Below are 45,684 nucleotides of genomic sequence, written 5' to 3'. Positions count from 1 at the left end.
CTAGTACAGCCCCTAAAAAAATGACAAAATCCCGATTTTCACCTATTATTGCGTAAACTTTTCGAGGATAACCCTATGACCGATTTTGCTTACCTACAACAAAAACGCAAGCAATTAAAATTAAAAGTCAATGACGTGTGCGAGCAAGCCGGCGTAACCCGTGCTTACTTTAACCAACTGGTAACGGGCAAAATAAAAAATCCCGGAGCGAGCAAACTCAAAGCCTTGCATAACGTCTTGGATATTATTGAGCAGCCTCATCAGCGGGTCGGCGTGATTTTCGGCAAATTCTATCCGGTGCATACGGGGCATATCAATATGATTTACGAAGCCTTTAGTAAGGTGGATATGCTACACGTTATCGTTTGTACCGATACCGAGCGGGATCTGCAATTATTCCACGACAGCAAAATGAAACGGATGCCGACAAACGAAGATCGCCTGCGCTGGATGCAGCAGATTTTCAAATATCAGCAAAAACAAATTTTTATTCATCATCTTGTCGAAGACGGCATTCCAAGCTACCCGAACGGCTGGGAAGGCTGGGCAAATCGGGTTAAAGCCTTGTTTGTCGAGAAAAATATTCAGCCGACCATTGTGTTTAGCAGCGAAATTCAAGATAAAGCCCCCTACGAAACCTATTTGAATTTAGAGGTGCATTTGGTCGATCCCGAACGCCATTCGTTCAACGTATCCGCCACTAAAATTCGCAATCAGCCGTTCCAGTATTGGCGTTTTATCCCGAAAGAAGTACGTCCGTTCTTCGTCAAAACCATTGCGATTTTAGGCGGTGAAAGCAGCGGCAAAAGCGTATTAGTCAGCAAACTTGCCAACGTGTTCAACACCACATCAGCGTGGGAATACGGGCGTGAATTTGTGTTCAAAGAGTTAGGCGGCAACGAACAAGCGATGCAATATTCCGACTATCCGCAAATGGCGCTCGGGCATAAACGCTATGTGGATTATGCGATGAAGCACGCGCATAAAGTGGCGATTATCGACACGGATTACATCACTACTCAAGCCTTTTGTATTCAATACGAGGGCAAACCGCACCCGTTTTTGGATTCGATGATTAAAGAGTACCCGTTTGACGTTACCATTCTGCTCTCCAATAATACCAAATGGGTAGATGACGGCTTGCGTAGTCTCGGCTCGGCTAAACAACGCCAACGTTTTCAACAACTTCTCAAAAAACTGTTGGAAAAATACAATGTGCCTTATATTGAAATTGAATCACCAAGCTATTTAGACCGCTATAATCAAACCAAAGAAGTGGTCGAAGCGATTTTAAATGACGAACCGATTCCTTTAACCTTTAAAACCCATAACGAGAATAAAAAATGATACTGTTTGCGGGTGATCCTCACGGCAGCTACACCCACCTTTACCCCTTCGTTCAGGCACACGACAATGTCGCCCTGATTATTTTAGGGGATTTACAATTAACCACCCCGACCGAGTTGGACAAATTAGCTCAGCATTGCGATATTTGGTTTATCCACGGCAATCACGACAGCAAAACCGTTGCCGCTTTTGATGCGATTTGGGGCAGTGAATGGAAATCACGCAACCTGCACGGGCGTGTCGTGGAGATACAAGGCACTAAAATCGCCGGGCTCGGCGGCGTGTTTCGTGGGCATATTTGGATGCCGCCGCACCGCCCGATGTTTTTCGACCACATTCACTACTGCCAATATGCCCCGCAAGAACGCATCTGGCGAGGCGGCGTGCCTCTGCGCCACCGCACCTCAATCTTTCCGGCGGATTTGGAAAATCTTGAACAACAAAAGGCGGATATTCTCATCAGCCACGAAGCGCCCCGCCCGCACCCGCAAGGCTTTGCCGTTATCAACCAACTGGCACGCAAAATGGGCGTACAAAAGATCTTCCACGGTCATCATCACGACAATTTTGATTACCGCCCAATCAACCGCAACAAAGCCTGCGATATTTTCAACATCGGCTTCAGAAGTTTGGCAGATATTGACGGCAATTATCTGCTAATCGGTGTCGATGACCGGGACTTAAAATAGACTATTTTGCATATTCTTTGAAAAAACAGACCGCTTGTTGAAAGCGAGCGGTCTGTTTTCGATCATTTTTACCAATCAGAAATTCAGCACTTTATCCGCCCAGAGTGTCCAGTCGGCGAGTTCTGCCAATGTGCCGATTTCTACACCGTCAGCCAGCGCTAAATGGGTGATACCACGGGCGTTGGTGCAGGTTTTGCATAATTTCACCAATGCACCTTGGGCGGTGAGAATTTCGAGCATTTGTTGCAAGTGATAGCCTTCGCTCGGATTTTGTTTCGCCAAGCCGGCATTAACGGCATCGGACATCAAAAACAATCGAATATCCGCCTGCTGCAATTCCTGAATTTGTAACGCAAGGCGTAAGCCGCTGAAAAATGTTTCATTGCCGTACGGCGCAGTATTTAAAATAAACAGTAATTTTTGCATCATTTTTCCTCTTCATTGATTTTGCAAAATTCTAACAGAAAGCCACCGCTTGCACGCTTTATTTTGCGGGGTGATATTGCTAGAATAACGGCGGTTTTTGAACCATTTCATTATATCGCAAGGTTTTGTGTGTAAAGAGATGACAAAACACGCCGTCTGTTCACTTAGTTTACCTCTCAACTTTGCCTTAATTCATTCAATCTTTTATCAGTTTATAAGGACTTTGTATGATTTGGCAGCGTTTTAAACACGATTTTCTGATTAAATTTTGGCAGCCTGTGCCTGCGGTGATTGCAGCGGGCATACTGTCTGCTTACTATTTCGGCTTAACCGGCACCTATTGGGCGGTTACGGGCGAATTTACCCGCTGGGGCGGTGAGATTCTCGAATTTGTCGGGATTGATGTCAGCGATTGGGGCTATTTTCAACTGGTCGGCTTAGAGGGTTCGGTCTTTACCCGCATTGACGGTTTGATGATTGTGGGAATGTTTGCCGGCTGCCTCTCTGCCGCGCTTTGGGCGAATAATGTTAAATTTCGCCGTTCCGCCCACAAAATCCGCATAGTACAAGCCTTGATTGGCGGCATCATTGCCGGCTTTGGCGCACGTTTGGCAATGGGGTGTAATTTGGCGTCTTTTTTCACTGGTATTCCGCAATTTTCCCTCCACGCTTGGCTATTTACGCTTGCCTCAGCAATCGGCTGTTATTTTGGGGCAAAATGCTCACTGCTGCCAATGTTCCGCATTCCGATTAAAATGGTGAAGGTGAATGCCCAGCAACCATTAAGGCAAGATCCCGATAAAGCCAAACGCCGTTTTCGGCTTGGAATGGTGGTCTTTTTCATCTTCTTGGCGTGGGCAATGTTTACTCTGTTTAACTCGCCGAAGCTCGGCTTTGCGATGTTGTGCGGCTTAGCTTTCGGATTGCTGATTGAACGGGCGCAGATCTGTTTCACCTCTGCCTTTCGGGATCTGTTTATCAGCGGCCGTACCACAATGCTCAAAGCGATTATTTATGGCGTAATGGTCGGCACGCTGGGGGTGTATAGCTATATTGCGATTGGGCTTGAACCGAAAATTATGTGGGCAGGCCCGAATGCCATTCTCGGCGGGCTATTGTTCGGTTTCGGCATTGTGTTAGCCGGCGGCTGCGAAACGGGCTGGATGTACCGTGCCGTTGAAGGTCAGGTGCATTATATGTGGGTCGGGTTGGGCAATATCATCGGTTCAACCTTGCTCGCACTGGTTTGGGACGATATTGCCCCACACCTTGCACTCAATTACGATAAAATCAATCTGCTCAATCCTCTCGGTACAATCGGCGGCTTAGTCGCAAATTATGCGCTGCTCATTCTCTCCCTCATTTTAGTGCTTTGGTGGGAGCAACGTATCCTACAAAAACGTATGGCAAAATAAGGAAATGATTATGTTGGAACAACACCAATCTAGCGAAATGATACCGACCTACCGGCTGGATATGACCGGCGAGCCTTGCCCTTACCCTGCGGTCGCCACCCTTGAGGTAATGCCAACCCTTGCAAGCGGTGAGATCTTAGAAATTATTAGCGACTGCCCCCAGTCGATCAACACTATTCCCATTGATGCCAAAAATCACGGCTACCAAGTGCTATTGATTGAACAAGACGGCCCGACCATTCGCTATTTAATTCAAAAATAATTTGCATATTTTTCCCCAAAACAGCCCGCTTGTAACTGCTGACAAGCAGTCTCTTAAGTGAAAATTTGGTAATATCAAACGTTCTTATATTGACAGTTGCTAGCCCATTTGCGATTAGCCCCAAAACCGATATAAGATCGAACGACAGGTGTATATGATAGGTATCCGAACCATTTAAATAAGGCTTACTCATCAAGCTCAAGATCTCATATTTACGCTGCATAAAACCAAAAAAGAAAGGACGCCAAACGGCGTCCTTCACATTCTCTGCTATTTTGTACATTCACAACAAAAGCGATTATAAATTCACCACATATTTACCCACGCCGAGTTCGTCCTCTTTGCGAGTGCGGTTAATGACGCTTTGGGCGGATTCAATCACCCGTAGCCCCATTTCATCTTCGGTACGCACAACTTCTCCCCGCAGTGAGTTGGTGTAAACATCAGTGATTTTGACATCGACAAATTTGCCGATCATCTCCGGCGTCCCTTGGAAATTGACAATACGGTTTGTTTCTGTGCGTCCGGTCAGCTCCATCAAATCCTTTTTGGACGGCCCCTCCACCAAAATACGTTGTTCTGTGCCAAGCATTAAGCGGCTAAACTGCATTGCTTGGTGGTTAATCCGTTGTTGCAGGCGGTAAAGACGTTCTTTTTTCTCTTCTTCGCTCACATCATCAGGCAAATCCGCCGCTGGTGTGCCAGGACGTGCCGAGTAAATAAAGCTAAAGCTCATATCGAAATTCACTTGCTCGATGATTTTCATTGTCTGTTCAAAATCTTCCGCCGTTTCACCCGGAAAACCGACAATAAAATCTGAGCTGATTTGAATATTCGGGCGAGCCTCACGTAATTTACGGATAATCGCCTTGTACTCCAATGCTGTATGGTTGCGTTTCATCATTGTCAGAACCCGATCCGCTCCGCTCTGAATCGGCAAGTGTAAGAAGCTCACCAGCTCCGGCGTATCACGATAAACCTCAATAATATCATCGGTAAATTCAATCGGGTGGCTGGTGGTATAACGTAAGCGGTCGATACCGTCAATCGCCGCCACCAAACGTAAGAGTTCCGCAAACGTACAAATATTGCCGTCAAAAGTTTCTCCACGGTAGGCATTCACATTTTGCCCGAGCAAATTGACCTCCCGAACGCCTTGCTCGGCAAGTTGGGCAATTTCAAATAAAATATCATCAACCGGACGGCTGACCTCTTCCCCCCTCGTGTAAGGCACGACACAGAATGAGCAATATTTATTACAGCCTTCCATAATCGAGACAAAGGCAGTCGGCCCTTCTGCTCGAGGCTCAGGCAAGCGGTCAAATTTTTCGATTTCCGGGAAACTGATGTCCACTACCGAGCTTTTTCCGCCACGGATTTGATTGATCATTTCCGGTAATCTGTGCAAGGTTTGCGGCCCAAACACAATATCGACAAAGGGCGCACGCTGGCGGATATGTTCGCCTTCTTGCGAAGCCACACAACCGCCGACCCCGATCACGAGATTCGGTTTATTCTTTTTGAAATTTTTCCAACGCCCAAGCTGGTGGAATACTTTTTCTTGGGCTTTTTCCCGAATCGAGCAGGTGTTCAGTAATAATACATCTGCTTCTTCGGCATTTTCGGTCAGTTCAAAACCGTGCGTACTGTTGAGTAAATCCGCCATTTTGGACGAGTCGTACTCGTTCATTTGGCAGCCCCAAGTTTTAATATGTAATTTCTGTGCCATTTTCTCAATCATCTTGTTCAATCAGTTAAAAATAAAAGCGTAAAGAGTATGCCCTTTACGCTGAAAATCGGCGACATTTTAGCATAATAAATACAAAAACCACGACTTTTTGTCGTGGTTTTGCCAATTAAATAAAGTGATTATTTTGCTAATGATAACACTTCGCTCTCGCCAGCAACCACTTCGCCGGACAATTCTTGCAAGTTGCTGATTTCATCCATATTTGAAATCACAACCGGCGTTAAGACCGATTTTGCTTTTTCTGACAATAACGCTAAGTCAAATTTGATAATCGGATCACCGACTTTCACTTTCTGACCTTCTTCAGCAATACGGGTAAAGCCTTCGCCTTTTAGCTCGACAGTATCAATACCGAAGTGAACAAAAAGTTCGATCCCGTCTTCCGATTCAATGGAGAAAGCGTGATTGGTTTCAAAAATTTTACCGATCACCCCATTCACCGGTGCAACGATAGTGTCGCCATTCGGGCGGATTGCAATACCATCACCAACGATTTTCTCGGAAAAAACCACATCAGGCACATCTTCAATATTTACAATTTCACCTGAAAGCGGGGCATAAATTTTCACTTCTTTCGGTGCAGCATCTTTTTTGCCACCGAATAATTTGTCAAAAATTCCCATAATTTAGTCTCCATTACTCAATGAATAAATTCCCGCATATTTTATACGAGAATTTTAATTTTGTATCTGAATTAGTTCAAATTTTGGTAAAAGTCATTCACCAGTTTTTCAATATCGGCTGCCGTTGGTTGTGCTAATGCCTGCTCGGCAAGTGCTTTAGCGTCCGCATAGTGAATACTTCTCACTAATTTTTTGACGTGCGGTACGGAAATAGCACTCATACTAAATTCGTCTAATCCCATTCCCAGTAATAACGCCGTAGCACGCACATCACCGGCAAGCTCGCCACACATACCCGTCCATTTGCCCTCGGCGTGAGAGGCATCAATCACTTGCTTAATCAAGTTTAATACGGATGGTGTCAGAGGGTTATAAAGGTGAGCAATAATTTCGTTACCACGATCAACCGCAAGGGTATATTGGGTTAAATCGTTAGTGCCGATACTGAAGAAATCGACCTCTTTGGCAAGATGACGGGCATTTACTGCCGCAGACGGCGTTTCAACCATTACCCCGATTTGCAGATTTTCATCAAAAGCTTGACCTTCATCACGCAACTGCTGTTTTAGCTCGGCAATAATCCCTTTTAATTCACGGATCTCTTCCACCGAGATGATCATCGGGAACATTACCGCTAATTGCCCAAAGGCTGATGCCCGCAAGACCGCACGTAATTGGGTGTCTAAAATTTCACGGCGAACCAAGCCGATACGCACCGCACGCCAGCCCAAGAATGGGTTCATCTCTTTTGGTAGATCAAGATACGGTAACTCTTTATCGCCACCAATGTCCATTGTGCGCAAGACAACCAACTTACCTTGCATTGCTTCCACAATTTCTTTGTAGGCTCGGAATTGTTCTTCTTCGCTTGGCAGATGGTCGCGATCCATAAACAAGAATTCGGTACGGTATAAACCTACCGCCTCGCCGCCGTTACGCAATACGCCGTCCACATCACGGATTGTGCCGATATTACCCGCCACATCAATACGGTGTCCGTCCAAGGTTTCCGCAGGTAAATCTTTTAATTTAGCTAATTCCGCTTTTTCTTCGGCGACTTTATTTTGCAACGCCTCAGCCGCCGCTAATTGCTCGACAGACGGATTGATATGTACTTCATTATTGATCGCATCAAGAATTAAGGTATCGCCGCTATTGACTAATGTGGTTACGTTATTAGTGCCGACCACCGCCGGTAACTCAAGGGAACGTGCCATAATTGAGGTATGAGAGGTGCGACCGCCAATATCGGTTACAAAACCTAACACTTTATCTAAATTCAGTTGTGCGGTTTCAGAAGGGGTTAAATCGTAAGCCACGAGAATGACTTCTTCTTGAATATCGCCTAAATCAATAATACGCATACCTAAAATATTGCGTAGCAAGCGGTTACCGATATCACGAATATCACCGGCACGCTCTTTTAAGTATTCATCATCAATTTCAGCCAACATAGAGGCTTGCATTTCAATGATCTTATGTGTTGCAACATCTGCCGTGACTAAATGCTCTTCCACATAAGCTAAAATTTCTTCCTCTAGCTCTTCATCTTCTAAGATCATTAAATGACCTTCAAAGATGGCTTCTTTTTCTTCGCCTAAGGTACGTCTGGCTTTCTCTTTGATTGCAGTTAATTGTGCCGCCGCTTTTTCACGACCGGCAAAAAATTTCGCTTTTTCCGTCTCAATTTGATCGGCTGTGATTTTTTGCGTATTAAGGACAATCGGCTCTTCTTTGAGAACGAGGGCTTTACCGAAAACAATCCCCGGTGAAGCCGCAATACCTGTAATCATAATTTAATCCTTACTTGAGGGTAATGAGTTAAGCTAAAATAACATAAAACGACTTTGCTGACGCTTGATTAAGCCTAACAAAGTCGTTATGTTCAACGGGAAAACTATTCTAAGGTTGGGATTAAATCCACTAAGAAATCCACCGCTTTTTGCTCGTCTTCACCTTCAGCTGAAATTGTGATTACCGTACCTTGAGTTAAACCCAATGTTTGAAGCTTAAATAAGCTCTTCGCACTGGCACTTTTACCGCCCGATGTTACCGTAACATCAGAAGCAAAGCCTTTTGCTGCTTTTACAAACTCTGCCGCTGGGCGAGTGTGTAAGCCGTTTGGTGCAATAATGGTTACATCTTTTGAGTACATAGTAAGTTCCTCTTAAAAATCAAATAGTTAAATAAATTCATTTATTAACGGCATCCCTTTACCGCAAAACATTGCTAACTTTACTACAAAACGAAGTTAAAAACACGATAAAAACAGCTCCGATAAGCAATTTCTTCAATCATATTCGTATTTATTTTCATCAATGAAGAAAATCATTTGTTTCGTGTCAAGATTTCTGCCGTTGCTTTTCGCCGCCTTGAAATCTCTGCGATAAAGGCACAAAAATTGATTGCAATTCGGTTGAAAATCTTGTATTTATCAGCCTTTCTATTAAAAAACACAACTTCAATGAGTGAGGAGTAACAATGCAAAATGTAGGTTTTATCGGTTGGCGTGGTATGGTCGGTTCGGTGTTGATGGATCGTATGGTTACGGAGAATGACTTTGCCAACATCAACCCTGTTTTTTTCACCACTTCGCAAGCGGGTCAAAAAGCCCCGATTTTTTGCAACAAGGACGCAGGTGAGCTGAAAAATGCGTTTGATATTGCCGAGTTACAAAAATTAGACATCATCGTTACCTGCCAAGGCGGCGACTATACCAACGAGGTGTACCCCAAATTAAGAGCAACCGGTTGGAACGGTTATTGGATCGATGCCGCCTCCGCCTTGCGTATGGAAAAAGAGGCAATTATCGTGCTTGATCCGGTCAATCAGAACGTGATTGCAGAAGGGTTAAAAAACGGCATTAAAACCTTTGTCGGCGGAAACTGTACTGTCAGCTTAATGTTAATGGCAATCGGCGGTTTATTTGAACGAGATTTAGTCGAATGGGTCTCCGTTGCCACCTATCAAGCCGCCTCCGGAGCCGGTGCAAAAAATATGCGTGAACTACTCAGCCAAATGGGGCAATTAGAACAAAGCGTGAGTGCAGAACTTGCCGATCCTGCGGCTTCGATTTTAGAGATTGAACGCAAAGTTACCGCAAAAATACGTGCTGACGATTTCCCAACCGATAATTTCGGCGCAGCTTTAGGCGGCAGCTTAATCCCGTGGATCGACAAACTCTTGCCGGAAACCGGACAAACCAAAGAAGAATGGAAAGGCTACGCAGAAACCAACAAAATCCTTGGGCTAAGCGATAATCCGATTCCGGTGGACGGTCTATGCGTACGCATCGGCGCATTGCGTTGCCATAGCCAAGCCTTCACCATTAAACTGAAAAAAGACCTGCCATTAGCCGAGATTGAACAGATCATCGCCGCCCATAATGAATGGGTCAAAGTCATTCCAAACGACAAAGAAAGTACCCTGCGTGAGCTGACACCAGCTAAAGTAACAGGCACATTAAGCATTCCGGTCGGACGTTTACGCAAATTGGCGATGGGCGGAGAATACCTTGCCGCCTTTACCGTGGGCGACCAATTATTATGGGGTGCTGCAGAGCCGGTACGCCGTATCTTAATGCAACTGGTCAAATAATCCGAAGAAAGAAAAGGGCTACTCAAGTAGCCCTTTTTATTTATAAATTATTTAAGCGAATATCAATCAACATCTGATCTTGAGGCTGTGCCTGCGCTTTGGCTTGCTCATAAGCACTGCGTGCCGCTGTTTTATCGCCTTTCGCCAGTAAAATATCACCGCTGAAAACCTGTTTCCGCAGCGACCACGCCTGATCTTTTATCGGTGCAAGCATCTCCAACGCTTCATCAAATTGATTGAGCTGATAAGCAACCGCCGCTAAGCGAAAACGGATCACCGATTGCAAGGTGGCATCACTTGTCGCAGCCAGCGCCTGCGTTAAATATTGACGGGCAGTCTCAAATTCCCCTTTTGCTACCAACTGTTTCGCCTGCTCTAACTGCGTAAACACTGCATAGTTTGAGTTGCTGTGTTCGCTGATAAATTTATCTGCAAGCGGGGCGTTCTTCTCCGGATTTTGCAAATAGCTTTCCATCACCTGCTGATACTGTGCAGAGGTTTGCTGTGCCGTTTCAAGCTGATGTTTCTGCCAATAATTCCAACCGAAACCAGCAGCCGCCGCAATCAAGACTGCCACTAAAATCGGTGTGCCGTTTTGCTTAAACCAACTTTTGGCTTCTTCAAATTGCTGTTCTTCGGTTTTATTCAAATAATCGCTCATTTTTTACTCCTGTGAAAAACGGTCAGAAAGCTCGTTGATGAGCGTACTTTGTGCCACGGTAACTTGCTCGCTCTGCCCGAACAGATCTTTAATCACGACCGTGTTGTCTGCGACTTCGCTCTCGCCTAACACTAACGCAATTTTTGCGCCCAATTTATCCGCCCGTTTGAATTGTTTTTTGAAATTGCCCCCGCTGGTATGCAACATTACACGCAAAGTCGGCAGCGCATCACGAATCGTCTCGGCAAGGCGGAACGCGGCTAAATCTGCACCCTCGCCCGAATGCACCAGATAAATATCCACTGCTCTCGGTAAGGCAATAGTCGGGTTCACTTCTTGCACAAGTAATGCCAAGCGTTCCATTCCCATTGCAAAGCCGACCCCTTCGGTTGCGTGTCCGCCGAGCTGTGCGACCAAGCCGTCATAGCGACCGCCGCCGCAAACTGTGCCTTGTGCCCCCAGTGCGTCTGTTACCCACTCAAACACGGTTTTATTGTAATAATCCAATCCACGCACCAATTTTTGATTGATTTCGTAGGCAATTCCCATTGCATCTAAAATTTCGCACAAACGGTTAAAATGGGCTTTCGACTCATCATCTAAAAAATCGTGTAATTTCGGTGCATCGTTCAACACCTGTTGGAGTACCTGATGTTTGGTATCCAAAATCCGCAATGGGTTGGTGGTTAAACGGCGTTCACTGTCCGGATCTTGTTTTAAAACATCCAAATGCTGTTGTAAAAACGCCACTAATGCTTCACGATAGCGGGTTCTCACCTCTAAGTCGCCAATGGAATTGAGCTGCAATTTAACGTGCTGACGAATCCCCAATTTTTCCCATAAACGCGCAGTGAGCAAAATCAATTCTGCGTCCGCTTCGGCATTTGCAATCCCAAAAATTTCCACGCCTGCTTGGTGAAATTGACGGTAACGTCCTTTTTGTGGGCGTTCATAGCGGAACATCGGCCCGATATACCACAAACGCTGCTCCTGATTATAGATCCAACCGTGCTCAATCGCCGCACGCACGCACCCCGCCGTACCTTCCGGGCGAAGTGTCAGGCTTTCTTCATCACGTGCAAAGGTAAACATCTCTTTTTCGACAATATCCGTTGCTTCACCCACACCACGTTTAAATAAATGGGTCGATTCAATAATCGGGCTACGCACTTCGCTATAACCGTAGCCGGCAAAGGTTTCACGGATAGTTTGCTCCAACCATTGCCATAATCGCGTTTCGTTGGGTGAAAAATCATTCATTCCACGCACCGCTTGAATTGTTTTTGACACGCTTACTCCTAAATTTGCAAAAATATGGTTCAATCCGACCGCTTGTTACGGCAATTAAAGTTGCTGAACATCAATGCGCTGATGCTGCGCCGCCACTCTGGCGCGGATTTTCGCTTCTAATTGGTCGATGAGTTTATCGTTTTCAAACCGCTCTTTCTGGCGGACACCGTCAAGGTAATAGCCGCTCATCTTGTTGCTACCGGTTACGCCTAAATCCGATACCAACGCTTCCCCCGGCCCGTTTACTACGCAGCCGATAATCGAAACGTCCATTGGCGTAATAATATCTTCAAGGCGTTGTTCTAAGGCATTCACCGTACCGATCACGTCAAATTCTTGGCGGGAGCAGGTCGGGCAGGCAATAAAATTGATACCGCGGGAGCGTATGCGTAACGACTTCAGAATATCAAAGCCGACTTTGATCTCTTCGACCGGATCAGCCGCTAAGGAAACCCGCAACGTATCGCCAATGCCTTCCGATAATAATAACCCTAAGCCAATCGCTGATTTCACTGCACCCGCGCGAGCGCCGCCGGCTTCGGTAATGCCTAAGTGAATCGGCTGTTTAATCGCTTTTGCCAACAAGCGATAAGATTCGACCGCTAAAAACACATCGGAGGCTTTTACGCTGACCTTAAACTGATCGAAATTAAGACGATCTAGGATCTCAACGTGGCGAAGTGCCGATTCCAATAACGCTTCCGGTGTCGGTTCGCCAAATTTTTCTTGGAGATCTTTTTCAAGCGATCCCGCATTCACCCCGATCCGAATCGGAATATTTTTATCCCTTGCGCAATCAACCACTGCCCGAATCCGTTCCTCTTTGCCGATATTGCCCGGATTGATCCGCAAGCAATCCACGCCATATTCCGCCACTTTCAAGGCGATACGGTAATCAAAGTGAATATCTGCCACCAACGGCACATTCACCTGTTGCTTAATCAGCTTAAAGGCTTCGGCAGCGTCCATTGTCGGCACAGACACCCGCACAATATCCGCCCCGACACGTTCAAGGGATTTAATCTGCGCAACCGTGGCTTCCACGTCTGTGGTGCGGGTATTGGTCATTGATTGCACAGCAATCGGTGCATCGCCACCAACAGGCACATTTCCCACATAAATTTTAGTTGATTGACGCCGAGTAATCGGCACTTCTTTTAACATTTTTCCCACTCAACAAGTTAGTTTGCTAAAGGTAATTTGAAACGTGCAACACGCCCATCGACTTTTAATGGCACTTGCTGCCCTTTGTAATAAATTTTCACGTTTGCCGGCGCACCGATAGTTAGGCGGTATTGTTCATTATGATTAAACGTCAGCACCTCACCGGCATTGTAGAGCTTCTCCGCTAAGCGTTTGTTTTTCGCACCTCGCACAGTAATCCAACTCTGCCCGCCAACAATTTCGATCCGCAATTCATCGTTAATAACCGCTGCCTCGGGTTGCTCGCTATTCGCAACGGTTTGTTCCGCCTGCTCGGGCTGTTGTTGCAACACATTGATCGGCTCTGATGACGTACTTTCCTCTGTTGTAGATTCGGCAGCTTGAGGGGCTTCGGTGGCATTTTCTGCCGGCTCAGTTTGTGTCGCTTCGTGGGCAGGTGTCGTATTATTAAGCACAATCTCGTTAGCACTTGGCTGAGAGTGGGCTTCGCTTTCGCTGTTATTTGATGCCGGAGCAACCGTTTGATTTTCTGCTGCTGCCACCGTGTCCGGCGGCACTGACTGGGTATTATCCTGAACCTGCACTGCCGGTATTTCAGTGTTACTCACTAACGCATCACGGCTGGCTTGATCTTTTTGATGCTCTTGCCACCACCACGCCAGCGTCATCCCAACCGCCGCCAGTAAAATCAGCCAAGTAATATTTCTCACCCAACGGCTTTGTGATCTAGGGTTAGCTGCTACTTTAATCGGCGCTGCCCGTTTCACCTCTTTAGGAATAGTAACCTCGCCGTAATTAACCGAATCGATCAGGTTTTCCGGCAAACGTAGAAAGCGAACATAATTGCGGACATAACCACGGGCAAAGGCGGGCGGCACATTTTGTAAAATGAAAATATCATTTTCAAAGGCATCAATATGATTTTTCTTTAAATTGGTTTTTTGTGCAACTTCTTCGATAGAAAGCCCAAGCGCTTCCCGTGCATTTTTAAGTTGTTGACCTAGTGAAAGGTTCGCTGTTGTTTCCGTCATTGTCTTTCTGCTGAGAATTAAACCTAAAATAAGTTGGGCAGTTTAAAGGGCTATTGCCTGTTTTGCAATGCCGAACTCACCCAATTCCCTAAAATTGTGCATCGCAAGCGGTCTGTTACGCCCGTTTTTTGCAAAATCAATAGGCAAACCGACCGCTTGCGTCGCTATTTCAGCGTGCCGCAATTTAAGCAATAGAGATAGCGGCTTTGCGGATCGTTAAACTTCGCTAGTTGTCCGAGTTGGCTTTCCATTTTTTTCGGCACGGATAAGCCTAACCAACTCGCCATATTGCCGCCGATCTGGGCTTTAAAATCACGCATCAGTTGGCTGAGCAAATCATCTCGCTGTTCTACAATCCAATAGGTGTTGAAACGCTCAATCGCCACTTTCCCTTTCGCCTTGCGTTTCTCGTTGATTAGGTCGATAAGCAGCTCGTGTGCATCGTTAAACGATCCGAGTTTATCGACCAGCCCTTTTTCTAACGCGCTTTCTCCCAACCATACTTGACCTTGGGCAATTTTATCCACTTCCGCTGTGGTCATTTTCCGCCCACGGCTGACGAGATCTAAAAAGCGTTGATAGCCGTTTTCAATCCCGATTTGTATCACATCGCCCTGCTCTTTTGACAAGGTTTTGAAAGCAGATTGATTGGCTAACGGCGAGGTTGCAATGCCATCTTCGCTAATGCCAAGTTTTTTCGCGGTTTTCTCAAAGGTAACTGCCAATCCGAAAATACCGATTGAACCTGTTAATGTAGTCGGTTGTGCCACGATTTTATCGCTGGTTGCTGCAATCCAATAGCCGCCAGAAGCCGCCATTCCGCCCATCGACACAACCACCGGTTTGCCGGCACTCTGTACATTTTCCACTTCTTGACGGATAAGCTCCGATGCCATCGCACTGCCGCCGGGGCTGTTAATGCGTAAAATAACGCCTTTCACTTTGTCATCTTGACGGGCTTTTTTGAGCTGCGACACGATCGTATCGCTGCCAGCGGTTTGGTCGTCGCTGTCGCCGGTCATTATCGCCCCTTCAACGTTGATCACAGCAATACGGTGCAAGCCCTCTTTTTCAAAGCGATTTGGTAGTTGGCTAACATAGTCGAAGAAATCAATACTGTTATAGCTTCCTTCGCTATTTTTGCCGAAGTGTTGCACCAAAATTTTCTGTATTTCCTGCTGGGTTAAAATATCCGTAACCAACTGTTGCTTCAACGCATAGTGGGCATCATTGCCTTTTACCGCTTTGTACTCGGCAAGAAAACGGGCGGTCTCCGGCACGACATTTTCCGCCTTAATATGTCGGTTTTCGGCTATATCTTGACTCATATTCCGCCACAGTTTATCCAGCCAAAGCTGTGCATTTTGACGGGCTTCCGGCGACATATCATTACGCATAAACGGTTCGACCGCCGATTTATAAGTCCCGAAACGGAAAATATGCGGCACGGCTTCAATTTTATCGAACAAGGATTTGAAATAAAGGTTACTGTAGCTCAAGCCGTGTAAATCCACAAATCCGGCACGGTTAAGGTAGATTTTGTCCGCATAGCTGGCAAGGTAGTATTGCTGCTGGCTGAAATAATTGCCCACCGCAATCACCGGTTTTTGTGCCGTTTTAAAATCCTCGATCGCTTCGCCGATATACTGCAAGGACGGCACATCGCCCCCGTGGAAATACGCCAGATCTAATACTAAGCCTTTTACTCTGTCATCGGTTTTCGCCATTGCGATCGCTTGGACAACATCAAAGGTTGAAATTTTGAGCGGCTCTCTTTGACCGGTCAATTCTTCATTGATGAAGCGGTTAAACTCGCTAAATTCATCGTGATTATCGGCAAGGTAGCCGTCCAAATTCAGGGTTAATGCCCCCTGTTCAATGATGATAGGGGCATTTTTCTTGTCCCCGCCGCTCATTACACTGGCTAAAGCAAATAAAACCAACACAAACAAAATAAAAAACAGGCTTAATACAAACTCACGGATACACCGAAAAACTTGATAAAGCCCTTTCAGCACATTCAACATTGCTACTCCTTCCACTCGTGAAAAATCCGTGCCTAAACTACCACAAAACAGGGCGAAATTTAACAAAATATGCTATTCTAACTGCATTTTTTACCATTGACCCAGAGGACAGAATGGATACGTTAGATTTTTTACAACGCCGCCGTTCCACAAAAAAATTTGGTGAGCTCGCTCCGAATGCCGAGCAGACCAAACAGATTATTCAAGCCGGCTTGCGTGTGCCGGATCACGGTCGCCTCAAACCCTATCAATTTTTTGTATTTGAAAAGCAAGGGATGACTCAATTAGCCCACTACTTAGAAGCCGCCGCCGTTGAATTTGGTTTAGGTGAAGAAGGGATAATGAAAGCCCAAAAACTTAGCCGACGTGCGCCAATGGTGATCGCCGTGGTCGCAAAAATCACCAAAGATGTCCCGAAAGTGCCGGCTTGGGAACAGATGCTCACCGCCGGTTGTGCCACCTATGCAATGCAGCTTGCCGCCAATGCGCAAGGGTTTGAAACCTGTTGGATCAGCAATAAATGGGTAAACGGTTCAGCACTCCGCCAAGCATTAGCCTGTCGGGAGCAGGATAAAATTGTCGCTCTTGTGATGATTGGTTCGCCGCTCGACCAAGAGGGCATTACCCTTGCTACTCAACCGGAAAATATAGACGGTTTTGTCGAATTTATTCACTAATTTACATTAACACGGTACGTTCCAACCGCTTGCATTACCGAAGGATACCTTATGCACCAAGATGCTCATCGCTACGAAGATTTAATCGCGATTTTTAACGATTGCTTTGCCGAAAGCTACAACACACGGCTGGAACGGGGCGGCGACTACCCGATCTACCTTCCCGCGTTTCTGGACGAAAATAACACCCCAAGCGAACGCCCTTACAATGTCATTTTATTTGCTCACGGCTTTTATAGCAGCGGTCTGCACGAAATTGCTCACTGGCTGGTTGCCGGCGAAGCACGCCGTAAATTAGAGGATTTCGGCTACTGGTACGAGCCGGACGGGCGTTCCGCCGAGCGTCAGCGGGAATTTGAACAGGTGGAAGTCAAACCCCAAGCAATCGAGTGGATTTTAGCCACCGCCGCCAATTTCCGCTATTTTGCTAGCAGCGATAATTTAACCGGCGATGCCGGCGACAATTCCGCTTTCAAACAAGCGGTTTACCAGCAAGTCAAACAGTATGCCGAAAAGGGTTTACCGAAACGGGCGGAGCAATTACGCCAAGCCCTAGCCCGTTTTTACGGTACGGAAGACCGTATTGACTTAACACGTTTCGATCTCTCTCGCATCTAGGAGCTACAATGCCATTTAGTGTGATTATTCCCGCCCGCTACGCCTCCAGCCGCTTGCCACGCAAACCGCTGTTGGATATTGCCGGCAAACCGATGATTCAGCACGTTTGGGAGAAAGCCCAACAAGCCGGCGCAATGCGGGTGATTGTGGCAACGGATCACCACGAAATCGCCGATGTCGTTCAACAATTCGGCGGTGAAGTTTCCTTGACTTCTGCCCATCACAATTCCGGCACCGAGCGTTTGGCAGAAGTGATTGAAAAAATGGCGATCGTTGATGATGAAATTATCGTGAATGTGCAAGGGGACGAACCGCTTATTCCACCGGAGATTGTCTCACAGGTGGCGGAAAATTTGGATCGCCATCAGGTCAATATGGCAACGCTGGCGGTAAAATTAACGACTGCCGAGGAACTTTTTAATCCGAATGCGGTTAAAGTTGTCGCCGACCAACACGGAATGGCACTCTATTTTTCCCGTGCGCCGATTCCGTTCGGGCGAGATGCGTTCCCTGATTGCGATGATGAATTTGTACAACGCCAAAATTACCTGCGCCATATCGGTATTTATGCTTATCGGGCAGGCTTTATCAAGCGTTATGTCGCTTGGCAACCGACTGCACTGGAGCAATTGGAGTCCCTCGAACAGTTACGAGCGTTATGGTACGGCGAAAAAATTCATCTCGATCTGGCAAAACGTGCGCCGGCAGTCGGGGTCGATACGCAAGCGGATCTTGAACGGGTACGTCAAATTTTTGCCGCCCGTGGATAATACAAGCGGTCGGTTAGGCTTACATTTTTTGCAAAATACGTTTCGGTATTTGGCACTTTTATCATAATGGAGAATTTTATGTTAGGTAACATTTTAGGTTCAGTGGCATCATCAGTATTAGGCGGTGGTGAAGGTCAAAACAAAGCGATTCAACTTATCCAAGCGTTGCTACAATCGCAAGGCGGCGTGCAAGGTTTAATTGAGAAATTTCAACAAGGCGGTTTAGAGCAAATCGTCAAATCGTGGATCGGCAATGGTGAAAATTTACCGATTTCCGTTTCGCAAATCTTTGATATTTTCGGAAAGCAAAACATTGACAACGCCGCCGAAGAAGTCGGTATTGCGCAAGAAGATGCGCCGAATTTACTCTCCGAGTACTTGCCGAAAATTGTCGATACACTCAGCCCGAACGGTCAGTTAGATCTGGCTAGCCTTGATACCGGTGCGTTATTGCAACAAGGTGCAAAAGCAGTGTTAGGCAAACTATTTAGCTAATTATCCATAACAAAGCCCTCAATAATGAGGGCTTTTAGTTTAATCAATATTTTTTAACTCTTCGTCCGACAATATCTCTTTGCCGTCTTGATTATCCGTTTTTCCGTCTTTCACTTTAAAGTCCAGATTTTGGAAATAAGCCTCACGGAACGTGGTATAAGGATCTTGAGACTGTTTCAGCAATGCCCCTTGGTCTAATAATTTCGCCCGTTTATCAATCCCTTGCACGCTGAACTTTGCCACTGTCCAAGGCATTGTCAGCATTGAAAGGGTCGGATAAGCTGTATCGACAATCCCGCCGAGATCTTGACGAGGCGTTGCCGGCCCGTAGCCCGGTAGCATCACATAAGGGCCCGTTGGGACATTATAACGCCCCAGCGTATCACCAAAGGTACGGCGACCGTTTTCCAACTTCAAATCATCGGTTAGGCTGGCAAAATCAATCAAGCCACCTAAACCGAAAATTGAGTTAAACCAAAAGCGGGTAAAATGCACCATCGCTTTTTTCCCTTCCCCTTCAAGCAAACGGTTCACAAAGCTGGCCGGCTCGTCCAAGTTATTCGCCACATTAACCAAGCCAGTTTTCACCGGACTTGGCACATAATCCCGCCACCCTTTCGCCACCGGTTCTAAGAGATAAGGGTCAAGATATTCGTAATTAACCTTCCACATCGCACGGTTAAACGGTTCAAGTGGATCGGCACGCTGCCCCGTTTCCGGATTGATGGATGACGAACAAGCGGTTAAGCCAAATGCGGCGGTAACGAGTAAAAGGGAAAGGTGTTTTTTCATAGTTAATCTACTTTAAAAATGGGTTACTTTTTTTCTCACGCCCAATCGTAGTATGAGCGCCGTGCCCCGGCAGGATAATAAAATCATCATCCAAATCAAACAGTTTGGTGCGGATCGTGTCTAATAATTGCGATAAATTACCCTGATAGAGATCCGTACGCCCGATGCTGTTTTGGAACAACACATCACCGCTAAAGGCAATTTTATTGGCAAAATCAAAAAAGCCGATATGCCCCGGTGCGTGTCCCGGCAAATGCCGTATCTCAAAGTGCAACTCGCCGACTTTAATTTGCTCGCCTTCATTCAGCCAGTGATCCGGCAAAAAGCCTTTCACCACCGGTAAGCCATAATTTTGGCAGATTTGAGGCAGTTGCTCAAAAAGCGGTTGATCCGCGTAGTGAGAGCCGTAAACCTCAACACCAAAATAGGCTTTCAACGGCTCGACCGCCATAATGTGATCGAGATGCCCGTGGGTAATCAACAGTTTTTCAACCTTGAGCTGCTGAGATTCAACAAACTGAATAATTTTGTCTGCCTCATCGCCCGCATCAATAATCGCTGCATTTTTTTGGTCGTCCCAAATCACGCTGCAATTTTGCTGAAAAGCCCCGACCGGAATAATTTGCAAATTAAACATAACAACCTACCGCTTGCATTAACCCCGCCACGTCCGCACCGGCCCGGTATCAACGTGGACAAAATTACTACGAGGGTAATAGCCGACCCCGCCGTTACTTAGTCCTTCCGCCGCGGCTTTAATTTTCGATAACGGCACGCCGTCAATGAAAAAATCCACCGCTTTGCCTTGAATATGATAGCTGTTGCTGGCAACGCCACGGCTACGTCTGCGCATTCTTGCATTGGTTTGTGCCGTGCGATAACCGCTTAATACGGCAATTTCCGAATTACGTAAACCGAGGCGGGATTGGATTTGAGTGAGTTTGAAAAACAGATTTGGATCAATCGCTTTGACTTGGTTGGTATGGCGATCACGCATAATGTAGTTTAATTTGCCCAGTGTTGACGGCGCAAAACCGCCCTTTGAGTATTGGGCAATAATACTTTCGCCCGTATTCACGTTACGCAGACGCAGCGAAAGCGGACGAGGGGTCGAGACAATCGCCATTACCGAGCTGGGTAATATCGCTGCTCCCAGTGCAATACCGCCCAGAGAAAGCCATCTGCGGCGTTGTAAATTTGGTTGTTCCATTAATTCTCCTAGTGTTGATAATTAATGATCTAACGTAAATATTCTCCTTACTATTCACGATAAACCATTAAGCTGTGGATCTTAGTGTTTGAATCAAAAAGAAAGTTCCGAGAAGTCGCAACACTTCTCGGAAAATTCTGTCAGTTAATCAGTGTTCGGATCTTCGCCCAATCCAGTGTCGTGCGAGGCAAGTTTTTATCGAAACGGTAAATATCCGGTAATGTATGGACTTTGCCATTTTCAACCCACGCCGTAACATAGTAGAGATAAACCGGATTATCCGAACGAATTGGGGCAGAGGTGGTTTTCTTACTTGCCAGTACGCCTTGTTTCTTCTGTTCAGACCAACCGGACTCTTTTAGCAACAAGGTTGCCAATTCATCGGCTTTAGCGACCCGTACGCACCCCGAACTTAACGCCCGATCGTTTTTGTTAAAGAGACCACGGCTCGGCGTATCATGCAAATAGATCGCATCGGAGCTTGGCATATTGAATTTATAACGCCCTAATGCACTATCATCACCGGCTTTTTGGCGGATATGGTACGGAAAATTTTTCTCCGGACTGTCGTAAGCCGCCCAGTTGATGCTGTGCGGATTGACCTTGTTCCCTTTGCTGTCAATAATCTCATAGCCTTTGCGATCAACATAACTCGGATCTTTACGCATTTTCGGCACGAGATCTTTATTTTTAATGCTCGCCGGTACATTCCAAGGCGGATTAACTACCACATTGCTCAATTTACTGTACATTACCGGCGTGCGACGTTCGTCCCGCCCAACAATCACTTTTGATTGTAAAACCAATTGACCGTCCCGGAAATAGTAGAGTTGATAGCTTGGAATATTCACGAAAATCCCGTTGCTAAAACTTGGAATAAGGCGTAAACGCTGAGCATTCAACGCTAGTTTTGCAAAATTGGCACTCGTTCCGCCCGCTTGTGTTGCACTATCCTCCGCCGTGTGTTTTCCTTTTTTGCCTTTTTTCGCTTTAGCCGTTGCCATCGGTGCACCAGAGAATAAGCGTTGTACCGTTTCCTGATAGATATGATTACGCGGTACTAAGTTTGCCACAAACTGCCCTACCGAGCCGTTTTTAACCGCTTTTACCCAACTATCAATATGGGCTTGTGCCGGTGATTTTGTGCGGTAACTGCCCAAGTTATAAAGCCAGCTATTCGCATTCGCCAACACATTTTTGTTGTAGTATAAATAGTCTAAAAAGCTATCGGTTAACAAAATATCTTTTGCCAAGCCATTCGGTACATTCAGAATTTGTTGTAATGCTTTTGCCGCTTTAGCCGATACACCGCTTGCCGCAAACGCCGCATACTCTTTTAAGAAGATCTTTTCTACGCTTTTATCCTGCCACATCGGCATAAAATTGTTTTCGGCATAAATTTTTGCCGTACCGGTTGCTAACTGTAACTGGTTAGCCCCGATCTCCTGCTGAATGCGTTGTTGTGCCTCTGCCAGTTGCTGTGCTTTTAAGCGTTTTTCTTCTTCCTGCTGAAAAATATTCTCTGCCTGTTTTGCCCACTCGGCAGCCCGTGCTTGCTGTGCTTCAAAACTAAATTGAGGTAACACGTTATCGGTAGTCGAAACCGGCGAACTCTCCGCTGCCGGTAAGGCATTCACCACCTCCGGCACGCTTTCCGCCACCGCCACACTTGATAATACAATAAAAGGTAAAAACGTGAGTTTTTTCATTTTTTTGATCCAAATTGTTATATTTTTAATAAAACAGACCGCTTGTTGCGGTCTGCAAAATGTCGCATTATATACTATTTTATTATTTTTTATCAATTTCTAACCAATCGACCATCATTTTTTCCGTTTCTTTGAGGAAGAAATCCGGTGCTTCATAGTCTTTCGGTAGCTGATCCAAATCTTTCAACGGCTTTTTACCCTCCCGTTTAAAGCGGGCATTGAGATCTTTCAACCGCTTGGCATCATCGGCTTTATTTTCCGCTAAACGTGCTTTTAAATTCAGCGAGGTAAATTTACGCTCATCACGCGCTTTACGAATGCTGATATCCTCATTTAAAACAATAAACTCCGGATCTTTAGCAATCCGCTGCTGATGTTTTTCCGTAAGTGCCGCCACAGCGTTACGAGCTTGCCCGAGTTCTTTATAATTTGCCGCTGGAATTTTATCCCAAGGTAGCGCATTATCTTCAAAACTTTCGCCGGTTTTTTCCGCATTGATAATTTCAGGGAAACGGATATCCGCCTCCACCCCTTTTAACTGGGTACTGCCACCGTTAATCCGGTAGAATTTTTGAATGGTATATTGAATAGAACCGAGCGGCTCTCTGTCTAAATCATACACGAAATTCAAAGAGCGGCTCTGTTGTACCGTACCTTTCCCAAAGGTTTGCTGCCCGACAATAATCGCTCGATTATAATCCTGCATCGCCGCTGCGAGAATCTCTGAAGCCGATGCACTATGGCGGTTAATCATCACCATAATGTTGCCGTCATATTGCACGCTATTATCCGGATCTTCGTGAACTTTAATGCGGTTAAAGGCATCACGCACTTGCACTACCGGCCCTTCTTTAATAAAGAGCCCGACTAATTCAATCACTTCCGTTAATGAACCGCCGCCGTTTTCACGCAAATCAATAATCAGACCATCTGCTTTTTTGGTCTTCATCTCTTTCAGTAATTTACGCACATCATCGGTCAAGCCAATATAGAAGCCCGGAATTTTGATAACGGCGATATTTTCACCCTCGGTTTTCGTTACCGTTAATTTTGCGGCACTGTCTTCAAGACGGATTTTATCCCGCACCAATGTTACAATTTTACTTTTACCGCCTTTTTCCGGTTCGATTTCGAGGTAAACTTTTGTGCCTTTTTTACCTTTGATTTTGTCGATAATATCATCTAAGCGCCAACCGACCACATCTTCAATCTTATTGGCAGACTGCCCTACCCCGATAATCTTATCGTTTACCCGAATTTTTTTGCTACGGGCCGCCGGTGCGCCCGGCACTAACGATTTAATCACCGTTACATCATCTTCCATTGTTAAAGTTGCCCCAATGCCTTCAAGGGAAAGGTTCATACTTTCTTGGAAACGTTTTGCCGCACGTGGTGAAAGATAACTGGTGTGCGGATCGATTTCACGGGCAAAAGCATTCAAATAGGTTTGTAAAATATCGTCCGCTTTATTTTGAGTCAGGCGTTTGATCGCTAAGTTATAGCGTTTAACGAGCGTCTTTTTGATTTCCGGCCATTTTTTATCTTTTAGATAAAGGCTGATAATGTCGTTTTTAACCCGCTGTTCCCATAATGTGTTCGCTTCTTCGAGGGTTTGAGGGAAAGGCGCTTTTTCACGATCATTTTCAATCTGATCATCGCCTTTTAAATCCGGTTCGTGATCCAAAAGCGATAACGCATATTTATAACGTTCATAGCGGCGTTTGGTCATCAGATCATAAATCTCAAAGGCACTGTCCAGTTTGCCTTCATAAAGTTCATCATCTAATTTTGTGGCATATTTCGCCCGCATTTCCTCGACATCGGAGGCTAAAAAGGTATTATGTGCACCGTCAAGCCAATCAATATAACGATCAAAAATCTTGCCGGCAAAGGCATCGTCTAAGGTGAATTTATGATAGTGCGATTGGGTTAAACGTGCGGTAACACGCTTTGCCGATAAGCTGTGTTGAGGGGTGGGTTTGGGAAGGATTAGCTCGCTTGCTTTGATCGTTGGCTCGACCGCACCTACATTTATTGCCGAAAAAAGCCCGACCATCAACGCGCTAACCATCTTTAATTGATACTGTTTCATAAACATTCCTGCTTTCACTCGGAAAACTATTTTCTGCCTTTACCGAATTTACTCTCCAATGCGGCTAAACTCTCTGACGATGCTTTCGGTGCATCGGCGTGTTTTCTTAATTCCGCCCGTTTTTTTGCATTCTCATCACGCGCTTTTTGTTTAAAAAACGCTTTACGCTCTGCTTTGCGTTTCTCTTTCATCTCTTGAGCTCGGCGTTCTGCGTATGCAGCTTTCGCCTCGGCTAACGACGTTGCGGCGTGCTCGGCTTGTTGGGCATCTACTACACCGGCTTCATTCCCTAAAAGATCCACACGCCCCGCCCCTTCACGACAAGCGTGTAAATAACGCCAGCCCAGCGTATAAGTCCGCAGAGCTTTGCGAAGGGCGGTTTTACTGACTTTCTCATCGGCAGCCAACGCTTCGGCTAAATCTTGGAAAAGCCCGATTTTTAACGGTTTCGCTTCCCCTTCCGCCACAAAACAGAGCGGAAATTTTTCACAGAGATAGGCAATCACTTCTTTCGTTGAAAGGCTGGTTTTTTGATTTGATTGTTGTACTTCAAGTTGTTCAGACATAGTGTTTTCCATTAATAAATAACTGGAGACAGGTTTACAAAAATAGTCGTTACTATATTTGATTTGGCGGATTTCGTCCATAGCCTCAACGGCGTTAGACAACGATAAAACGCCGACTTTTGTAAAATTTCTTAAAATTTAATTTGCGTTCAATCAACATAAATGGTCTAATTCAAATCGGTGGTGAAATAGTCGCCACCTTTGTTTTAATTTATAAAGGATAACTTATGTCAAAGTTAATCGGCACTGTTAAGTGGTTTAATTCTGTAAAAGGATTTGGTTTCATTGCACCTGAACAAGGCGGCGATGATGTATTTGTGCATTTTTCTGCAATCATTAGCGAAAGCAGCTACCGCAATCTCAAAGATGGCGATAAAGTTGAATTTGAAATGCAGCAATCTGATCGTGGCGCATCCGCCCTCAATGTTAAAGTGATTTAATCCGCAATTATCCGGCAACCATACCCAAAACGCTGTTTAAGGCGGTTTAATGTCAAAAAGCCATTGGTCATACCAATGGCTTTTCAATTTAATTATAGATTTCTTAACGCTTCAATGCGTTTTTCTAACGGCGGGTGGCTCATAAAGAGTTCTTTACGTTTGCCGTTAATCATCATCGCATTCAGTGAGCCTTCCAATTCTTGCGGCTCGTGTACTCGCTGTAAACGTTGCAGCGCAGCGATCATTTTCTCTTTACCGACCAACTGGGCAGAACCGGCGTCCGCTCTAAATTCACGGTAGCGGGAGAACCACATTGCAATCATTGTCGCTAACACACCGAAAATAATTTCCAACACCATTGAGACGAGAAAATAAATGCCGCCGCTTTGGCTTTCTTCACCATTATCGTTACGGGTACTTGATACTGCCGTTGCAATCATTCGGGATAAGAAGATCACAAAGGTATTCAACACTCCTTGTAATAGGGTCATTGTTACCATATCCCCGTTGGCAATGTGTGCGACCTCGTGGGCAACCACCGCTTCCGCTTCGTCTTGGGTCATCGTATTGAGCAAGCCGGTACTCACCGCTACCAAAGAGTTACTTTTCGTTGCACCTGTGGCAAACGCATTGACATCTTGGGAATGGTAAATCGCGACATCCGGCATTGGAATGCCCGCTTGTTGAGATTGACGCTTCACCGTTTCAACCAACCAACGTTCCGCATTATTGCGTGGCTCGGTAATAATTTCTGCGCCCACCGAGCTTAACGCCATTTTTTTAGATAAGAACAGGGAAATTAACGATCCCGCAAAACCAAACAATAACGCCATAATTAAAATGCCGCCGGTACTGTTACCCGCAATGCCGGTTACGTTTAGAATAATGCCCAACACAATCATTACGGCAAAGTTGGTTGCGAGGAAAAGTGCAATCCGCATCATAATAGATAATTCTCCAATCGAGTTAAATTCATCAAATTCGGTCAAAAAACCGAGTCAGCAAAATAGGGGCAATCCCACAAAAATTCAAGATTTTGACAACAATTATTCCCACAAATTTAACTGTTTTATGACTTTTTCTACTGGAATTTGTACACTTAGCCCGATAAGCCGGATTTTCCGGTTTTGTCGGCGAGGCCAAATTTGAGCCAATAAATCGAAAAATGCCGGCAATGTTACCCCGCTCATCGTTCTTTCGAGAGTCGTTTGGCTAAAATCGTCAAATTTCAGCTTAATGCTGAGCTTTTGATAGCTGGCAAGCGGTCGGTTCGGCTCATTTTTTTGCAAACGCCGCACCAACTGCTCAAAATGCTCGGCGACAATCGCTTTCGCCTGCCCAAAATCAGCAATATCCGACAGCAAGGTATTTTCAACGGCAATGGATTTACGCAGGCGATTTGCTTCCACCAAACGAGGATCGACCCCGTGGCAAAAATCCCACAACCGCTGCCCCAATTTACCGAAATGCTGATAGATAAAATGCGGATTGGATTGCTGAATATCGCCGCAAGTGGAAAACTCCATTTGTGCCAGCTTTTCATTAGTAACTTTGCCTACCCCCGGAATTTTCTTGAGCGGCAACCTTTCAATAAATGCCGACACTTGTTCGGGCGTAATCACAAACTGCCCGTTCGGTTTATTTTGCTCGGAGGCAATTTTGGCGAGGAATTTGAGCGGTGCAACGCCGGCAGAGGCGGTCAGATGCAATTCCTGCCAAATGGCTGTTCGGATTTCCTGTGCAATCCAAGTTGCCGAACCGGCGCACTGCTCGCAATCGGTTACATCAAGATAGGCTTCGTCCAGCGAAAGCGGTTCGATAATTTCGGTATAACGGCGGAAAATATGGTGAATTTGTGCCGACACCTGTTTATACAGCGGCATATTTACCGGCAACAAAATAAGATTTGGGCATAATTTTACCGCTTGCGCCGTTGCCATCGCACTATGTAGCCCGAATTTTCTGGCTTCATAATTACAGGTTGCCAACACGCCTCGTTGGTTCGCTTTGCCGCCAACAGCCAGCGGTTTACCGACTAACGCCGGATTTTCACGCATTTCAACGGAGGCGTAAAAACAATCCATATCAATATGAATGATTTTTCGTACTTGACCGCCCATTTGCAATTCTCCGAAAGAAACTGACCGCTTGCAGTATAACAAATTAAACTGTATATAAAAACAGTTTAATTTCATTTTATAACGGTTAGAATTTCGGCAACAATAATAAAAAAGGAGAGGATTATGATTTACGGCTTACTGATTGCATTTGCCCCGCTATTTTTGGGCTACCTGCTGGTCATCAAACACACCGGCGTGCTACATTGGATCAACCGCATCAGCCTTTACTGCCTTTATCTGATTTTGTTGATAATGGGAATTTCCCTTGGGCAACTGGACGAATTGGCAACTAAGCTGCCGCAAATCGGCGCAACCGCCTTCGGCTTGGCTTACATTTTGCACGGCAGCAATATTTTGGCATTGGCGATGTTTGACAAATATGCCCCAATGCCCCGTCAAACCCATCACGCCGAAGCACTGCCGTCCCGCCGAAAAGTCTTATGCGAATCGTTACAGCTCTGTTTTGCTGTGTTGATTGGGGGGATTATCGGCTTTTTCACCAAAGGCGTGGTTGATTTCCCGCTCTATTCCAGCACTTATGTGTTAGTGGTGATGATTTTCTGTGTCGGTATTCAGCTACGCAGCAGCGGTATTCCGCTGAAAGAGGTGTTTCTGAATAAACGGGGGCTTATTACCTCACTGATTTTTATCGTCAGCGGCTTAATCGGTGGCGTGATTGCCGCTTATGTGCTGGGGTTACCGCTCATTAAATCCCTTGCACTCACCGCCGGTTTCGGCTGGTATTCCCTCTCTAGCGTACTGATCAACGATGCGTGGGGGGCAATGTACGGCAGCATCGCCTTTTTCAACGATCTGTTCCGAGAAATCTTCTGCCTGTTCGCCATTCCGTTTTTTATGCGGCAATATCCCTCGACAGCCGTCGGCTTAGGCGGCGCAACCTCATTAGATGCAACCTTGCCGATTATCCAAAAATCCGGCGGCATTCAAGTTGTACCACTGGCAATCAGTTTTGGTTTTATCATTAACCTTGCCGTACCGATTTTGATGTCGTTTTTTATCGGGTTATAAAAAACAAGCGGTGGCTTTTGCCATAAAATCTGCAAAAGCCACCGTTTACTTATTAACCTAAAATGATAAATTCTTATTTATCGGCTGCCAACTCTTTAAAAACCACATTACTTTTGTTTACTTTAAAAATAAAGACTGAATATCCATTATGCTTTTCTACTTTTAATAAAGTAAAATGTTTTAAATCAACAGAAGCAAATGAATGCTTATTTTTTAAATACTTAAGTAATTGTGATTTTGCATATATCGGTGCTACTCGGCTATCTCTCGATCTATTTATGGTGTCCAATTTTGTTTCAATAAAATAAACCATTTTGCCATTCTCTTTTTTTAAAGAAACACCAAATGAATTAGCAACTGCCGGCATAATACTTAAAAAAGAGATTATGCCTATAACGTTAGAAATTATCGTAGTTTTTAGATTTCTTAATTTCACGTCCACCACCATTTGATTCAATCGGTATTCCGTTACTTATAGCATTTTTTTCAGTTGCGTCTGTACGCAATTCCTTTTTTAAGGTATCGGCTGCTGCCATTGTTTTTTTACTGATCCCCAGTTCTATTTGAACGTATTTTTCATCTTTATTGATATCTGTTTTAGTCGCAATAACGCCTTTTAATAGCGCCTCCGCAGAATTATGAATTTTTTCTAAATAGCTCGATATCACTTCCCGATTCGCGCTTTTGTTACCATTTTCTGTCTTAGTTGTTATATTTTCTCCATTTTCCATTTTAGTCGCTACATTGTCTGCATTCTCCGTTTTAGTTACAACGTTTTCGACATTGTCTATCACCTCTTCGCTGGTTACACGCTCTGAAAGGAATTTAGCAATATTTGCTTTTGCTCTTAGCGTCGCTTTTTGGGTTGCCATACGAATATCTTTGCGATCACCAAATTCAAGCTCAGCTTCGCCTGTTGCTCGAATTCTTGCAAATTCTCCATTTTCATCTACTTCATAGCTTACTCCCGTTACACTATCAACAATTTCAACTACTTCAGATTGTTCTGCCTCATTTTTTATCTGGGGAACAGGCTCTTGCTGCGCAGAAGTAATTGGAGAAAAGAGAGATAAGTAAATTGCACTTAAACTAAATAAGATTTTTTTCATTCTGATTTCCTCATTAAAAATAAATTCATCATTTAATACGTTAGTTCTATATCTTTTAAATTTAACAGATCAGTTTTAGTTAAATAGAGCTTAATTTTTACATTATTTTTCTTAGAATAAAAATAAGGCCATCTTGAAATATTACTATAAATTTCAGGAAGATACAAAAGTAGTGCCGAGTCATTACCACCTATTTCATAATAGCTAGAATCAACTACTTTTCTATTATATAATTGAGGTTTACTTCCATCTTTATTAATTAAATTTACTATAATAGTTTTATCATAGCCAAACAAACGATTAACCTCTTTAAGTACATCGTTCAGAATTTGACTCTTCTCATCAGAAATATAAAATATATTCAATAGTTTTTCAGAATTCATATCTGATAATTCTCTCACTTCTCTAATACTATTTTTTGATTTATCTGTCTCTAGTAATTTTTTAAACCCTTCAATATAAGTCTGATTTAAACCAATACTCGCAGAAAATTCAAAAGGAAATAAATCAGAATTCTCTTTTGGCTTAAGCGGTTTTAGTTTTTCAACAATTTCAATATCAATAATTTTTTTACCTTCCTGAATTGGCTTTAATAATAATTCTTCTGCAAGAGTCTTATAATCATTTTTAGACTTTTCATTCGCATCTTTTTTTTCAAAATGAGCTATTGCTTCCATTAAACTTGTATTATCAATTGCATTTTCAAGTACGGCAACATTCATTTCTTTTAATGTGCCTATCAGCTTTTGGCTTTCAATATCTACTTTTACGGATGCTTCATAGCCCCCATTAGGTAAACGGATATTCGATATAATCTCGATATTTTTTACATATCCGTCAGAATAACCGACAATTCTCTGTGTAAATTGCTCGTTATTTAATTCCTCTTTACTGACGATTGTTTCTCCAACGCTAAATTTAATCGCATTTGCCACTGCATCTTTTTTAGCTAATTCAGGTGTATTGCCTACACCAGACGCCTCAAAAATTTTTGCTTGCGAGAACATACTTAAACCAAGTAATATCGAAGCATAAAGGGATTTTTTTATTTGCATAGTAACTCCAAATTAGTGGGTAATTTTTTGGCTATTATCATCTGACTTGAGTTTATGTTACAATCAACCCACTGTTGTTTTTTCTCCCCTTTTAGTTGGGGTAATGTCTTAATTGTTGGTAAAAATGAAAATAAACGAAAAAATCCGCCATTTGCGAGAAACAAAAAATTGGTCGCAAGAAGAAATGGCAAGTAAATTGAATATGTCCACTAACGGTTACTCAAAAATAGAAAGAGGCGAAAGCAAAATAAATACGGAACGGCTAGAACAAATTGCGAATATATTAGATATGGATATGCTGGAACTTATTTCGATAGGTGAGCGAAATGTGATGTTTTTCCAGGAAAGCGTTGTCAGTAATAGTTTAAATATAATGGGTTCTTCCCAAGAAATTGCGTTTGAAATTAAAAATCTAAAACAAGAATTATCTCATAAAGAAGAAGTTATTGAAATGCAGAAAAAAGAAATCGCAATGCTGCAACAAATTATTGAGCTACTTAAAAAATCTTCTACTCAATAACTTCGTACAAAATGACAAAATTCAAATCACCATAATTTTATCACCATAAAAAGACTACGTTTTAATTTAAGCTATTTATTTTTATAAAAATTCCACCATCAACGCATTTCATTATTGATATTGAAAGATTTACCCTTTCAGTAATTTTTCAATCACTCGGCTCACGGCAAAAAAACCGAAGGTTGCCGTTACCATTGTCGCTGCGCCAAAGCCGTTGGCACAGTTCATTGTGGCGGATATTTCACAGCCTTCGCTCATTTTCGGGAAAATCAGCGGTTGGGTGGAAAACACGCACTCTATCCCGAATTTTCGCTGCGGATTACGGCTAAAACCGTAGTCTTTACGCAGTAAACTGCGTACTTTCGCTGCTAGCGGATCTTGAATGGTTTTGCTTAAATCGGCAATTTGAATTTGGGTCGGGTCGGTCTGCCCGCCTGCGCCGCCCGTGGTAATCAGCTTAATTTTGTGTCGCTTGCAAAAGGCGATAAGTGCAGCCTTAACCCGCACATTATCAATCGCATCAATCACATAATCATACTCTTTCAACACATAATCGGCTAAATTTTCTTGGGTGAGAAAATCATCAATAATTGCCACTTCGCAGTCGGGGTTGATCAAGACGATACGCGATTTCATCACCTCTGTTTTAAGTTGCCCGATATTACCGGACATTGCGTGAATTTGGCGGTTAATATTGGTAACGCAAATATCGTCCATATCAATCAACGTCATCCTACCAATGCCCGAGCGAGCCAAGGCTTCTACCGCCCAAGAACCAACGCCGCCAATTCCGATCACACAAACGTGTGTGCGGCGTAATTTCGCCAGCCCCTCCGGTGTGTAAAGCCGCCCGATACCGCCGAAACGCTGTTCGTAATTATCTATTCTGTCCATTGTGTCGTCCGTTATTCAAATAGGGAGATCATAGCACGTTGTAGGTCTTATATGCCAAAGGGAATAATGCCGACACATTATTCCCTTTTTCTCTCTCTACGCCGCTTGCTATTTTTTCCAGCCTTTTAACGCATCGGCAAAGGCGTTATTGGCAACAGTTTGGCGTGGCAAGCGGTCGGATTTCGGTGAATGTTTGCGAATACGATCGCTATTTGCATTTTTATCGGTCGGTTGATCGTCCAACCGCATTGTCAGGGCGATCCGTTTACGCACAACATCGACTTCCAGCACTTTGACTTTCACGACATCACCGGTTTTCACCACTTGATGCGGGTCATCAACAAAGCGGTTAGATAACATTGAGATATGCACCAAACCGTCTTGATGCACACCAATATCGACAAATGCCCCAAAGTTCGTTACATTGGTAATCGTACCTTCCAAAATCATTCCCGCTTTTAAATCGCTGATCTCTTCTACGCCGTCCATAAAAGTGGCTGTTTTAAATTCGCCACGAGGATCACGCCCCGGTTTTTCCAGCTCTTTAAAAATATCATTCACTGTCGGTAAACCAAAGGTGTCGTCCACAAAATCTTTCGCATTCAGTAGCTGAATTTGAGTAGCGTTTCCCATTAAATCGGCGAGGCTAAATTGGGTGGCGTTTAAAATGCGCTCCACCACCGGATAGGCTTCAGGGTGAACGCTGGAAGCATCAAGCGGGTTCTTTCCGCCCAAAATCCGCATAAAGCCCGCACACTGTTCAAAGGCTTTCGGCCCTAGGCGAGGCACTTTTTTCAACTCGGATCGGCTGTTAAAACGCCCGTGTTCATCACGATAGGCAATAATATTTTGCGCTAAAGTTTTGTTCATTCCGGCAACTTGGGCGAGCAACGGTGCAGAGGCTGTGTTCAAGTCCACGCCAACGGCATTCACACAATCCTCCACGACCGCATCTAATTTTCGTGCCAATTGGGTTTGATTGACATCGTGCTGATACTGCCCGACCCCAATCGCTTTCGGTTCAATTTTAACCAATTCTGCGAGCGGATCTTGCAAGCGGCGGGCAATCGACACGGCACCACGCAAAGAAACATCAAGATCCGGAAATTCATTTGCCGCCAGCTCGGAGGCGGAATAGACCGATGCCCCCGCCTCACTCACGACCACCGTTTGCGGCTGCCAATCCCGTGCTTGTTTAATCACCTCTTTGGCAAAACGTTCCGTTTCGCGCGATGCCGTGCCGTTGCCGATGGCAATCAGATCAACCTGATGCTTTTTACCGAGTGCATATAATATTTGCCCCGCCCGTACCGGATCGGTGGTGTGCGGGTAAATGGTCGCTGTATCAAGCAGTTTGCCGGTATCGTCCACCACCGCCACTTTCACACCTGTACGTAAACCGGGATCCAACCCCATTGTATTTCTTGCCCCTGCCGGCGCCACCATCAACAACGCCGATAAATTCCGAGCGAAAACATCTATCGCCTCTTGCTCGGCTTTTTCCCGTAGGGTTGCCATTAATTCCGTTTCCAAGTGGAGAGATAATTTGATTTTCCACGTCCAACTCACCACCTGACTACGCCAGTGATCTGCCGGCTGCTGTGCCGGTTGTACGCCCAAATGTTGGCGGATAATCTCTTCACAATAGCTAGTGCGGCTGCCCTCTTCCGCCTCCGGATCAGCATTGAGGCTTAACGATAAAATCCCTTCATTCCGCCCGCGGAACATCGCTAAAGCACGGTGGGACGGGACGGATTTAAAGGGTTCGCTATGAGCAAAATAATCCCGAAATTTTTCGCCTTCTTCGGCTTTGCCCTCAATTAATCTCGATTCCAAAGTCGCGTAAGCGGTCAGATACTGGCGTAATTTTGCAATCAGTGCTGCATCTTCAGCGAAACGCTCCATTAAAATATAGCGCGCGCCGTCCAAAGCGGCTTTGACATCTGCTACACCATTTTCGGCGTTAAGGTAGCCCTCCGCCACTGTTTCAGGCACTTGGTTTGGGTCATTCCAAAGGCTGTCCGCCAAAGGTTCAAGCCCGGCTTCAATCGCAATTTGCCCACGGGTGCGGCGTTTAGGTTTGTAGGGTAAATAGAGATCTTCCAACTCGGTTTTACTCTGGGTCTGCTCAATTTTGGCTTTGAGTTCGTCCGTCAATTTGCCCTGTTCCTCAATCGAATGGAGAATCGTTTGGCGGCGGTCGTTCAGCTCCCGCAGATAAATGAGGCGGGTTTCAAAATGGCGTAGTTGGGTGTCGTCCAAACCGCCGGTCGCTTCTTTACGGTAGCGGGCGATAAACGGAATCGTATTGCCCTCGTCAAGCAGTCCGATCGCCGCTAAAATTTGCGAAGGATTGACCGACAGCTCGGCGGCAATCAGTTGGCTAATTTGTTGATTTAAAATCTCAGTCATTCTTTTTCCTTAAATGAAAATGCGGAAATAAATTTAAGGCGAGGCTTGCCCCGATAATCACCACCACGGCAAACATTAATTGGCTAAAGGCGATCTGTTCGCCCAATAAAATATAAGCGATAAGGGCAGTCGAAATCGGGATAATCAATTCTAAAATTTGGTACGTTACCAAGCCTTGTTTTTGGATAATATCGAACGTCAGCACCATTCCGACCCCAATGGCATAAATGCCGATCAACATTAGCCCCACCAGTAAGAAAAGGGAGATTTGGGAAAGTTCCGCCAGTTTGCCGGTTTGTTGGCTCAATGCCAGGCTGGTAATGCCAGTGGTGAGCGAGGTGATAAAGCTCAAACTGAATACACTGAGTTTTTTATTCACCAATTTAACGATGACATTTTGCAGGTTGCGGATAAAAATAGACAGTAACAGAAAAAATGCGCCGAGCAGAAAATGGTCGCCCACCGCCATTGTTTTACCGTACAACACAAAACCCAATGCGCCGCATAACGTCAGCGCACAGCCAATCCAAAAAGTTTTCTGTTTTAATTTCTGTCGCTCATCTTGGAAGAAAATCCCCGCCACCAAAATCCCGAAAGGCATTCCCAGTACGCTGGAAATCGAGGCGGTTACCGCATTGGTTAATGCTGCGCCCTCCAACCAAAAATACATATTCACGCACATTAGCAGCCCGACACAGAAAGCGTAAACCAATAATAAGGGCTGACGGCGAAAATGGGTGAAATCGTGCCGATATTTTAACCACACCCAAATCAGCAGTGCCAATGCACCGACACAAAACCGCACGCCGTTATTATTCAACGCATCAACCCGTAAACTAAAATAACGCAGCAGCACAATATTCAACCCAATCGCAAACACATAGATTAGATTGATGAAAATAGGGGGCAGCGATTTGGACATAATCGGTATAAAATAGGGAATTTTGACAATTCTAACAAAAAGGGATCGGCTAATCTAATGAAAAAATACGATGTAGTCATCATCGGGGCGGGGGCTGCGGGGCTATTTTGTGCAGCGCAGCTCGGGCAAGGCGGCAAATCGGTACTGGTGCTGGATAACGGCAAAAAAATCGGACGTAAAATTTTGATGTCCGGAGGCGGTTTTTGTAATTTCACTAATTTAGAGGTTACTCCCCAGCACTACATTTGCCAAAACCGCCATTTTGTCAAATCTGCCCTCGCCCGTTACACTAACTGGGATTTTATCGCACTGGTCGCCGGCTATGGTATTGCCTATCACGAAAAAGAGTTAGGGCAACTGTTCTGCGATGAAAGTGCCCAACAGATTGTCGATTTATTACAGGCAGAATGCGAAAAAGGCAAGGTTGATATTCAGTTGCGACAAGAGGTCGTTTCCGTTGAAAAATTTGCAAACTTTTTCCAAATTCAGACCGCTTGTCATCACTATCAAGCCGAGCAGTTAGTGATTGCCAGCGGCGGTTTATCAATGCCGGCACTCGGCGCAAGCCCTTTTGGTTATAAAATTGCCGAGCAGTTCGGCATTCCCGTGATCCCGCCCAGAGCCAGCCTCGTGCCGTTTACCTGGAAAGAGAGCGACAAGCCCTTTGTCGCCTTATCCGGCATTTCACTGCCCGTGCGGGTGCAGAATCAAGGTAAAACCTTTTATAACCAAATGCTGTTTACACATCGGGGGTTATCCGGACCGGCAATCTTGCAAATTTCAAACTATTGGGAAACGGGCGAAACTCTCGATATTGATCTATTGCCCCACGAAACGATCGAACAGATTTTGCTTGAACTGCGTCAATCCTCGCCGAAATTGCAGTTAAAAACGGTATTATGTCGCTATTTGCCGAAAAAATTAGTCGAACTCTGGTTTGAGCAACGCTGGCTGACCGACAAAATCATCGCCCAACTTAGCAAAGCCGATCTCGCTTTTTTAACGCAATTTATTCATCACTGGCAATTTTTACCGAACGGCACGGAAGGTTATCGCACCGCTGAAGTAACAATGGGCGGCGTGGATACGCGGTTTATTTCATCAAAAACATTAGAAGCACAAGGGGTCGAAGGGCTGTATTTTATCGGCGAGGTGCTGGATGTTACCGGCTGGTTGGGGGGCTATAATTTCCAATGGGCGTGGTCTTCCGCCTACGCCTGTGCCAGTGCAATCTTGGATAAAAACACATAACTGGTTATCTTTACAAAAAAATGATTGAAAACTATTTACTGGATAATAAAACAGGTTTACTATATATCCATACAGTTTTGTTATCTGGAAATCGTGTATGCTGACTCAACTCACTATCAATAATTTTGCAATTGTCCGTCATTTAGTGCTGGATTTAAACGAAGGAATGTCGGTGATTACCGGCGAAACGGGCGCAGGGAAATCGATCGGGATTGACGCTTTAGGACTATGCTTGGGCTACCGCTCGGAAAGTTCGATGATCCGTAACGGCGCGGATAAGGCGGATATTAGTGCCACCTTTTTGATGCAGCCCGATAGCCCGGCATATCTGTGGCTCAAACAGCACGAATTATTGGATGAGGACAATCCGCAAGAGTGCATTTTACGCCGAATGATCACGACTGAAGGGCGTTCTAAAGCCTTTGTAAACAACCAGCCATTGCCGATTTCTCAACTGCGGGAGCTGGGGCAATATTTGATTCATCTCAACGGTCAGCACGCCCCGCAACTTCTCTTAAAAAGTGATTATCAGCTTGAGTTGGTCGATAATTATGCCGACAATCACGCTTTATTAGCCAAAATGGCAACCCAATACGCACACTGGAAAACCTTGCACAAGCAGGTCAAAAATTTCCACCAACAATGCCAAGAGAACGAAGCCCGTAAGCAGCTTTTGCAATATCAGGTTGATGAATTAGATGAATTTGCGATTAAGCAAGGGGAATTTGAACAACTGGAAGAAGATCAAAACCGCCTCGCCAATGCGGAGCAGCTCACTGCACTATCTCAATCGGTTGTCGATACCCTTAGCGAAAACGAGTTAAATGTCGATTCAATGATTTTCCGTAGCATTCGGGATTTAGAAGAGTTGGCGGAAATGGACGATCGCTATCAATCGGCGCTGGAAATGCTAAACGAAGCCTTAATCCAAGTGCAAGAAGCCAGTTCCGAAATCAGCCAGCTTGCCGGCAATATTGAGCAAGATCCCGCTTTATTAAATGAGATTGACGAACGTTTAAGCACCACAATGCAGCTTGCCCGAAAACATCAAGTGGCGGCAGAAGATTTATGGCAACATCACCAAACCTTGCAGCAAGAGCTAGACGCATTATTGGCATTTGAGGATAACGAAGAACAGTTAATTGAAGCCGAGCAAGCAGCACACCAAGCCTGTGTCGCACTCGCCGAGCAAATTTACCTTAAACGCCAAACGGCAGGGCAAAAACTGGCTCAACAAGTTACCCGCCAAATCAAGCAACTGGCAATGGAAAACGGCGAATTCTTTATTGATATTCAGCATAATACGGAAAAATTATCGCCCAACGGGTCTGATTTTGTGGAGTTTAATCTACGCAGTAACCTCGGGCAAAATGCCCAACCGTTAGCCAAAATCGCCTCCGGCGGTGAGCTGTCTCGTATTTCACTCGCCGTACAAGTGCTTACTGCGAATAAACGCTCTACTCCAACGATTATTTTTGACGAAGTTGATGTCGGCATTAGCGGCCCGACAGCAACCGTCGTCGGCAAACTACTGCGTAAACTCGGCAAAAAATGTCAAGTATTATGCGTAACCCACTTACCGCAGGTTGCCAGCCACGGTAATCATCACTTTAATGTGTCTAAATTTGTCGAAAATAATCAAACGGAAACCAAAATGCAGCTTTTAGCGCCGAAAGAACGGGTAAAAGCCTTGGCAAGATTACTCGGCGGTTCGACCATTACGGATGCTGTATTAGCTAATGCGCAAGAAATGCTCAAATTATCCGAACTAGAATAACCGAATAAAAGCCTGTAGAATGGCACATTTATTTTCACGCAAATTAAAATGATACAACTTGCCACCTACTCCGCTACCGAAAGTGCCTTACTTGAAAAAGCTCAATGGTTAATGGGCTTTACACTGGGCGAGATTGCTCGGCAACTACATATCAACGTGCCGAGCGATCTTAAACGGGACAAAGGCTGGGTAGGAAACTTGATTGAAACGGCACTCGGTGCAAAAGCAGGTAGCAAGCCGGAACAGGATTTTGCCCATTTAAAGATTGAATTAAAAACAATACCCGTTGATACCCAAGGAATGCCGTTGGAAACGACCTTCGTCAGCCTTGCTCCCTTAACCCAAAATAACGGTATTACTTGGCAAACCTCACACGTTCGCCACAAGTTACAACGGGTTTTGTGGATACCGGTAGAAGGCACACGCACGATCCCACTCGCCACACGCCGTATCGGGCAACCGGTTTTATGGTCGCCTACCCCGGAACAAGAACGGCAATTACAACAGGACTGGGAAGAATTGATGGAATCGATTGTGCTAGGGCGGCTAAACGAAATTAATGCCACGCTCGGCGAGGTAATGCAGCTCCGCCCGAAAGGTAGAAATAATCGTTCAAGGGCGGAGGCAGTCAATCAATTCGGCGAAAAAACCCAATCACTGCCTTTGGGCTTCTATTTGCGTAAAACATTTACCGCCGAGATTTTGCACCGCTTTTTACAGTCGCAAAATGAGATTAAACCGTTGTAAAATAGCACGATAAACGATTTCCACAAGGTAGCCTCTATGTTATTGATCGACTTAGTCGGTTATGAATTAACCGCCGAAGAAAAAGAGATGCTGGCACATCCCTTTGTATCCGGACTAATTTTATTCAGCCGCAATTTCCACGACAAAGCCCAACTTCAAGAGCTTATACAATCCGTACGCCGACAGATCAAAAAACCGTTACTGATTACGGTCGATCAAGAGGGCGGGCGAGTGCAACGCTTTCGTGAAGGCTTTACCCAACTGCCTGCAATGCAATCTTTCCAAATGCTTAATGCCGATATTAGCGAACAAAAGCAACTTGCTCACGAAGCCGGCTGGTTAATGGCAGCAGAAATGTTTGCCTTGGATATTGATCTGAGCTTTGCGCCTGTGCTTGATCTCGGTCATTCCTGCAAAGCCATCGGCGATCGGGCTTTTGGCTCGGCGCTTTCCACAATGCTGCCGATTGCCGAAGCCTTTATTGACGGAATGCTTGAAACCGGAATGGCAACCACCGGTAAACATTTTCCGGGGCACGGCCACGTGTTAGCCGATTCCCACCTCGAAACACCGTTTGATGATCGCAATAAAGAGACGATTTTCGCTCACGATCTGCAACCCTTCAAACAACTGATTGCCAAAAATAAATTATCGGCAATTATGCCCGCCCACGTTATTTACACCCAATGTGATAATCAGCCCGCCAGCGGCTCGACGTATTGGCTCAAAACCGTTTTGCGCCAACAGTTGCAATTTAACGGCGTGATTTTCTCCGATGATTTGGGAATGAAAGGGGCCGGCTTTATGGGCGATTATGTGGAACGCAGCCAAAAAGCATTACAAGCGGGTTGCGATCTACTGTTGCTTTGCAACGAGCCGAACGGCGTCGTACAAGTATTGGATAAATTGAAATACCAGCCTAGTGCCGCCCAACAAAGCTGCCACCATAAATTGATGAAGCGTAAATCACTGACTTGGCAAATGCTACAAGCCAGCCCTCGCTGGCAGCAAGCGCACCAATGGTTAGCCCGCTTACAAAACGACTGGTTGGAATGGAAAGCCCGTAATGCCTAATATGTTGAATTGTCGGCATTTCGAGCAAAACCACTGCCGCTCTTGCCAATGGCTGACAAAAACCTACGACCGGCAACTCATTGATAAATCGGCGGATCTCACGCGGTTAGTTTCGCCCTTTATGTTGCAAAACGGAAAAACGGAAGTATTATCCCCTGTCGTTTCGCCGATTAACGCTTTTCGCAATAAAGCGAAAATGGTGGTCTCCGGCAGTGTCGAACGCCCGATTTTAGGCATTTTATCTGACCCTAACGATCCGCAAAGTGCCGTTGATCTGACGGATTGCCCGCTCTATCCGCCCACATTTCAAACTCTGTTCCCGATCTTAAAACACTTTATCGGGCGGGCCGGATTAGTCCCTTATAATGTGGCCAAAAAGCGGGGCGAGCTCAAATATATTTTATTGAGCGAGAGCCGGCATAACCAATCCATAATGCTCCGCTTTGTGTTAAAAAGTGAGCTGAAACGACCGCTTGTCGAGCGGGAATTACCAATGCTGCTTGCTCAACTACCGCAAAATTCGGTGGTCAGTTTGAATATTCAGCCTTATCATTCTGCTGTTTTAGAAGGGGAACGGGAGATCTTTTTGACGGCGCGGCAAACTCTCGAAGAACATTTTAACGGCATTCCGCTGTTTATTCGCCCGCAAGGTTTCTTTCAAACTAACCCCGTTGTTGCCGAACAACTTTATGCCACGGCTCAAAAATGGGTGGAAACGTTGCCGATCCACACCCTTTGGGATCTGTTTTGCGGCGTTGGCGGCTTTGGCCTACACTGCGCTAAAGCGTTGCAAGCCAAACACCCCAATATTGCATTAACCGGAATTGAGATTTCAGCCGCTGCCATTGCCTGTGCCAGCCAATCAGCCGCTCGGCTTGGGCTTTCACAGGTTAAGTTTGCCTCTCTTGATTCTGCCCAATTTGCCCTTAACCAAACGGATAAACCGGATTTAGTGATTGTCAATCCGCCAAGACGAGGCATCGGTAATCACTTGGCAACCTATTTGAATCAACTGGGAGCGCCCTTTCTGCTTTACTCCAGTTGCAATGCGCAAACAATGGCGGACGATTTTGCCTATCTACACCATTACGTCCTCAAGAAAATCCAATTATTTGATATGTTTCCCCATACGGCACATTATGAAGTGCTGACGCTGTTGGAGCGAACCGAAAATGTTACTGATTGTTGATAATAATGACTCTTTCACCTTCAATTTGGTCGATTTAATTCGCAAAATCGGCGTAGCGATGGAAATCGTTCCCGTTGCCGCATTAGATTTAGACAAAGTAGAAGCCTTTAGCCACATTTTAATTTCACCCGGCCCCGATGTACCGAGGGCTTACCCCCAACTATTTGCCTTGCTGGAACGCTATCACCAAACCAAATCTATATTAGGCGTATGCCTTGGGCATCAAACATTATGTGAATTTTTTGGCGGCGAACTCTATAATCTTGGTCAAGTGCGGCACGGGCAACAACGCTTTCTCATTCAAGACAAACCCAATAGGCTATTTGCAGACTTACCCAAGCAATTTCAAATCGGGCTGTATCACTCTTGGGCAATTTCGCAAGAATCGCTCGCCAACTCACCGCTTGTCGCCAATGCCTTTTGCGATCAGCATATTCTAATGGCAGTTCAGCACCGAGATTTGCCCTTATTCAGCGTACAATTTCACCCTGAATCCTTTATCACGGAATACGGCGAGCAAATCTTAAGAAACTGGTTGAATCGAACCTAAAATAAAAAGGGTTAAGAAAAATATCTTAACCCTTTGTTTATGAAATCATCTTACTCGTCTTCAAACCGCTTCGCTTTATATTTCGGGTTCATCAGATTTTCAACGGACAGAATATCATCTAATTGTTCTTCGGTGAGCAACCCTCTCTCAAGTACAACCTCTTTCACACCTTTCCCTGTTGTTGCACAAATTTTGCCGACAATATCGCCGTTATGATGCCCGATAAACGGGTTGAGGTAGGTTACGATACCGATTGAATTAAACACATAGCTTTCGCACACGTCCTTATTCGCCGTAATGCCGTCAATACATTTATCACGCAAATTCACACAGGCATTGGCTAAAATGTCAATGGATTCAAACATTGCCTGACCGATAACAGGTTCCATTACATTCAGTTGTAACTGACCGGCTTCTGCCGCAAAGGTGATCGCCGTATCATTACCGATCACTTTAAAGCACACTTGATTGACCACTTCCGGCACAACCGGGTTCACTTTCGCCGGCATAATGGACGACCCTGCTTGCAATTCCGGTAGGTTGATTTCGTTCAAACCGGCTCTCGGCCCTGACGATAACAGACGCAAATCGTTACACACTTTAGACAGTTTTACCGCTGTGCGTTTTAATGCGCCGTGCACCATCACATAAGCGCCGCAATCTGATGTGGCTTCAATCAAATTTTCAGATAATACACACGGCAGTTGAGTTACTTCCGAGAGGTATTTTACCGCCAAAGGCGCATAACCTTCCGGGGTGTTGAGCCCCGTGCCGATCGCAGTCGCTCCAAGATTGACTTCTAACAGTAATTCGGCAGTCCGTTTGAGATTTTTCACCTCTTCATCAAGTAGTACCGAGAAAGCCTTAAATTCTTGCCCCAGTGTCATCGGCACGGCATCTTGTAACTGGGTACGCCCCATTTTTAAGATTTGGGCAAACTCCGCCGCTTTATTTTCAAAGCCTTGTTGTAAATAAAGCACCTTGCTAATCAACTGCATCACACTGTTGTACACGGCAATGCGGAAGCCTGTCGGGTAAGCATCGTTGGTTGATTGGCTGGCATTAACGTGATCCATCGGGTCTAAATATTGGTATTCACCTTTTTTATGCCCTAAGATTTCGAGGGCTAAATTTGCCACCACTTCGTTCGTATTCATATTGACGGATGTCCCCGCCCCGCCTTGATACACATCGGACGGGAACTGATCCATACAACGCCCGTTAACAAGAATTTCATCACAGGCTTGCACAATCGCTTTGGCAATTTTTTTCGGAATCGCTCCTAATTCGCCGTTGGCAAGTGCGGTGGCTTTTTTCACCATCACCATTCCCCGCACAAACTCCGGCACATCAGAAATCGTATTGTTTGAGATATTAAAATTTTCGATCGCCCGTAAGGTATGAATGCCCCAATAAGCCTCATTCGGTACTTCTCGTTCACCTAATAAATCCACTTCAAGACGTGTATTGCTCATAATTTTTTCCTACTCTGTTTGTTAAACAATAACGGGGCGGATCATACAGAGAAGCGGCGCAGAAAAATGCGATCTAGATCATATTTTTAAAATCAGGGTGGGCGATATAAATTGCGTTTTCAGATTAGTTTTTTTTATGATAAAGCCCTTTGGGACACAAAGGGCATTTTGCAAATAAGAGAGATTAAACGACCGCTTGTCTCAATTATTCTATCGCATAGCCTTGCGGCCCAAGAGGTTGATTATCCAAATAGGCTTTGCCGTTCTCCAAATGCAGACGATCGGCACAAAACCATTGTACGACGAGAGGATAGCAGCGATGCTCTTGCTCATACACCCGTTGAATCACCTCATCTAGCGCATCATCGGGGTAAATCGGCACTTTCGCCTGCAAAATAATTGCTCCGCCGTCCACTTCCTCATTCACAAAATGAATGCTCATACCGTGCTCACGATCACCAGCTGCCATTGCCCGTTCGTGGGTGTGTAAACCAGCATATTTCGGCAATAATGACGGGTGGATATTGATAATTTTACCGGCAAAACGGCGAGTAAATTCGGCAGTGAGAATTTTCATATAGCCCGCCAACACAATCAAATCCGCATCGATCCGGGTTAATTGCTCGGCAATCGCCCTATCCATTGCCTGATTACTGTCGAAGGCTTTCCTCTCAAACACAAACGTTGGAATACCTGCTTGTTCTGCCCGTACCAAACCGTAAGCGTCCGCTTTATTGGAAATGACCGCACAAATTCTGCCGTTTATATTACCGGCTTGCTGCGCCTCAATGATTTTTTGTAAATTCGTGCCGCTGCCCGAAATCATCACCACAATATTTTTCATATTTATTCCAAAAAATACCCCCCTATAAGCAGGGGGGATAGACTGTTATGCGTTAAATTTTAGAGGATTTCAACCTGCTCTGCACCTTCGGTGCGGTTTTCAATCTTACCGATCACCCAAGCCTCTTCGCCGGCTTGTTTTAACACCGCTAACGCCGTTTCCACATCACTTTCCGGCAGGGCAATCACCATTCCCACACCGCAGTTAAAGGTGCGGTACATTTCATAACGGCTGATATTGCCCTTCTCTTGCAACCACTTAAATGCAGGCGCCCACTCCCAGCTCGCTTCGTTGATGACCGCTTTCACATTCGGCGGTAATACCCGTGGAATATTTTCCCAGAAGCCACCACCGGTTAAATGGGCAATGGCGTGAACATCCACTTGTTTGATCAGTTGAAGGACCGATTTCACATAAATTTTGGTCGGTGCAAGCAAATGCTCGCTGAGCGGTTTGCCAGCTAACTCATCGTTAGCATTTGCTCCGCTAACCTCCAGCACTTTACGGATCAATGAATAGCCGTTAGAGTGTGGCCCGCTTGAACCAAGTGCAATCAGCGTATCGCCCACTTTCACGGCAGAGCCGTCAATAATATCGGCTTTTTCCACCACGCCGACACAGAAACCGGCTAAATCGTAATCGCCCGCGTGATACATTCCCGGCATTTCCGCCGTTTCACCGCCGACTAGCGCACAACCTGACTGTTCACAACCGTTGGCAATCCCCTTAATCACCGAGCTTGCCACTTCAACATCTAATTTACCGGTTGCGTAATAATCTAAGAAAAATAAAGGTTCTGCGCCTTGCACAACCAAATCGTTCACACACATTGCGACTAAATCAATGCCGATTGTGTCGTGTTTGTTGAGATCGATCGCCAAGCGTAATTTCGTGCCGACACCGTCCGTACCAGATACAAGAATCGGCTCTTTATATTTGGTTGGTAAGGCACATAACGCACCAAAGCCACCTAATCCACCCATTACTTCCGGACGGCGCGTGCGTTTTACATCCTCTTTGATACGCTCGACCAATTCGTTTCCTGCGTGGATATCTACGCCAGCA

The 45,684-nt window shown here is 45.2% G+C and carries 45 protein-coding genes (1 of these 45 cut by a window edge); 18 read left to right on the top strand and 27 right to left on the bottom strand.

Going from position 1 to position 45,684, the window contains the following annotated elements; translation table 11 throughout:
- Window positions 1-75: 75 nt before the first annotated feature.
- Together nadR and RO21_RS01125 are read left to right on the top strand one after the other, a co-directional pair.
- The gene (nadR, locus tag RO21_RS01130; RefSeq protein ID WP_047975959.1) at window positions 76-1,347 is read left to right on the top strand and encodes a multifunctional transcriptional regulator/nicotinamide-nucleotide adenylyltransferase/ribosylnicotinamide kinase NadR; all 1,272 of its coding nucleotides are present in this window, start codon (window positions 76-78) and stop codon (window positions 1,345-1,347) included.
- A complete protein-coding gene (locus tag RO21_RS01125) occupies window positions 1,344-2,036 on the top strand; it encodes a metallophosphoesterase family protein (protein ID WP_047975958.1) in 693 nt (230 codons plus the stop codon). The genes nadR and RO21_RS01125 overlap by 4 nt, the downstream gene beginning before the upstream one ends.
- A gap of 75 nt (window positions 2,037-2,111) precedes the next feature.
- On the opposite strand, the gene RO21_RS01120 is transcribed toward RO21_RS01125, so the two are convergent.
- A complete protein-coding gene (locus RO21_RS01120; protein ID WP_047975957.1) occupies window positions 2,112-2,462 on the bottom strand; it encodes a DsrE/DsrF/TusD sulfur relay family protein in 351 nt (116 codons plus the stop codon).
- Window positions 2,463-2,689: 227 nt separating this feature from the next.
- Between RO21_RS01120 and yedE the strand changes: the two genes are divergently transcribed.
- Window positions 2,690-3,877, top strand: a complete 1,188-nt coding sequence (yedE, locus tag RO21_RS01115) for a selenium metabolism membrane protein YedE/FdhT (protein ID WP_047975956.1) — start codon at window positions 2,690-2,692, stop codon at window positions 3,875-3,877.
- A gap of 4 nt (window positions 3,878-3,881) precedes the next feature.
- Entirely contained in the window at window positions 3,882-4,139 is a 258-nt protein-coding gene (gene yedF / locus RO21_RS01110; RefSeq protein WP_206539761.1) for a sulfurtransferase-like selenium metabolism protein YedF, read from the top strand.
- Window positions 4,140-4,437: 298 nt separating this feature from the next.
- Here the strand turns inward: yedF and miaB are convergent, their stop codons facing one another.
- From miaB to ptsH, 4 genes are all read right to left on the bottom strand, one after another.
- Window positions 4,438-5,868 carry a tRNA (N6-isopentenyl adenosine(37)-C2)-methylthiotransferase MiaB gene (gene miaB, locus RO21_RS01105; RefSeq protein ID WP_047975965.1) on the bottom strand — a complete coding sequence of 477 codons (1,431 nt, stop codon included), beginning with the start codon at window positions 5,866-5,868 and terminating at the stop codon, window positions 4,438-4,440.
- 140 nt (window positions 5,869-6,008) lie between these two features.
- Entirely contained in the window at window positions 6,009-6,512 is a 504-nt protein-coding gene (crr, locus tag RO21_RS01100) for a PTS glucose transporter subunit IIA (RefSeq protein ID WP_047975954.1), read from the bottom strand.
- A gap of 71 nt (window positions 6,513-6,583) precedes the next feature.
- Window positions 6,584-8,305, bottom strand: coding sequence for a phosphoenolpyruvate-protein phosphotransferase PtsI (gene ptsI, locus RO21_RS01095; protein ID WP_047975953.1), 1,722 nt, complete (start codon window positions 8,303-8,305; stop codon window positions 6,584-6,586).
- A 104-nt stretch (window positions 8,306-8,409) separates the two neighbouring features.
- Window positions 8,410-8,667 (bottom strand): phosphocarrier protein Hpr, encoded by a 258-nt coding sequence (gene ptsH / locus RO21_RS01090; RefSeq protein ID WP_047975952.1) that lies wholly within the window; start codon window positions 8,665-8,667, stop codon window positions 8,410-8,412.
- Window positions 8,668-8,993: 326 nt separating this feature from the next.
- Here ptsH and asd point away from each other — a divergent pair, with 326 nt between their 5' ends.
- Window positions 8,994-10,109, top strand: a complete 1,116-nt coding sequence (gene asd / locus RO21_RS01085) for an aspartate-semialdehyde dehydrogenase (protein WP_047975951.1) — start codon at window positions 8,994-8,996, stop codon at window positions 10,107-10,109.
- A gap of 40 nt (window positions 10,110-10,149) precedes the next feature.
- Here the strand turns inward: asd and RO21_RS01080 are convergent, their stop codons facing one another.
- The 5 genes from RO21_RS01080 to sppA all read right to left on the bottom strand — a co-directional run bounded on the left by RO21_RS01080 (window position 10,150) and on the right by sppA (window position 16,282).
- Window positions 10,150-10,770, bottom strand: coding sequence for a YfgM family protein (locus RO21_RS01080; protein ID WP_047975950.1), 621 nt, complete (start codon window positions 10,768-10,770; stop codon window positions 10,150-10,152).
- A gap of 3 nt (window positions 10,771-10,773) precedes the next feature.
- A complete protein-coding gene (hisS, locus tag RO21_RS01075; protein WP_047975949.1) occupies window positions 10,774-12,060 on the bottom strand; it encodes a histidine--tRNA ligase in 1,287 nt (428 codons plus the stop codon).
- A 54-nt stretch (window positions 12,061-12,114) separates the two neighbouring features.
- Complete coding sequence (gene ispG / locus RO21_RS01070) at window positions 12,115-13,224, bottom strand: flavodoxin-dependent (E)-4-hydroxy-3-methylbut-2-enyl-diphosphate synthase (protein WP_047975948.1); 1,110 nt, start codon at window positions 13,222-13,224, stop codon at window positions 12,115-12,117.
- Window positions 13,225-13,241: 17 nt separating this feature from the next.
- On the bottom strand, window positions 13,242-14,255 hold the full coding sequence (locus RO21_RS01065; protein WP_047975947.1) for a RodZ domain-containing protein: 1,014 nt from the start codon (window positions 14,253-14,255) through the stop codon (window positions 13,242-13,244).
- A gap of 164 nt (window positions 14,256-14,419) precedes the next feature.
- A complete protein-coding gene (gene sppA / locus RO21_RS01060; RefSeq protein WP_047975946.1) occupies window positions 14,420-16,282 on the bottom strand; it encodes a signal peptide peptidase SppA in 1,863 nt (620 codons plus the stop codon).
- 113 nt (window positions 16,283-16,395) lie between these two features.
- Here sppA and RO21_RS01055 point away from each other — a divergent pair, with 113 nt between their 5' ends.
- The 4 genes from RO21_RS01055 to RO21_RS01040 all read left to right on the top strand — a co-directional run bounded on the left by RO21_RS01055 (window position 16,396) and on the right by RO21_RS01040 (window position 18,842).
- Window positions 16,396-16,959, top strand: coding sequence for an NAD(P)H nitroreductase (locus RO21_RS01055; protein ID WP_047975945.1), 564 nt, complete (start codon window positions 16,396-16,398; stop codon window positions 16,957-16,959).
- Between the two features lie 51 nt (window positions 16,960-17,010).
- A complete protein-coding gene (locus RO21_RS01050) occupies window positions 17,011-17,577 on the top strand; it encodes an elongation factor P hydroxylase (protein ID WP_047975944.1) in 567 nt (188 codons plus the stop codon).
- Between the two features lie 8 nt (window positions 17,578-17,585).
- Window positions 17,586-18,347 (top strand): 3-deoxy-manno-octulosonate cytidylyltransferase, encoded by a 762-nt coding sequence (kdsB, locus tag RO21_RS01045; protein ID WP_047975943.1) that lies wholly within the window; start codon window positions 17,586-17,588, stop codon window positions 18,345-18,347.
- 78 nt (window positions 18,348-18,425) lie between these two features.
- Window positions 18,426-18,842, top strand: coding sequence for a YidB family protein (locus RO21_RS01040; protein WP_047975942.1), 417 nt, complete (start codon window positions 18,426-18,428; stop codon window positions 18,840-18,842).
- A 39-nt stretch (window positions 18,843-18,881) separates the two neighbouring features.
- Here RO21_RS01040 and RO21_RS01035 read toward each other — a convergent pair whose 3' ends face one another.
- The 6 genes from RO21_RS01035 to proQ form a co-directional block, all read right to left on the bottom strand.
- On the bottom strand, window positions 18,882-19,634 hold the full coding sequence (locus RO21_RS01035) for an MlaA family lipoprotein (RefSeq protein WP_047975941.1): 753 nt from the start codon (window positions 19,632-19,634) through the stop codon (window positions 18,882-18,884).
- Window positions 19,635-19,641: 7 nt separating this feature from the next.
- Window positions 19,642-20,271: an MBL fold metallo-hydrolase gene (locus RO21_RS01030; RefSeq protein WP_047975940.1), complete on the bottom strand. Its 630-nt coding sequence runs from the start codon at window positions 20,269-20,271 to the stop codon at window positions 19,642-19,644.
- 18 nt (window positions 20,272-20,289) lie between these two features.
- Window positions 20,290-20,844 carry a peptidoglycan L,D-endopeptidase MepK gene (gene mepK, locus RO21_RS01025; protein WP_047975939.1) on the bottom strand — a complete coding sequence of 185 codons (555 nt, stop codon included), beginning with the start codon at window positions 20,842-20,844 and terminating at the stop codon, window positions 20,290-20,292.
- Window positions 20,845-20,984: 140 nt separating this feature from the next.
- Window positions 20,985-22,553 (bottom strand): L,D-transpeptidase family protein, encoded by a 1,569-nt coding sequence (locus tag RO21_RS01020; RefSeq protein WP_047975964.1) that lies wholly within the window; start codon window positions 22,551-22,553, stop codon window positions 20,985-20,987.
- 82 nt (window positions 22,554-22,635) lie between these two features.
- Window positions 22,636-24,645, bottom strand: a complete 2,010-nt coding sequence (gene prc, locus RO21_RS01015) for a carboxy terminal-processing peptidase (RefSeq protein WP_047975938.1) — start codon at window positions 24,643-24,645, stop codon at window positions 22,636-22,638.
- 26 nt (window positions 24,646-24,671) lie between these two features.
- The gene (gene proQ / locus RO21_RS01010) at window positions 24,672-25,211 is read right to left on the bottom strand and encodes an RNA chaperone ProQ (RefSeq protein WP_047975937.1); all 540 of its coding nucleotides are present in this window, start codon (window positions 25,209-25,211) and stop codon (window positions 24,672-24,674) included.
- A 227-nt stretch (window positions 25,212-25,438) separates the two neighbouring features.
- Between proQ and RO21_RS01005 the strand changes: the two genes are divergently transcribed.
- On the top strand, window positions 25,439-25,651 hold the full coding sequence (locus RO21_RS01005; protein WP_047975936.1) for a cold-shock protein: 213 nt from the start codon (window positions 25,439-25,441) through the stop codon (window positions 25,649-25,651).
- 92 nt (window positions 25,652-25,743) lie between these two features.
- Here the strand turns inward: RO21_RS01005 and htpX are convergent, their stop codons facing one another.
- Together htpX and dinB are read right to left on the bottom strand one after the other, a co-directional pair.
- Window positions 25,744-26,598: a protease HtpX gene (gene htpX / locus RO21_RS01000; RefSeq protein ID WP_167740676.1), complete on the bottom strand. Its 855-nt coding sequence runs from the start codon at window positions 26,596-26,598 to the stop codon at window positions 25,744-25,746.
- A gap of 99 nt (window positions 26,599-26,697) precedes the next feature.
- Window positions 26,698-27,771: a DNA polymerase IV gene (gene dinB / locus RO21_RS00995; protein WP_047975934.1), complete on the bottom strand. Its 1,074-nt coding sequence runs from the start codon at window positions 27,769-27,771 to the stop codon at window positions 26,698-26,700.
- A gap of 123 nt (window positions 27,772-27,894) precedes the next feature.
- On the opposite strand from dinB, the gene RO21_RS00990 reads away from it, so the two are divergent.
- Window positions 27,895-28,800 (top strand): LysO family transporter, encoded by a 906-nt coding sequence (locus RO21_RS00990; RefSeq protein ID WP_047975933.1) that lies wholly within the window; start codon window positions 27,895-27,897, stop codon window positions 28,798-28,800.
- A gap of 73 nt (window positions 28,801-28,873) precedes the next feature.
- Here the strand turns inward: RO21_RS00990 and RO21_RS00985 are convergent, their stop codons facing one another.
- From RO21_RS00985 to RO21_RS00975, 3 genes are read right to left on the bottom strand one after another with little or no spacing between them, the layout of a single operon-like run.
- Window positions 28,874-29,167, bottom strand: coding sequence for a hypothetical protein (locus RO21_RS00985; protein ID WP_047975932.1), 294 nt, complete (start codon window positions 29,165-29,167; stop codon window positions 28,874-28,876).
- A 31-nt stretch (window positions 29,168-29,198) separates the two neighbouring features.
- Complete coding sequence (locus tag RO21_RS00980) at window positions 29,199-29,909, bottom strand: hypothetical protein (RefSeq protein WP_047975931.1); 711 nt, start codon at window positions 29,907-29,909, stop codon at window positions 29,199-29,201.
- Window positions 29,910-29,941: 32 nt separating this feature from the next.
- Window positions 29,942-30,964 (bottom strand): hypothetical protein, encoded by a 1,023-nt coding sequence (locus RO21_RS00975; RefSeq protein ID WP_047975930.1) that lies wholly within the window; start codon window positions 30,962-30,964, stop codon window positions 29,942-29,944.
- A 124-nt stretch (window positions 30,965-31,088) separates the two neighbouring features.
- Here RO21_RS00975 and RO21_RS00970 point away from each other — a divergent pair, with 124 nt between their 5' ends.
- Window positions 31,089-31,484 (top strand): helix-turn-helix domain-containing protein, encoded by a 396-nt coding sequence (locus RO21_RS00970; protein WP_047975929.1) that lies wholly within the window; start codon window positions 31,089-31,091, stop codon window positions 31,482-31,484.
- A gap of 129 nt (window positions 31,485-31,613) precedes the next feature.
- Here RO21_RS00970 and tcdA read toward each other — a convergent pair whose 3' ends face one another.
- From tcdA to RO21_RS00955, 3 genes are all read right to left on the bottom strand, one after another.
- On the bottom strand, window positions 31,614-32,378 hold the full coding sequence (gene tcdA, locus RO21_RS00965; RefSeq protein ID WP_047975928.1) for a tRNA cyclic N6-threonylcarbamoyladenosine(37) synthase TcdA: 765 nt from the start codon (window positions 32,376-32,378) through the stop codon (window positions 31,614-31,616).
- A 108-nt stretch (window positions 32,379-32,486) separates the two neighbouring features.
- Window positions 32,487-34,790, bottom strand: coding sequence for a Tex family protein (locus RO21_RS00960; protein ID WP_047975927.1), 2,304 nt, complete (start codon window positions 34,788-34,790; stop codon window positions 32,487-32,489).
- Entirely contained in the window at window positions 34,783-35,712 is a 930-nt protein-coding gene (locus RO21_RS00955) for a DMT family transporter (protein ID WP_047975926.1), read from the bottom strand. The genes RO21_RS00960 and RO21_RS00955 overlap by 8 nt, the downstream gene beginning before the upstream one ends.
- Window positions 35,713-35,769: 57 nt before the next feature.
- On the opposite strand from RO21_RS00955, the gene RO21_RS00950 reads away from it, so the two are divergent.
- The 6 genes from RO21_RS00950 (at window position 35,770) to RO21_RS00925 (ending at window position 42,300) form a co-directional block, all read left to right on the top strand.
- Entirely contained in the window at window positions 35,770-36,963 is a 1,194-nt protein-coding gene (locus RO21_RS00950) for a BaiN/RdsA family NAD(P)/FAD-dependent oxidoreductase (protein WP_047975925.1), read from the top strand.
- A 97-nt stretch (window positions 36,964-37,060) separates the two neighbouring features.
- On the top strand, window positions 37,061-38,740 hold the full coding sequence (gene recN, locus RO21_RS00945; RefSeq protein WP_047975924.1) for a DNA repair protein RecN: 1,680 nt from the start codon (window positions 37,061-37,063) through the stop codon (window positions 38,738-38,740).
- A gap of 51 nt (window positions 38,741-38,791) precedes the next feature.
- The gene (gene mutH / locus RO21_RS00940; RefSeq protein ID WP_173425290.1) at window positions 38,792-39,487 is read left to right on the top strand and encodes a DNA mismatch repair endonuclease MutH; all 696 of its coding nucleotides are present in this window, start codon (window positions 38,792-38,794) and stop codon (window positions 39,485-39,487) included.
- 36 nt (window positions 39,488-39,523) lie between these two features.
- Window positions 39,524-40,561: a beta-N-acetylhexosaminidase gene (gene nagZ / locus RO21_RS00935; RefSeq protein WP_047975922.1), complete on the top strand. Its 1,038-nt coding sequence runs from the start codon at window positions 39,524-39,526 to the stop codon at window positions 40,559-40,561.
- Window positions 40,554-41,750, top strand: coding sequence for a 23S rRNA (uracil(747)-C(5))-methyltransferase RlmC (rlmC, locus tag RO21_RS00930; RefSeq protein WP_047975921.1), 1,197 nt, complete (start codon window positions 40,554-40,556; stop codon window positions 41,748-41,750). The genes nagZ and rlmC overlap by 8 nt, the downstream gene beginning before the upstream one ends.
- The gene (locus tag RO21_RS00925; protein ID WP_047975920.1) at window positions 41,734-42,300 is read left to right on the top strand and encodes an anthranilate synthase component II; all 567 of its coding nucleotides are present in this window, start codon (window positions 41,734-41,736) and stop codon (window positions 42,298-42,300) included. The genes rlmC and RO21_RS00925 overlap by 17 nt, the downstream gene beginning before the upstream one ends.
- A 50-nt stretch (window positions 42,301-42,350) precedes the next feature.
- On the opposite strand, the gene aspA is transcribed toward RO21_RS00925, so the two are convergent.
- From aspA to purM, 3 genes are all read right to left on the bottom strand, one after another.
- The gene (gene aspA, locus RO21_RS00920) at window positions 42,351-43,775 is read right to left on the bottom strand and encodes an aspartate ammonia-lyase (RefSeq protein ID WP_047975919.1); all 1,425 of its coding nucleotides are present in this window, start codon (window positions 43,773-43,775) and stop codon (window positions 42,351-42,353) included.
- Window positions 43,776-43,980: 205 nt separating this feature from the next.
- Window positions 43,981-44,619, bottom strand: coding sequence for a phosphoribosylglycinamide formyltransferase (gene purN, locus RO21_RS00915; protein WP_047975918.1), 639 nt, complete (start codon window positions 44,617-44,619; stop codon window positions 43,981-43,983).
- Between the two features lie 59 nt (window positions 44,620-44,678).
- Window positions 44,679-45,684: the 3' portion of a phosphoribosylformylglycinamidine cyclo-ligase gene (purM, locus tag RO21_RS00910; RefSeq protein WP_047975963.1), read on the bottom strand. It continues 26 nt past the right edge of the window; only the last 1,006 of its 1,032 coding nucleotides appear in the window; the start codon falls outside the window, past its right edge; its stop codon occupies window positions 44,679-44,681.

This window comes from Muribacter muris (assembly GCF_001038205.1).
Taxonomy (GTDB): domain Bacteria; phylum Pseudomonadota; class Gammaproteobacteria; order Enterobacterales; family Pasteurellaceae; genus Muribacter; species Muribacter muris.
Note: the sequence above shows the minus strand (reverse complement) of the source record. Positions and strands in the feature narration are given on the sequence as shown.

Bases quoted from the DNA above. Each gene is read 5' to 3' on its own strand.
- nadR (WP_047975959.1), top strand. From the start codon at position 76: ATGACCGATTTTGCTTACCTACAACAAAAACGCAAGCAATTAAAATTA.
- RO21_RS01125 (WP_047975958.1), top strand. From the start codon at position 1,344: ATGATACTGTTTGCGGGTGATCCTCACGGCAGCTACACCCACCTTTAC.
- RO21_RS01120 (WP_047975957.1), bottom strand. From the start codon at position 2,462: ATGCAAAAATTACTGTTTATTTTAAATACTGCGCCGTACGGCAATGAA.
- yedE (WP_047975956.1), top strand. From the start codon at position 2,690: ATGATTTGGCAGCGTTTTAAACACGATTTTCTGATTAAATTTTGGCAG.
- yedF (WP_206539761.1), top strand. From the start codon at position 3,882: ATGATTATGTTGGAACAACACCAATCTAGCGAAATGATACCGACCTAC.
- miaB (WP_047975965.1), bottom strand. From the start codon at position 5,868: ATGGCACAGAAATTACATATTAAAACTTGGGGCTGCCAAATGAACGAG.
- crr (WP_047975954.1), bottom strand. From the start codon at position 6,512: ATGGGAATTTTTGACAAATTATTCGGTGGCAAAAAAGATGCTGCACCG.
- ptsI (WP_047975953.1), bottom strand. From the start codon at position 8,305: ATGATTACAGGTATTGCGGCTTCACCGGGGATTGTTTTCGGTAAAGCC.
- ptsH (WP_047975952.1), bottom strand. From the start codon at position 8,667: ATGTACTCAAAAGATGTAACCATTATTGCACCAAACGGCTTACACACT.
- asd (WP_047975951.1), top strand. From the start codon at position 8,994: ATGCAAAATGTAGGTTTTATCGGTTGGCGTGGTATGGTCGGTTCGGTG.
- RO21_RS01080 (WP_047975950.1), bottom strand. From the start codon at position 10,770: ATGAGCGATTATTTGAATAAAACCGAAGAACAGCAATTTGAAGAAGCC.
- ispG (WP_047975948.1), bottom strand. From the start codon at position 13,224: ATGTTAAAAGAAGTGCCGATTACTCGGCGTCAATCAACTAAAATTTAT.
- RO21_RS01065 (WP_047975947.1), bottom strand. From the start codon at position 14,255: ATGACGGAAACAACAGCGAACCTTTCACTAGGTCAACAACTTAAAAAT.
- sppA (WP_047975946.1), bottom strand. From the start codon at position 16,282: ATGTTGAATGTGCTGAAAGGGCTTTATCAAGTTTTTCGGTGTATCCGT.
- RO21_RS01055 (WP_047975945.1), top strand. From the start codon at position 16,396: ATGGATACGTTAGATTTTTTACAACGCCGCCGTTCCACAAAAAAATTT.
- RO21_RS01050 (WP_047975944.1), top strand. From the start codon at position 17,011: ATGCACCAAGATGCTCATCGCTACGAAGATTTAATCGCGATTTTTAAC.
- kdsB (WP_047975943.1), top strand. From the start codon at position 17,586: ATGCCATTTAGTGTGATTATTCCCGCCCGCTACGCCTCCAGCCGCTTG.
- RO21_RS01040 (WP_047975942.1), top strand. From the start codon at position 18,426: ATGTTAGGTAACATTTTAGGTTCAGTGGCATCATCAGTATTAGGCGGT.
- RO21_RS01035 (WP_047975941.1), bottom strand. From the start codon at position 19,634: ATGAAAAAACACCTTTCCCTTTTACTCGTTACCGCCGCATTTGGCTTA.
- RO21_RS01030 (WP_047975940.1), bottom strand. From the start codon at position 20,271: ATGTTTAATTTGCAAATTATTCCGGTCGGGGCTTTTCAGCAAAATTGC.
- mepK (WP_047975939.1), bottom strand. From the start codon at position 20,844: ATGGAACAACCAAATTTACAACGCCGCAGATGGCTTTCTCTGGGCGGT.
- RO21_RS01020 (WP_047975964.1), bottom strand. From the start codon at position 22,553: ATGAAAAAACTCACGTTTTTACCTTTTATTGTATTATCAAGTGTGGCG.
- prc (WP_047975938.1), bottom strand. From the start codon at position 24,645: ATGAAACAGTATCAATTAAAGATGGTTAGCGCGTTGATGGTCGGGCTT.
- proQ (WP_047975937.1), bottom strand. From the start codon at position 25,211: ATGTCTGAACAACTTGAAGTACAACAATCAAATCAAAAAACCAGCCTT.
- RO21_RS01005 (WP_047975936.1), top strand. From the start codon at position 25,439: ATGTCAAAGTTAATCGGCACTGTTAAGTGGTTTAATTCTGTAAAAGGA.
- dinB (WP_047975934.1), bottom strand. From the start codon at position 27,771: ATGGGCGGTCAAGTACGAAAAATCATTCATATTGATATGGATTGTTTT.
- RO21_RS00990 (WP_047975933.1), top strand. From the start codon at position 27,895: ATGATTTACGGCTTACTGATTGCATTTGCCCCGCTATTTTTGGGCTAC.
- RO21_RS00985 (WP_047975932.1), bottom strand. From the start codon at position 29,167: ATGCCGGCAGTTGCTAATTCATTTGGTGTTTCTTTAAAAAAAGAGAAT.
- RO21_RS00980 (WP_047975931.1), bottom strand. From the start codon at position 29,909: ATGAAAAAAATCTTATTTAGTTTAAGTGCAATTTACTTATCTCTCTTT.
- RO21_RS00975 (WP_047975930.1), bottom strand. From the start codon at position 30,964: ATGCAAATAAAAAAATCCCTTTATGCTTCGATATTACTTGGTTTAAGT.
- RO21_RS00970 (WP_047975929.1), top strand. From the start codon at position 31,089: ATGAAAATAAACGAAAAAATCCGCCATTTGCGAGAAACAAAAAATTGG.
- tcdA (WP_047975928.1), bottom strand. From the start codon at position 32,378: ATGGACAGAATAGATAATTACGAACAGCGTTTCGGCGGTATCGGGCGG.
- RO21_RS00960 (WP_047975927.1), bottom strand. From the start codon at position 34,790: ATGACTGAGATTTTAAATCAACAAATTAGCCAACTGATTGCCGCCGAG.
- RO21_RS00955 (WP_047975926.1), bottom strand. From the start codon at position 35,712: ATGTCCAAATCGCTGCCCCCTATTTTCATCAATCTAATCTATGTGTTT.
- RO21_RS00950 (WP_047975925.1), top strand. From the start codon at position 35,770: ATGAAAAAATACGATGTAGTCATCATCGGGGCGGGGGCTGCGGGGCTA.
- recN (WP_047975924.1), top strand. From the start codon at position 37,061: ATGCTGACTCAACTCACTATCAATAATTTTGCAATTGTCCGTCATTTA.
- nagZ (WP_047975922.1), top strand. From the start codon at position 39,524: ATGTTATTGATCGACTTAGTCGGTTATGAATTAACCGCCGAAGAAAAA.
- rlmC (WP_047975921.1), top strand. From the start codon at position 40,554: ATGCCTAATATGTTGAATTGTCGGCATTTCGAGCAAAACCACTGCCGC.
- RO21_RS00925 (WP_047975920.1), top strand. From the start codon at position 41,734: ATGTTACTGATTGTTGATAATAATGACTCTTTCACCTTCAATTTGGTC.
- aspA (WP_047975919.1), bottom strand. From the start codon at position 43,775: ATGAGCAATACACGTCTTGAAGTGGATTTATTAGGTGAACGAGAAGTA.
- purN (WP_047975918.1), bottom strand. From the start codon at position 44,619: ATGAAAAATATTGTGGTGATGATTTCGGGCAGCGGCACGAATTTACAA.